This window comes from Streptomyces litchfieldiae (assembly GCF_031845365.1).
In the GTDB taxonomy this organism is placed as follows: domain Bacteria; phylum Actinomycetota; class Actinomycetes; order Streptomycetales; family Streptomycetaceae; genus Streptomyces; species Streptomyces litchfieldiae.
In genome coordinates this window covers 1-57,671 of sequence record NZ_JAVREL010000022.1, presented here as the reverse complement: position 1 = coordinate 57,671, position 57,671 = coordinate 1, and the positions used below count along the sequence as shown (strand labels likewise).

General features: G+C 71.6%; 44 protein-coding genes (1 of these 44 running past the window's edge). 36 read left to right on the top strand and 8 right to left on the bottom strand.

Annotated elements, in window-relative coordinates:
- Nucleotides 1-66, bottom strand: the 5' end (the start) of a protein-coding gene (sepH, locus tag RM590_RS29120; RefSeq protein ID WP_311707738.1) for a septation protein SepH. It extends 948 nt beyond the left edge of the window; only the first 66 of its 1,014 coding nucleotides appear in the window; its start codon is at nucleotides 64-66; its stop codon lies beyond the left edge, outside the window.
- A 518-nt stretch (nucleotides 67-584) separates the two neighbouring features.
- Between sepH and RM590_RS29115 the strand changes: the two genes are divergently transcribed.
- Both RM590_RS29115 and RM590_RS29110 read left to right on the top strand, forming a co-directional pair.
- A complete protein-coding gene (locus RM590_RS29115; protein WP_311707737.1) occupies nucleotides 585-1,712 on the top strand; it encodes a ferrochelatase in 1,128 nt (375 codons plus the stop codon).
- Nucleotides 1,713-1,792: 80 nt separating this feature from the next.
- Nucleotides 1,793-2,620, top strand: a complete 828-nt coding sequence (locus tag RM590_RS29110; protein ID WP_311707736.1) for an inositol monophosphatase family protein — start codon at nucleotides 1,793-1,795, stop codon at nucleotides 2,618-2,620.
- Nucleotides 2,621-2,704: 84 nt separating this feature from the next.
- Here RM590_RS29110 and RM590_RS29105 read toward each other — a convergent pair whose 3' ends face one another.
- Nucleotides 2,705-2,866: a hypothetical protein gene (locus RM590_RS29105; protein WP_311707735.1), complete on the bottom strand. Its 162-nt coding sequence runs from the start codon at nucleotides 2,864-2,866 to the stop codon at nucleotides 2,705-2,707.
- Nucleotides 2,867-3,164: 298 nt separating this feature from the next.
- On the opposite strand from RM590_RS29105, the gene RM590_RS29100 reads away from it, so the two are divergent.
- The 3 genes from RM590_RS29100 (at nucleotide 3,165) to RM590_RS29090 (ending at nucleotide 5,660) form a co-directional block, all read left to right on the top strand.
- Nucleotides 3,165-3,818 (top strand): response regulator transcription factor, encoded by a 654-nt coding sequence (locus RM590_RS29100; protein WP_311707776.1) that lies wholly within the window; start codon nucleotides 3,165-3,167, stop codon nucleotides 3,816-3,818.
- 4 nt (nucleotides 3,819-3,822) lie between these two features.
- On the top strand, nucleotides 3,823-5,076 hold the full coding sequence (locus RM590_RS29095) for a sensor histidine kinase (protein WP_311707734.1): 1,254 nt from the start codon (nucleotides 3,823-3,825) through the stop codon (nucleotides 5,074-5,076).
- A 284-nt stretch (nucleotides 5,077-5,360) separates the two neighbouring features.
- On the top strand, nucleotides 5,361-5,660 hold the full coding sequence (locus RM590_RS29090; RefSeq protein ID WP_049571160.1) for a DUF4193 domain-containing protein: 300 nt from the start codon (nucleotides 5,361-5,363) through the stop codon (nucleotides 5,658-5,660).
- Nucleotides 5,661-5,679: 19 nt separating this feature from the next.
- Here the strand turns inward: RM590_RS29090 and RM590_RS29085 are convergent, their stop codons facing one another.
- Nucleotides 5,680-6,132 (bottom strand): DUF3093 domain-containing protein, encoded by a 453-nt coding sequence (locus tag RM590_RS29085; protein WP_311707733.1) that lies wholly within the window; start codon nucleotides 6,130-6,132, stop codon nucleotides 5,680-5,682.
- Nucleotides 6,133-6,201: 69 nt separating this feature from the next.
- Here RM590_RS29085 and dut point away from each other — a divergent pair, with 69 nt between their 5' ends.
- The 7 genes from dut (at nucleotide 6,202) to kdpC (ending at nucleotide 12,785) form a co-directional block, all read left to right on the top strand.
- Nucleotides 6,202-6,714, top strand: coding sequence for a dUTP diphosphatase (gene dut, locus RM590_RS29080; RefSeq protein WP_311707775.1), 513 nt, complete (start codon nucleotides 6,202-6,204; stop codon nucleotides 6,712-6,714).
- 1 nt (nucleotide 6,715) lies between these two features.
- Nucleotides 6,716-7,483: a DUF3710 domain-containing protein gene (locus RM590_RS29075; RefSeq protein WP_311707732.1), complete on the top strand. Its 768-nt coding sequence runs from the start codon at nucleotides 6,716-6,718 to the stop codon at nucleotides 7,481-7,483.
- 96 nt (nucleotides 7,484-7,579) lie between these two features.
- A complete protein-coding gene (locus RM590_RS29070) occupies nucleotides 7,580-7,864 on the top strand; it encodes a DUF6343 family protein (RefSeq protein ID WP_311707731.1) in 285 nt (94 codons plus the stop codon).
- Between the two features lie 441 nt (nucleotides 7,865-8,305).
- Nucleotides 8,306-8,395, top strand: a complete 90-nt coding sequence (gene kdpF / locus RM590_RS29065; protein WP_311707730.1) for a K(+)-transporting ATPase subunit F — start codon at nucleotides 8,306-8,308, stop codon at nucleotides 8,393-8,395.
- An 8-nt stretch (nucleotides 8,396-8,403) separates the two neighbouring features.
- Nucleotides 8,404-10,068, top strand: coding sequence for a potassium-transporting ATPase subunit KdpA (gene kdpA / locus RM590_RS29060; protein ID WP_311707729.1), 1,665 nt, complete (start codon nucleotides 8,404-8,406; stop codon nucleotides 10,066-10,068).
- On the top strand, nucleotides 10,065-12,170 hold the full coding sequence (kdpB, locus tag RM590_RS29055; RefSeq protein WP_311707728.1) for a potassium-transporting ATPase subunit KdpB: 2,106 nt from the start codon (nucleotides 10,065-10,067) through the stop codon (nucleotides 12,168-12,170). Before kdpA ends, kdpB begins: the two co-directional genes overlap by 4 nt.
- A gap of 6 nt (nucleotides 12,171-12,176) precedes the next feature.
- On the top strand, nucleotides 12,177-12,785 hold the full coding sequence (kdpC, locus tag RM590_RS29050) for a potassium-transporting ATPase subunit KdpC (RefSeq protein WP_311707727.1): 609 nt from the start codon (nucleotides 12,177-12,179) through the stop codon (nucleotides 12,783-12,785).
- Nucleotides 12,786-12,791: 6 nt separating this feature from the next.
- Here kdpC and RM590_RS29045 read toward each other — a convergent pair whose 3' ends face one another.
- Entirely contained in the window at nucleotides 12,792-15,128 is a 2,337-nt protein-coding gene (locus tag RM590_RS29045) for a helicase-associated domain-containing protein (protein ID WP_311707726.1), read from the bottom strand.
- Nucleotides 15,129-15,321: 193 nt separating this feature from the next.
- On the opposite strand from RM590_RS29045, the gene RM590_RS29040 reads away from it, so the two are divergent.
- Genes RM590_RS29040 through RM590_RS29025 form a run of 4 tightly spaced genes read left to right on the top strand, consistent with a single transcriptional unit; the run spans nucleotide 15,322 to nucleotide 19,760 of the window.
- Nucleotides 15,322-17,889 carry a sensor histidine kinase KdpD gene (locus RM590_RS29040; RefSeq protein ID WP_311707725.1) on the top strand — a complete coding sequence of 856 codons (2,568 nt, stop codon included), beginning with the start codon at nucleotides 15,322-15,324 and terminating at the stop codon, nucleotides 17,887-17,889.
- A complete protein-coding gene (locus tag RM590_RS29035) occupies nucleotides 17,867-18,547 on the top strand; it encodes a response regulator (RefSeq protein WP_311707724.1) in 681 nt (226 codons plus the stop codon). The genes RM590_RS29040 and RM590_RS29035 overlap by 23 nt, the downstream gene beginning before the upstream one ends.
- A gap of 30 nt (nucleotides 18,548-18,577) precedes the next feature.
- Entirely contained in the window at nucleotides 18,578-18,967 is a 390-nt protein-coding gene (locus RM590_RS29030) for an OB-fold nucleic acid binding domain-containing protein (protein ID WP_311707723.1), read from the top strand.
- A 4-nt stretch (nucleotides 18,968-18,971) separates the two neighbouring features.
- Nucleotides 18,972-19,760, top strand: a complete 789-nt coding sequence (locus tag RM590_RS29025; RefSeq protein WP_311707722.1) for a DUF3159 domain-containing protein — start codon at nucleotides 18,972-18,974, stop codon at nucleotides 19,758-19,760.
- A 13-nt stretch (nucleotides 19,761-19,773) separates the two neighbouring features.
- Here RM590_RS29025 and RM590_RS29020 read toward each other — a convergent pair whose 3' ends face one another.
- Together RM590_RS29020 and RM590_RS29015 are read right to left on the bottom strand one after the other, a co-directional pair.
- Nucleotides 19,774-20,448 (bottom strand): potassium channel family protein, encoded by a 675-nt coding sequence (locus RM590_RS29020; protein WP_311707721.1) that lies wholly within the window; start codon nucleotides 20,446-20,448, stop codon nucleotides 19,774-19,776.
- A gap of 52 nt (nucleotides 20,449-20,500) precedes the next feature.
- On the bottom strand, nucleotides 20,501-21,163 hold the full coding sequence (locus RM590_RS29015) for a potassium channel family protein (protein ID WP_311707720.1): 663 nt from the start codon (nucleotides 21,161-21,163) through the stop codon (nucleotides 20,501-20,503).
- A gap of 83 nt (nucleotides 21,164-21,246) precedes the next feature.
- Between RM590_RS29015 and RM590_RS29010 the strand changes: the two genes are divergently transcribed.
- The 5 genes from RM590_RS29010 (at nucleotide 21,247) to RM590_RS28990 (ending at nucleotide 34,863) form a co-directional block, all read left to right on the top strand.
- Nucleotides 21,247-23,268 (top strand): APC family permease, encoded by a 2,022-nt coding sequence (locus RM590_RS29010; RefSeq protein ID WP_311707719.1) that lies wholly within the window; start codon nucleotides 21,247-21,249, stop codon nucleotides 23,266-23,268.
- A gap of 217 nt (nucleotides 23,269-23,485) precedes the next feature.
- Complete coding sequence (locus RM590_RS29005; RefSeq protein WP_311707718.1) at nucleotides 23,486-24,838, top strand: class I SAM-dependent RNA methyltransferase; 1,353 nt, start codon at nucleotides 23,486-23,488, stop codon at nucleotides 24,836-24,838.
- A gap of 159 nt (nucleotides 24,839-24,997) precedes the next feature.
- Entirely contained in the window at nucleotides 24,998-26,170 is a 1,173-nt protein-coding gene (locus tag RM590_RS29000) for a serine/threonine-protein kinase (protein WP_311707717.1), read from the top strand.
- 205 nt (nucleotides 26,171-26,375) lie between these two features.
- Complete coding sequence (locus RM590_RS28995; protein WP_311707716.1) at nucleotides 26,376-29,318, top strand: SNF2-related protein; 2,943 nt, start codon at nucleotides 26,376-26,378, stop codon at nucleotides 29,316-29,318.
- Between the two features lies 1 nt (nucleotide 29,319).
- The gene (locus RM590_RS28990) at nucleotides 29,320-34,863 is read left to right on the top strand and encodes a DNA methyltransferase (RefSeq protein WP_311707715.1); all 5,544 of its coding nucleotides are present in this window, start codon (nucleotides 29,320-29,322) and stop codon (nucleotides 34,861-34,863) included.
- A 48-nt stretch (nucleotides 34,864-34,911) separates the two neighbouring features.
- On the opposite strand, the gene RM590_RS28985 is transcribed toward RM590_RS28990, so the two are convergent.
- On the bottom strand, nucleotides 34,912-35,166 hold the full coding sequence (locus RM590_RS28985) for a DUF397 domain-containing protein (protein ID WP_311707714.1): 255 nt from the start codon (nucleotides 35,164-35,166) through the stop codon (nucleotides 34,912-34,914).
- Nucleotides 35,163-36,014, bottom strand: coding sequence for a helix-turn-helix domain-containing protein (locus tag RM590_RS28980; RefSeq protein ID WP_311707713.1), 852 nt, complete (start codon nucleotides 36,012-36,014; stop codon nucleotides 35,163-35,165). Before RM590_RS28980 ends, RM590_RS28985 begins: the two co-directional genes overlap by 4 nt.
- A gap of 160 nt (nucleotides 36,015-36,174) precedes the next feature.
- Between RM590_RS28980 and RM590_RS28975 the strand changes: the two genes are divergently transcribed.
- The 15 genes from RM590_RS28975 to eccCa all read left to right on the top strand — a co-directional run.
- Nucleotides 36,175-36,627, top strand: a complete 453-nt coding sequence (locus RM590_RS28975; protein WP_311707712.1) for an ATP-binding protein — start codon at nucleotides 36,175-36,177, stop codon at nucleotides 36,625-36,627.
- 254 nt (nucleotides 36,628-36,881) lie between these two features.
- Entirely contained in the window at nucleotides 36,882-37,148 is a 267-nt protein-coding gene (locus RM590_RS28970) for a type II toxin-antitoxin system Phd/YefM family antitoxin (RefSeq protein WP_311707711.1), read from the top strand.
- Nucleotides 37,145-37,396, top strand: a complete 252-nt coding sequence (locus tag RM590_RS28965; RefSeq protein WP_311707710.1) for a type II toxin-antitoxin system RelE family toxin — start codon at nucleotides 37,145-37,147, stop codon at nucleotides 37,394-37,396. Before RM590_RS28970 ends, RM590_RS28965 begins: the two co-directional genes overlap by 4 nt.
- Before the next feature lie 180 nt (nucleotides 37,397-37,576).
- Nucleotides 37,577-38,860 carry a DUF262 domain-containing protein gene (locus RM590_RS28960; RefSeq protein ID WP_311707709.1) on the top strand — a complete coding sequence of 428 codons (1,284 nt, stop codon included), beginning with the start codon at nucleotides 37,577-37,579 and terminating at the stop codon, nucleotides 38,858-38,860.
- Nucleotides 38,853-40,022 carry an AAA family ATPase gene (locus tag RM590_RS28955; protein WP_311707708.1) on the top strand — a complete coding sequence of 390 codons (1,170 nt, stop codon included), beginning with the start codon at nucleotides 38,853-38,855 and terminating at the stop codon, nucleotides 40,020-40,022. Before RM590_RS28960 ends, RM590_RS28955 begins: the two co-directional genes overlap by 8 nt.
- Before the next feature lie 50 nt (nucleotides 40,023-40,072).
- Nucleotides 40,073-41,020: a hypothetical protein gene (locus RM590_RS28950; RefSeq protein WP_311707707.1), complete on the top strand. Its 948-nt coding sequence runs from the start codon at nucleotides 40,073-40,075 to the stop codon at nucleotides 41,018-41,020.
- 133 nt (nucleotides 41,021-41,153) lie between these two features.
- Complete coding sequence (locus RM590_RS28945) at nucleotides 41,154-47,915, top strand: DEAD/DEAH box helicase (protein ID WP_311707706.1); 6,762 nt, start codon at nucleotides 41,154-41,156, stop codon at nucleotides 47,913-47,915.
- The gene (locus RM590_RS28940; protein ID WP_311707705.1) at nucleotides 47,912-50,191 is read left to right on the top strand and encodes a UvrD-helicase domain-containing protein; all 2,280 of its coding nucleotides are present in this window, start codon (nucleotides 47,912-47,914) and stop codon (nucleotides 50,189-50,191) included. Before RM590_RS28945 ends, RM590_RS28940 begins: the two co-directional genes overlap by 4 nt.
- A gap of 347 nt (nucleotides 50,192-50,538) precedes the next feature.
- Nucleotides 50,539-50,880 (top strand): WXG100 family type VII secretion target, encoded by a 342-nt coding sequence (locus RM590_RS28935; RefSeq protein WP_311707704.1) that lies wholly within the window; start codon nucleotides 50,539-50,541, stop codon nucleotides 50,878-50,880.
- Between the two features lie 16 nt (nucleotides 50,881-50,896).
- The gene (locus RM590_RS28930) at nucleotides 50,897-51,211 is read left to right on the top strand and encodes a hypothetical protein (protein WP_311707703.1); all 315 of its coding nucleotides are present in this window, start codon (nucleotides 50,897-50,899) and stop codon (nucleotides 51,209-51,211) included.
- A gap of 43 nt (nucleotides 51,212-51,254) precedes the next feature.
- A complete protein-coding gene (locus RM590_RS28925; protein ID WP_311707702.1) occupies nucleotides 51,255-51,599 on the top strand; it encodes a hypothetical protein in 345 nt (114 codons plus the stop codon).
- A gap of 9 nt (nucleotides 51,600-51,608) precedes the next feature.
- The gene (locus RM590_RS28920; RefSeq protein WP_311707701.1) at nucleotides 51,609-53,096 is read left to right on the top strand and encodes a hypothetical protein; all 1,488 of its coding nucleotides are present in this window, start codon (nucleotides 51,609-51,611) and stop codon (nucleotides 53,094-53,096) included.
- A gap of 17 nt (nucleotides 53,097-53,113) precedes the next feature.
- Nucleotides 53,114-53,461, top strand: coding sequence for a hypothetical protein (locus tag RM590_RS28915; protein WP_311707700.1), 348 nt, complete (start codon nucleotides 53,114-53,116; stop codon nucleotides 53,459-53,461).
- A 64-nt stretch (nucleotides 53,462-53,525) separates the two neighbouring features.
- On the top strand, nucleotides 53,526-56,015 hold the full coding sequence (locus RM590_RS28910) for a TPR repeat region-containing protein (protein ID WP_311707699.1): 2,490 nt from the start codon (nucleotides 53,526-53,528) through the stop codon (nucleotides 56,013-56,015).
- Nucleotides 56,016-56,017: 2 nt separating this feature from the next.
- Nucleotides 56,018-57,671: type VII secretion protein EccCa (gene eccCa, locus RM590_RS28905; protein ID WP_311707698.1), on the top strand; the 1,654-nt coding region annotated here is incomplete at its 3' end.

The window sequence follows — 57,671 nt, the reverse complement described above, 5'->3', positions numbered from 1 at the left end:
GTCGGCAGCCTTGAGCACCAGGCGTGTGCCGTCATTGCTCACGGCCACGACACGCAGTTCGGGCACGAGGACCTCCCGGTGGTGCCTGCCGACGTCACGTACGTCGCTGCTCCCGCTAGACGAGTGTGACTTGCCCGGGCGCAGCCTGCCACAACCTTGCCGACTTGCCCGGCGTGTCGGGCCATGGTCTTGAGCCGCCGTTATGGCACAGTCACCACTTTGCCACGAGTGGTGACCAACGCGAGCGAATTGTGCGCACGTGCGCCACCAGAGGGCCAAGGCCAGGGATTTCACACTACTCCATTAGGGCCACCCGGGTGGGGCGCCGCGCCGCGGAAGTTTTCGCCGGGCAAGGGAGTTGGCCGCGCGCGTCGCCCCTCCCAAGGGGGACAACAGTCACAGAAGACCCCAGAGCGGGAGCTATCTCCGCGCCCCGTGCCGGACTTGCGTGCGAGTCGTGCGAAGAGCGTGCGCGGCGTGGCGAATGGCGGAACCTTGGGCAAAGAATTCGTGGCCGGACGGGAGAGAGTGACCCGGGGCGGTACCCGTCGGTCGCCCGGTGCCGGATGGCAGGATCTACGGACATGGACCGCGCGCTCAATCCGAACCCGTACGACGCCCTTCTGCTTCTCTCCTTCGGCGGCCCCGAGGGTCCCGACGACGTCCTCCCGTTCCTGGAGAACGTCACGCGCGGACGCGGCATCCCGCGCGAACGGCTGACCGAAGTGGGCGCGCACTATCACCTGTTCGGCGGCGTCAGCCCCATCAACGAGCAGAACCGCACGCTGCTGGCCGCGCTCCGCGCCGACTTCGCCGAGCGCGGGCTGGACCTGCCCGTCTACTGGGGCAACCGCAACTGGGCGCCCTATGTCACCGACACCCTGCGGGAGATGGTGCGCGACGGCCGCCGCCGGATCCTGGTCCTGGCCACCAGCGCCTACGCGTCCTACTCCGGCTGCCGCCAGTACCGCGAGGACCTGGCCGGCGCGCTGGCCGCCCTGAAGCGCGAGGGGCTGGACCTGCCGCGCGTGGACAAGCTCCGGCACTACTTCAACCACCCCGGCTTCCTGGAGACGATGACCGACGGCGTGCTCGCCGCGCTGGACCGGCTGCCCGCCGACGTGCGGGACGGCGCGCACCTGGCGTTCTGCACCCACTCCATCCCGGACGCCGCCGCCGACACCTCCGGGCCGCCGGCCGCGCACGGCGCCGGAGGCGCCTATGTCGCCCAGCACCTGGACGCCGCCCGTGCCGTCGTCGCCGCGGTGCGCGAGGCCACCGGCGCCGACCGGCCCTGGGAGCTCGTCTACCAGTCGCGCAGCGGCGCCCCGCACATCCCGTGGCTGGAGCCCGACATCGTCGACCACCTGAAGGACCTGCGCGCCAAGGGCGCCCCGGCGGTGGTCATGGTGCCCATCGGCTTCGTCTCGGACCACATGGAGGTGCTCTACGACCTGGACACCGAGGCGCTGACCGCCGCCGACGAGCTGGGCCTGCCCGCCGTCCGGTCGGCCACCGTCGGCGCGGATCCGCGTTTCGTGGCGGCCGTGCGGGACCTCGTCCTGGAGCGCGCGGCCACCGAGCGGGACGAGTCGCCGCGGCGCCGCGCGCTGGGCGCCCTCGGCCCCAGCCACGACCTGTGCCCGGTGGGCTGCTGCCCCGGCCGCCAGGAGCGGCCCGCCGCCGCGGGCGCCGACAGCCCGTACGCCTGACGGGATCCGGCCGGGGGTCGGGCACTACGGTGGAGACGGTGATCTCGGCCCTCCCCGCACCGCACAAGGAGCACCCCACCGTGTCCGACAGACCCACCGCGGATCTCGCCGCCGAACTGCTCGACCTCGCCCTGGAGGCGGCCGGCCGGGCCGGGCGGCTGCTGCGCGAGGGCCGCCCCGCCGACCTGGGCGTCGCGGCCACCAAGTCCAGCCCCATCGACATCGTCACCGAGATGGACGTGGCCGCCGAGAAGCTGATCACCGGCTTCCTGTCCGAGCGCCGTCCGGAGGACGGGTTCCTGGGCGAGGAGGGCGGCACCAGCGACGGCACCAGCGGCGTGCGCTGGATCATCGACCCGCTGGACGGCACGGTCAACTACCTGTACGGCCTGCCCCAGTGGGCGGTCTCCATCGCCGCCGAGGCCGACGGCGAGGTGGTGGCCGGCGTGGTGGCCGTGCCGATGCGCGGCGAGACCTACCGCGCGGTGCTGGGCGGCGGCGCCCACCGGCTGACCGAGGGCGGTGCCGTCGAGCCGTTGCACACCCGGCCGTCGCCGCCGCTGGACCAGGCGCTGATCGGCACCGGCTTCAACTACGTGGCCACCACGCGCACCGCGCAGGCCGCCGTCGCCCTGCGGCTGATCCCGCGGGTGCGCGACATCCGCCGTTCCGGCTCCGCGGCCATCGACCTGTGCGACGTGGCCGGCGGCCGGCTGGACGGCTTCTACGAGCGCGGGCTGCACCCCTGGGACCTGGCCGCCGGGGACCTCATCGCCCGCGAGGCCGGCGCCCTGACCGGCGGCCGGGTGGGGCAGCGCCCGGACGGCGACCTCGCGGTCGTCGCGACGCCGGGCGTGTTCGCCGAGCTCCAGCCGCTGCTGGACGAGCTGGGGGCCTGGCACGACTGACCCGGGCCGCGCCGCCACCGGGCGGCAACGACAAGGCGCCTCCGGGAGATCCCGGAGGCGCCTTCGGCGAAGCGTCGGACAGCCCTAGCCGACGTGAACGCCGTGCTCCGCTGCCAGGCGGCGCAGGTCGTCCAGCTCGGCCTGCTCCACATCCATCGTGAACACATCTCCGGCCTCACGAGCGCGGTGCAGATCGGACTCGGTGTTCTCGATTCGCTGAAGGATTCCAGCGGTGAACGCGTCCAAGGTGCGCCCCCTCGTCTTCGATCGGCGGCACTGGGGGGTGCCGGGGTGGGTGCGGCCACAGCGGGCCCCTCGAACCGGTCGGCAGCGCAGGGGATGGCTTACCGCCTTCAAGGGGGTGGTCGCGGGGTGTGTGGGGCTACTCCCCGGCGATCCGGGGGCGGAAACCTGACCGCAACAGAAAAATCGGGGGTCCTCTCCCGCTCCGCCACTTACCGCTCGTTTACCGGGGGTCGGTGCAGGATGGAGCGGGGGCGGCCGGCCGCCCCCGCCAAGCCTCCCCATGAGAGAAGGACAGATCGTGCGCGTACTCGTCGTCGAGGACGAGCAGTTGCTCGCGGACGCGGTGGCCACCGGGCTGCGCCGCCAGGCCATGGCCGTTGACGTCGTGTACGACGGAGAGGCCGCCATCGAGCGCGTCGACATCAACGACTACGACGTGGTGGTCCTCGACCGCGACCTGCCGCTGCTGCACGGGGACGACGTCTGCCGCCACATCGTCGAGCTGGGCCGGGCGACGCGGGTCCTGATGCTCACGGCGTCCGGGGACGTCAGCGACCGCGTCGAGGGCCTGGAGATCGGCGCGGACGACTACCTGCCCAAGCCGTTCGCCTTCAGCGAGCTGATCGCCCGCGTGCGGGCCCTGGGCCGCCGGGCCACCGCGCCCCTGCCGCCCGTGCTGGAGCGGTCCGGCATCACCCTCGACCCCAACCGCCGCGAGGTGCACCGGGACGGCAGGCAGGTGCAGCTCGCCCCCAAGGAGTTCGCCGTGCTCGAGGTGCTGATGCGCAGCGCGGGCGTCGTCGTCTCGGCGGAGCAGTTGCTGGAGAAGGCCTGGGACGAGAACACCGACCCGTTCACCAACGTCGTGCGGGTCACCGTGATGACCCTCCGCCGCAAGCTGGGCGACCCGCCCGTGATCACCACGGTGCCGGGCGCCGGGTACCGGATCTGAGCCCATGGCCGCTTCCCCGCCCGCCACCCCGCCGATGCCGTCGGCCCCGCCCAAGCCGCAGTGGGACCCGCAGGAGCCGGAGCAGCAGCTCAGTTGGCTGCGGCCCACCATCCGGATCAGGCTGACCCTGCTGTACGGCGGGATGTTCCTGATCGCCGGCGTGATCCTGCTGACGATCATCTATCTGCTGGCCGCCCGCGCCCTGGAGCGCGGCACCGCGCTGCCCTTCGAGTTCGTCGTCCCCAACAGCAATCCCGTGCAGATCTCCTCGCCCGTGTGCCCGGGCCCGTCCGCCCCGCAGGACTTCGGGGAGTGGTTCGAGGGCTGCACGGACCGCCAGCGCGCCAAGGCCCTGGACCAGTTGCTGCGCAGCTCCCTGCTGGCGCTCCTCGGGCTGGCCGTGACGGCCTTCGCCTTCGGCTATGTGATGGCCGGCCGGGTGCTGTCCCCGCTGGGCCGCATCACCCGCACCGCCCGCCGGGTGGCCGGTTCCGATCTGCACCGGCGGATCGAGCTGGACGGCCCGGACGACGAGCTGAAGGAGCTGGCGGACACCTTCGACGAGATGCTCGACCGGCTGGACCGGGCGTTCACCGCGCAGCAGCGCTTCGTGGCCAACGCCTCGCACGAGCTGCGCACACCCCTCGCGATCAACCGGACGCTGCTGGAGGTCCAGCTCTCCGACCCCGAGGCGCCGCCCGAGGTCATCCAGCTCGGCAACACCCTGCTGGCCACCAACGAGCGCAGCGAGCAGCTCGTGGAGGGCCTGCTGCTGCTCGCCCGCAGCGAGAACGAGCTCGTGGACCGCAAGCCGGTGGACCTGGCCGAGGTCGCCGGGCAGGCGATCGAGCAGGTCCGCGGCGAGGCCCGCGGCCGGAGCGTGGAGCTTCGCGGCGAACGGCCCCCGGTGACGGTCCTGGGCAACGGCGTGCTGCTGGAGCGGGTCGCGCTGAACCTGGTGCAGAACGCCGTCCGGTACAACCTTCCGGAGGGCGGCTGGGTCCGGGTGGACACCGAGGCCGGGCCCGGGCGGGCGGTGCTCGTGGTGGAGAATACGGGGCCGGTGGTGCCCGCCTACGAGGTCGATAATATGTTCGAGCCTTTTCGGCGGCTGCGCACCCAGCGGACGGGCAGCGACAAGGGGGTCGGCCTCGGCCTGTCCATCGTCCGCTCGGTCGCGCGCGCCCATGGCGGCTATGTGCAGGCCGAGCCGCGCGAGAGCGGCGGGCTCATCATGCGCGTGTCCATTCCGGTCTGAGGCCGGTCTGAGAGCCCGTCGCGGCGGGAAAGAAGGAGATGTGATCAATCACATACGGGTGCCGCCGAAAGGTGGGCACTCAGCGGTCGCTTCAGGCGTTTTGGCCCGTTAGCGGCCCGATCGGCAGCCGGAATGATCACCTCTTCAGGCGTTCGGTTGGGTGTCGATTGAGTAACACCACTTGATGTGAGGCAAAATCTCCGCCTCGGGTCGGGCACAAAGTCCGACCCCCCGCGCGTTACGTGCGCTGGAGATACCACAGACACCCGGAGGGGGAGAACGAAATGGCAACCGACTACGACACTCCACGCAAGACCGACGATGATGTCAACGAGGACAGCATCGAAGAGCTCAAGGCCCGGCGGAACGACAAGTCGGCATCCACGGTCGACGTGGACGAGTTCGAGCAGGCGGAGGGGCTGGAGCTGCCCGGCGCGGACCTCTCCAACGAGGAGTTGTCCGTCCGGGTGCTGCCCCGACAGGCCGACGAGTTCACCTGCATGAGCTGCTTCCTGGTGCACCACCGTTCGCAGCTCGCCTCGGAGAAGGACGGCCAGCCCATCTGCCGCGACTGCGCGGCGTGAGGCGACCGCCCGGACCCGGCTATGCCACGTCCGGGCGGGCCGCAGCCAGCGCCGCGGCCAGACGGTCGGGCCGACGGGTCGACAGGTAGAGGTAGGGCGTCGGGTCGTCCGGATCGCTGACCTCGACCCGCACCGCCGTCGGGATATAGGCGCGGAGCAGCATATGAGCCCGGGCATCCGCTCGATGAGTGCGCCAGGCGCGCGCCTCGTCGGCGTCGAGAGCCCGGGCCTCGCCCAGGGCCGAGACCGGGATCCTGGCCTGGCCGGCGATCAGCGAGCCGGCCACCACCCGGATCCTGGCCGAGCCGTAGGCACTCAGGCCCGCCCCGGCGAGCGCGCCCCCCACGGCGAGCCCGCCGAGCAGTGCCACCGGCCCCAGCGGCACCAGCGCGATGCCGAGCAGCAGGACCCCCAGCAGTGCCATCAGCCACCAGCTCCGGGGAACGGTCAGTCGCTCGTCGTACGGCTTCATGGCCCAAGCATCGCAGGCTCGCCTCCCGCGCCCTCCGGCGGCGGTAGGGTCTGCACCGTGAGTGCCCCCCTGACCCCAGCCCCGGTGGACGTGCTGATCCGGCGGATCGATCCGGCGGTCCCCATTCCGTCCCGGGCACACCCCGGCGACGCCGGCGTCGACCTGGTGACGACCGAGGCGGCCGAGCTGGCGCCCGGCGAGCGAGCTGTCCTGCCCACCGGCGTTTCGATCGCCCTGCCCGATGGGTACGCCGCGTTCGTGCACCCGCGCTCCGGGCTCGCCGCCCGCTGCGGGGTGGCCATGGTGAACGCGCCGGGCACCATCGACGCCGGGTACCGTGGAGAGATCAAGGTCATCGTGATCAACCTGGACCCGCGGGAGACCGTACGGTTCCAGCCATTCGACCGGATCGCCCAGCTCGTTGTCCAGCGGGTGGAGACGGTGCGGTTTCACGAGGTCGCGGAGTTGCCGGGATCCGCGCGGGCCTCGGGGGGTTTCGGCTCCACGGGCGGCCATGCCGGCACCGACAACCCCTATGCTGCGGTCGGTCCCGGCGGGACTGCCGACCGGAAAGGACAATGACGTGTTCGGACGTCGTCGCAAGCGGAACGAGGAGCCCGAGGACGCGGTAGAGGCCACCGCGGAGGAGGGGACTCCGGAGGACGAGGACGAGCTGCGCCGGGTGAAGCTGGAGCCCGCGCCCCGGCCCGACGGGCCCTGGGACGTGAGCGAGGTCGGCAACCCGGCCGAGGGCCGGGTCGACCTCGGCGGTCTCTTCGTCCCGGGCGTGCAGGGCATGGAGCTGCGCGTGGAGGTCGCGGGGGACGCGATCGTCGCCGCCACCGTGGTCGTCAAGGACAGCGCCGTGCAGCTCCAGGCGTTCGCCGCGCCCAAGCGGGAGGGGATCTGGGGCGAGGTCCGCGAGGAGATCGCCGCCGGCATCACGCAGCAGGGCGGCGTGATCGACGAGATCGAGGGCCCGCTCGGCTGGGAGCTGCGCGCGCGGGTGCCGGTGCAGCTTCCCGACGGCAAGCGGGGCATGCAGGTGGTCCGCTTCGTGGGCGTGGACGGCCCGCGGTGGTTCCTGCGCGGTGTGATCTCCGGCCAGGGCGCGGTCCAGCCGCAGGCCGCCGGCCTGCTGGAGCAGATCGTCCGGGACACCGTCGTGGTGCGCGGCGACGCTCCCATGGCGCCCCGCGACCCGATCGTCCTCAAGCTCCCCCAGGACGCCCAGATGGTGCCCGACGGGGTCAAGCAGGAGAAGGCCGCCGACGACGGCACGACCGTCTCCCGCTTCGCCGGCGGCCTGGACAAGCTCCGCCGCGGACCGGAGATCTCCGAGGTCCGCTGACGCCGTTCGCCCCGGCACACCCCGCCCCCGGCGGCGGGGTGTGTCACCGGCCGGGCGGCCGGGTACTCGACGGCCTCCACCATCCGGGAGGCCGCCATGGGCAGAGGACGGCACGCGCGGACCGGCACCGAGCCGATCACCGCCTACAGCGCGCTGCGGCTGCGGCTGCTGCTGTCCGGGATCTTCCTGCCGTTCTTCCTGATCGTCGCCGTGCTGCTGGCCGTCTGGTGGACCGGCAGTGACGCGAACGACTCCCCGAGCTCCGGCGAACTGGCCGCGTTGACGCTGGCCTGCGCCGTGCTCGCCCTGATCGCGGCCATCGACATCCTCGTGGTCCTGCGCCGCCGCCGCTCCGGCCGCGGCTCCGGACAGCAGCCCTAGGGCCTGTATCGAGTTCCCGCCCGGGCCCGCGACGCCAGTCACGGCACCTCGCCGCTCCCCCAGACTCCGTCTGGGAGGTGCCCCCAGCCGAATCGCGCGAATACGGCCGGGTATGAGCTGCGATCCGGTGCCTTGCTGGGGGTACCTCCCAGGCCCCCAAGGGCCTGGGGGGCACCGCGTCTGACGCCGCGGGCTGATCCGACCGGGAACTCGATACAGGCCCTAGACAGAGGCGCGTCAGCGCGCCGTCAAGCGTGGGGCGTGCCGTATCAGGGCGTCGTCAACGAACGCCGCGGCGCGTCCGGCCGGGGGTTCCCTGAAGGGGTCAGCAACACCGACCCTTTTCGCTCAGGAGTTCCCGATGGCCGATGTGGTCTTCGTCCTGGTCACCGTCGCGGGCTTCGCGCTGGTGGCCCTCGTCGCCCAAGGGGTGACGAAGCTGTGACCGCGGAGAATATCGCCGGACTGTGCGTGGCCGCGGCCCTGCTCGGCTACCTGGTCCTCGCCCTTCTCCTCCCCGAGAAGTTCTGAGCGCGCCGATGAACCGACACGTCGCGGACGTGCTCCAGGTGTCCGCCCTGATCGTGGCGCTGGTGCTCGTGCACCGCCCCCTCGGCGACTACATGGCCGCCGTCTACTCCTCGAAGAAGCACCTGCGCGCCGAGCGCTGGATCTACCGCGCCATCGGCGCCGACCCCGACGCCGAGATGCGCTGGCCCGCCTATCTGCGGGCCGTGCTCGCCTTCTCGGTGGTGGGCGTGCTGTTCCTGTACGCGTTCCAGCGGGTCCAGAACCACCTGCCGCTCTCCCTCGGCTTCGACCCGATCCCGCCGGACCAGGCGTTCAACACGGCCGTCTCGTTCGTGTCGAACACCAACTGGCAGTCCTACTCCGGCGAGGCGGCCATGGGCCACCTCGTGCAGGCGGGCGGCCTGGCGGTGCAGAACTTCCTGTCCGCCGCCGTCGGCATGGCCGTCGCCATCGCGCTGGTGCGCGGCTTCACCCGCTTCCGCACCGGCGAGCTCGGCAACTTCTGGGCCGACCTGGTGCGCGGCACCGTCCGCATCCTGCTGCCGATCGCCGTGCTGGCCGCGATCGCCCTGGTGGCCCTCGGCGCCATCCAGAACTTCTCCGGCACCCAGGAGATCCAGACCCTCACCGGCGCAGGCCAGCACATCACCGGCGGCCCGGTCGCCTCCCAGGAGGCCATCAAGAACCTGGGCACCAACGGCGGCGGCTTCTACAACGCCAACTCCTCCCACCCCTTCGAGAACCCGGACGGCATCAGCAACCTGCTGGAGATCTTCCTGCTGCTGGTCATCCCGTTCTCCCTGCCGCGCACCTTCGGCAAGCTCGTCGGCAGCGTCAAGCAGGGCTACGCCATCGTGGCCGCGATGGGCGTGATCTGGCTGGCCGGCGTCATCGCCGTCACGGTCGTCGAGCACCAGGCCCCCGGCACCGCCTCGCAGCTCGCGGGCGGCTCGATGGAGGGCAAGGAGCAACGGTTCGGCGAGGGGGGATCCTCCCTCTTCGCCGTCTCCACGACCATGACCTCCACCGGCTCGGTCAACTCCTTCCACGACTCCTTCCAGGGCCTGTCCGGCGGCGTGCTGATCTTCGGCATGGTGCTGGGCGAGGTGGCGCCCGGCGGCGTCGGCTCCGGCCTCTACGGCATGCTGATCATGGCCGTGATCGCGGTCTTCATCTCCGGCCTGATGGTCGGCCGCACGCCCGAGTACCTGGGCAAGAAGCTGGGCCCCCGCGAGATCAAGCTCGCCGCCTGCGCCATCCTCATCACCCCCGCGCTGGTGCTGGCCGGCACCGCGCTCGCCATGGCGCTGCCGGACGGCGAGGAGGCGATGACCAACGTCGGGCCGCACGGCTTCTCCGAGGTCCTGTACGCCTACGCCTCCGCGTCCAACAACAACGGCAGCGCGTTCGCCGGATTCGGGGCCAACACCGAGTTCTTCAACACCACGCTCGGCATCTGCATGCTGCTGGGCCGGTTCCTGCCGATGGTGTTCGTCCTCGCCCTGGCCGGCTCGCTCGCCGAGCAGCAGCGCGTTCCCGTCACCGCGGGCACGCTGCGCACCCACAAGCCCCTGTTCGCCGGGATGCTCGTGGCCAGCACCGTCGTCGTCGCGGGGCTGACGTTCTTCCCGGCGCTCTCCCTCGGCCCGCTCGCGGAAGGACTCGCGGCATGACCACCTCAACTCCGCTACGCCCCGGCGCGGAGCCGCGCGCTCCGCGGCCACACAGCCCGGCGGCCAGGGGCCGGGTCGCCCATGGCGTGTTCGATCCCCGCCTGATGTGGGCGTCGATGCCGCAGGCCCTGCGCAAGTTCGACCCGCGGCTGATGGTCAAGTCGCCGGTGATGTTCGTCGTCGAGATCGGCTCGGTGGTCACCACCGTGCTGGCCGTCACCGACCCCGGCGACTGGTTCGGCTGGACGATCGCCGCCTGGCTGTGGCTGACCGTCCTGTTCGCCAACCTCGCCGAGGCCGTCGCCGAGGGCCGCGGCCGGGCCCAGGCCGACTCGTTGCGCAAGGCGCGCACCGACACCGTCGCGCGCCGGCTGACCGGCGCGGGCGAGGAACGCGTGCCCGGCACGGCGCTGCGCGTCGGCGACCGGGTCGTCTGCGAGGCCGGGGACGTCATACCCGGCGACGGAGACGTCGTCGAGGGCGTCGCCTCCGTCGACGAGTCCGCCATCACCGGCGAGTCCGCCCCCGTGATCCGCGAGTCCGGCGGCGACCGCTCCGCCGTCACGGGCGGCACCCGGGTGCTGTCCGACCGGATCGTCGTGCGCATCACCACCGCGCCCGGCGAGACGTTTCTGGACCGCATGATCTCCCTGGTGGAGGGCGCGGCCCGGCAGAAGACGCCCAACGAGATCGCGCTCAACATCCTGCTCGCGAGCCTGACCATCGTCTTCCTGCTGGCCGTCGTCACCGTCCAGCCGTTCGCCGCCCACGCGGGCGCCGAGCAGTCGCTGGTGGTGCTCAGCGCGCTGCTGGTCTGCCTCATCCCCACCACCATCGGGGCGCTGCTGTCCGCCATCGGCATCGCCGGGATGGACCGGCTGGTCCAGCGCAACGTGCTGGCAACCTCCGGCCGCGCGGTGGAGGCCGCGGGCGACGTGTCCACCCTGCTCCTCGACAAGACCGGCACCATTACCCACGGCAACCGGCAGGCCGCCGAGTTCCTGCCCGCCGCCGGGGTGTCCGAGGCGTCGCTGGCCGAGGCGGCGCAACTGTCCTCGCTGGCCGACGAGACGCCCGAGGGCCGTTCCATCGTGGCCCTGGCCACCGGCCGGCACGGCCGGCCGGCCCGGGACCGCGACGAGGTGCCCGGCGCGACGTGGGTGCCGTTCACCGCCCAGACCCGCATGTCCGGCGTGGACAGCGGCGGGCTGCGCGTCCGCAAGGGCGCCGTCGGCGCGGTCACCGGCTGGGTCGCCGAGCTGGGCGGCACCGTTCCCACCGCGATCCTCGGCACCGTCGAGGCCATCAGCGGCGGGGGCGGCACCCCGCTGCTGGTCGCCGAGGAACGGGACGGCACCGCCCGGGTGCTGGGCGCCATCCACCTCAAGGACGTCGTGAAGGACGGGATCCGGGAGCGGTTCGCCGAACTGCGCCGGATGGGCATCAAGACGATCATGATCACCGGCGACAACGCCCTGACCGCCAAGGCCATCGCCGAGGAGGCCGGCGTCGACGACTACCTCGCCGAGGCCACCCCCGAGGACAAGATGGCCCTCATCAAGCGGGAACAGGCGGGCGGCCGGCTGGTCGCCATGACGGGCGACGGCACCAACGACGCGCCCGCCCTGGCCCAGGCCGACGTCGGCGTGGCCATGAACACCGGCACCTCGGCCGCCAAGGAGGCCGGGAACATGGTGGACCTGGACTCCGACCCGACCAAGCTGATCGACATCGTGCGGATCGGCAAGCAGTTGCTGATCACCCGCGGCGCGCTGACCACGTTCTCCATCGCCAACGACATCGCGAAGTACTTCGCGATCATCCCGGCGATGTTCGCGGTCGCGTATCCGAGCCTGGACGACCTCAACATCATGCGCCTGTCCTCGCCCGAGTCCGCGATCCTCTCGGCGGTGATCTTCAACGCGCTGATCATCGTCGCCCTGGTGCCGCTCGCCCTGCGCGGCGTGGCCTACCGGCCGCTGGGCGCCGACCGGATGCTCCGGCGCAACCTCGGCCTGTTCGGCGTCGGCGGCCTCATCGCCCCGTTCATCGGCATCAAGGCCATCGACCTGATCCTGTCCCTCATCCCCGGCATTGGGTGATCCGTCATGTCCTTCAACCCCCGCACGATGGCCCGGCCCCTGTGGGCCGCGCTCCGGGCGCTGCTCGTCCTCACCGTGGTCACCGGCGTCGCCTACCCGCTGGTGATCACCGGGGTCGCCCAGGCCGCGTTCGACGACCGGGCCGGCGGCTCGATGGTGTCGGCCGACGGCCGGGAGGTCGGGTCGGAGCTGATCGGCCAGACCTGGAACGACGCGCACGGCGACCCGGACCCGCACTGGTTCCAGCCGCGCCCGTCCAACAGCGGGTACGACCCGCTGGCCACCGGCTCCAGCCAGCTCGGCGCCAGCGACCCCACCCTGCTGGAAACGGTCCGGGAGACCCGCGAGGCGGTCGCCGCGTTCAACGGGGTGGCGCCCGAGGACGTGCCGCCCGACGCGGTCACCGGGTCCTCCTCGGCCATCGACCCGCACATCTCGCCCGCGTACGCCGATATCCAGGTGGCGCGCGTCGCCGAGGAGAACGGCCTGCCGCAGGACGCGGTGCGCCGGCTCGTCGAGGACCACACCGAGGGCCGCGACCTGGGCTTCCTCGGTCAGGAGCGGGTCAACGTCCTGCTGCTCAACCTGGCGCTGCGCGAGCTGACGGCGGGCTGAGCCCGGTCACCCGCAGGGGCGCACGCCCACGATGCGGGAGATGAGGAAGTCCTCGCGGTGCCCGGTCTGTTCGCACCAGGCGTACAGATCGGGCGCGTCCAGCTCGATGTCCCGGATGGTGCGCGGGCGGCGCTCGCCGCCCGCGCCCAGGTATTCGATCGCCACCCGGCCGCCGCCGTCGATCGCCCCGGCCAGCAGCCGGATCTGGGGGAGCGGCAGCTTCCCGGCCTTCTCGGCCAGGATGCGCTCGCTCTCGGTGCTGTCGGCCGCCAGCCGGGCGGCGAGGCGCTCCAGATCGGGCGGCGAGCCGCCCCCGGCGGCCGGCCGGCGCGGCGCGGGCAGCGGCCGGGCGCGGGACCGCTCCTGGCGCTCGACGCGGACCGTGCCGTCGGCCGCCGCCGCGACCGGGGCGTAGCCCTCGGCGCGCAGCGCGGACAGCGTCTCGCCCACCGGGATGCGCCCGACGAGCACGGTCGGCGCCAGCCGGCGCAGGCCGAGCCCGGCCAGCCTGCGGTGGTGGAGCACCTCCGTGAGCAGCGCCGGCTCGGTCGCGTGGATCACGCAGGGCGTCGCGACCACCTTCAGCCGGCCGTGCGTGCGCGCGGCGTCGCTGATCAGGTACGTCAGCGGCTGGGGGAGCGGCCCGTCGGTCACGCCCGCCAGCCCCGTCCGGATCGCGTCCGCGGTCCGGCCCGCGTCCAGGGCGCGGCGGATGCTCTCCGCGGTGAACCGCCACACCGAGGCCGTGCCCCGCGACTCGCGCTCGGCGACCGCGTCCAGCAGCCGCTCCAGCCGGGCCGAGGGCGCGCCGGTGACCACCGCCGTCAGATCGCCGCCGATCCGGGCCCGTTCCGTGGCGGCCGGCAGCAGGCGGCGCGCGGCCTCCTCCAGCACCGCCGCGTCGCCGGTGCGCAGCGCGGCGCCCAGCGGGGACAGCGCGCCCCGGGCCAGCACCCCGAGCCGCCCGGCCTCGCGCAGCAGCGTGCCGAACGGCGGGCTGTCCTCGTCCAGTTCCGCGGCCATCGGCCGGTGCCAGGCCACCACCGCGGCGAGGTCCTCCGGCCGCCGGACGCCCTGCCCCGCCGGCAGCTTCGCCGCGGCGGCCAGCAGCGCGCGGCGGGCCGCCAGCCGGTCGTTGCGCGGCGGTCCCTCACCCAGCGCCGGCAGCACCCGGCCCTCCCGGTCCCGGCCGCGCGAGGGGGTGTCCGGCAGCGTCCACCACGCCCGCAGCAGCGCGGCGGTGCGCGGCGCCGGATCCTGCTCCGTCCAGTCGTCGTAGGCGGCCGTCACCACGAACCGCTCCCCGTCGCGGACCAGCAGCCCCGCCGCGTGCGCGCAGCCCAGCACCAGCCGCGCCGCCTCCTCCTCGCACCCCGCGGTCCGCCCGAGCCGGGTCAGCTCCCGGGCGCCCACGCCGCCGCCCTTCAGCCGGCCGGGCGGCACCGCGGCGCAGGCCGCCAGCACCGCCGCGGCCACCCCGGCGAACGAGTACGCCGCCGCCGCGGCCTCCCGGTCCACCGCCTCCGCCGCGGCCGGTGCCGTCGCGGGGACCGGCGGCACCGGCGTGAACGGCGCCCGCCAGCCCGGGCCGCGCAGCGCGAGCGCCACCTCCGCCGGCATCTGCGGCGGCCCGTAGCCGAAGCGGGCGCGGACCAGCAGCCCCCGGTCGAGCGCCCACCGCAGGCCGGGCCGGGACGACGGCGGGCGCTCGGCCGGCACCTCGCGGCTGTAGCGGTCCAGCAGCTCGCGGGCCGCCGCCGGAGCCGAGGCGGCCAGCGCCGCCACCCGGTCCGGGTCGCGGTGGTGCCGCAGCAGCACGGCCAGCCGCCGGTGCCTGCCGTCCTGCGCCGGCTGGTCCAGATGCGCCAGGATCGACAGCAGCTCGTCGCTCGTCTTCTCGGACAGCAGATCCGCCAGCCCGCGCCCCAGCCCCAGCGGCGCCTGCCAGTTCCGGCGCAGCGGCTCGCACGTGTGCAGCAGCCCGGCCTCGTCCGGCCACACCAGCGCGTACCGCGTCAGCTCGGCCAGCGCCGCGTCCAGCCCCGGCCCGGCGTGCCCCAGCAGCCCGCCCAGCCGCTCGCGCGGCACGCCGTCGCCCAGCGCGGTGAGCGCGGCGATCGCCTCGGCCGCCTGGAAACAGCGCAGCGGCAGCCGGCTCAGGGCCCGCGCCACCGACTGCCGCTCGCCCAGCCGCTCGGCCAGGTCGTCCAGATGGCGCGGCCCCGGCGCCCGGGCCACATCGGGCCGGGCCACCAGGACGTCGCGCAGCCGCGGCACGGACAGCCGGCGCAGCCAGGCGGTCAGCGGGAAGGCGGCTCGCGGGGAGGGGGATGATTCGCTCACTGGAGTCACCTCACCTGTGCGACGGCCCGGGGACAGTGAGTCACCGTACCGGCCGCGACCCGGCGCCAGGGGAGGATCGCGGACAAAGCCAACACCGGGCAACACCCCGGAAAACCCATTTCATACGAGACCCTGACGGGCGCGGGAAGCCCGCTCGCGGAGCGTTTCACCGGAGCGGGACGAGAATGGAGTCATGGCACGACGAGGCAAACTGCGGATCTACCTGGGAGCGGCTCCCGGCGTGGGCAAGACCTACGCCATGCTCTCGGAGGCCCACCGGCGGGCGGAGCGCGGCACCGACATCGTCGTCGCCCTCGTCGAGCACCACGAGCGCCCCCGCACCCAGGTCCTGCTGCACGGCCTGGAGCTCGTGCCGCGCCGCGAGATCCGCTACCGCGACAGCGTCTTCACCGAGATGGACACCGACGCGGTGCTGCGCCGCGGCCCCAAGGTCGCCCTGGTCGACGAGCTGGCCCACACCAACGTGCCCGGCTCCCGCAACGCGAAGCGCTGGCAGGACATCGAGGAGCTGCTGGACGCCGGCATCGACGTCATCTCCACGGTCAACATCCAGCACCTGGAGTCCCTGGGCGACGTGGTGGAGTCCATCACCGGCGTCCGCCAGCGCGAGACCGTGCCCGACGAGACCGTCCGCCGCGCCGACCAGATCGAGCTGGTCGACATGGCCCCCGAGGCGCTGCGCCGCCGCATGGCCCACGGCAACATCTACGCCCCCGACAAGGTCGACGCGGCCCTCTCCCACTACTTCCGCCCGGGCAACCTCACCGCCCTGCGCGAGCTGGCCCTGCTGTGGACCGCCGACCGCGTCGACGCCTATCTGCGGCAGTACCGAAGCGACCACGGCATACAGTCCACCTGGCACGCCCGCGAGCGGATCGTCGTCGGTCTCACCGGCGGCCCCGAGGGCAGCACCCTGATACGCCGCGCCGCCCGCATGGCGGCCAAGGGCTCGGGCGGCGAGATCCTCGCCGTCTACATAGCCAGGGCCGACGGCCTGACCTCCGCCTCCCCCCGCGAGCTGGCCGCCCAGCGCACGCTGGTCGAGCAGCTCGGCGGCACGTTCCACCACGTGATCGGCGACGACGTCCCCGCCGCGCTGCTCGACTTCGCCCGCGGCGTCAACGCCAGCCAGATCGTGCTCGGCTCCAGCCGCCGCAAGACCTGGCAGTACATCTTCGGCCCCGGCGTCGGCGCCACCGTCGCCCGCGAGTCCGGCTCCGACATCGACGTGCACATCGTCACCCACGACGAGGTGGCCAAGGGCCGCGGCCTGCCCGTCGCGCGCGGCGCCCGGCTCGGCCGTTCCCGCATTGTCAGCGGCTGGATCATCGGACTGGCCGGCCCGCTCCTGCTGACCTGGGCGCTGTCCGCGCCCTCGCCCGGCGCCGAGTTCGCCAGCGATGTGCTGCTCTTCCTCTCGGTCACCGTGCTCGCCGCCCTGACCGGCGGCCTGTGGCCGGGACTGGTCTCCGCGACCGTCGGCTCCGTGCTGCTCAACTACTACTTCGCCCGGCCCACCCACCAGTGGACGATCGCCGAGGGCCACAACATCGTGGCCATCGCGGTGTTCTTCGCGATCGCCGTCGCCACCGCCACCGTGGTCGACCGCTCCGCCCGCCGCACCCAGCAGGCCGCCCGGCTGCGCGCCGAGTCGGAGACGCTGACCCTGCTCGCGGGCAGCGTGCTGCGCGGCGACGACACCCTGGGCGCCCTGCTGGAACGGGCCCGGGAGACGTTCGGCATGGAGACCGCGGCGCTCCTGGTGCGCGACCTCGACCGGCGCAAGTGGAGCTGCGTCGGCAGCGTCTCCGTCAAGGACGCCGGCCGCGAGGTGAACGCGCCCGAGGACGCCGACGTGGACGTGCCCATCGGCGACCACACCATGCTGGCGCTGTCCGGCCGGGTGCTGCCCGCCGAGGACCGGCGGGTGCTCTCCGCCTTCGCCGCCCACGCCGCCGCCATCCTGGACCGCCAGCGGCTGAAGGACGAGGCGGGCCGCGCCCACAAGCTGGCCGAGGGCAACCGCATCCGCACCGCCCTGCTCGCCGCCGTCTCGCACGACCTGCGCACCCCGCTGGCCGCCATCAAGGCCAGCGTCTCCAGCCTGCGGTCGGACGACGTGGCCTGGTCGGAGGAGGACGAGGCGGACCTGCTGGAGAGCATCGAGCAGGGCGCCGACCGCCTCGACCAGCTCGTCGGCAACCTGCTGGACATGTCCCGCCTCCAGACCGGGACCGTCGAGCCGCTGATCCGCGAGATCGACCTCGACGAGGTGGTGCCCGGGGCGCTGGGCGGCCTCGCCGACATGAGCGTGGTCGAGCTGGACATCCCCGAGTCGCTGCCGTTCGCCGCCGCCGACCCCGGCCTGCTGGAGCGCAGCGTCGCGAACATCGTGGAGAACGCCGCGAAGTACAGCCCGCCGGACAAGCCCGTCCTGGTCCGGGCCAGCGCGCTCGGCGGCCGGGTCGAGCTGCGCGTCGTGGACCGCGGCCCCGGCGTCCCCGACAGCGACAAGGACCGCATCTTCGAGCCCTTCCAGCGCTACGGCGACACCCCCCGGGGCAACGGCGTCGGCCTCGGCCTGGCCGTCGCCCGCGGCTTCGCCGAGGCGATGGGCGGCACGCTCGACGCCGAGGACACGCCCGGCGGCGGGCTGACGATGGTGCTCACCCTTCCCACGGCACAGCAGCCGGGACAGACGGAACGAGAGGCGACCCATGCACAGGGTGCTCGTAGTTGACGACGAGCCGCAGATACTCCGGGCTCTGGTGATCAACCTCAAGGCCCGCAAGTACGAGGTGGACACCGCGCCGGACGGCGCGTCCGCGCTGCGCCTGGCCGCGGACCGGCACCCCGATGTGATCATCCTGGACCTCGGGCTGCCCGACATGGACGGCGTGCAGGTCATCACCGGCATCCGGGGCTGGACCCGGGTGCCGATCATCGTGCTCTCCGCCCGGCACACCTCCGACGAGAAGGTCGAGGCGCTGGACGCGGGCGCCGACGACTACGTCACCAAGCCGTTCGGCATGGACGAGCTGCTGGCCCGGCTGCGCGCCGCGGTGCGCCGCGCCGAGCCCGGCCCGCCCGGCGAGGACGCCGTGGTGGAGACCCCCGGCTTCACCATCGACCTGGCCGCCCGCAAGGTCCACCGCGACGGCCGCGACGTGCGGCTCACCCCCACCGAGTGGCACCTGCTGGAGGTGCTGATCCGCAACACCGGCCGCCTGGTCAGCCAGAAGCAGCTCCTCCAGGAGGTCTGGGGCCCGGCCTACGGCACCGAGACGAACTACCTCCGCGTGTACATGGCCCAGCTCCGGCGCAAGCTGGAGGCCGAGCCGTCCGCGCCCCGGCACCTGATCACCGAGCCGGGCATGGGCTACCGCTTCGAACGCTGACCGATGAGCCGGTCACGTTACGCTGAAGGCATGACTGCGGAAGGCGGTGGCTGGCTGCGGCGGTTGCTGAAGCGCCCCGAGGCCGGCGACGCCGAGGATCTGACGCCCGCGGCGGAGCCGCCCGACGTCGGCTGCACGCGCATTCGCGACTGCGCCGAGGGCCCGGCGGGCCGCCGCGTGGTGCGGGTGACGGGTACGCTGCGCACCGTGACCGAACGGACCGTGGCCGGCATGCCCGCCCTGCACGCGGAGCTGGACGACGGCTCCGCCTCGCTGGAGGTGGTCTGGCTGGGCAGGCGCGCCATCGCCGGGGTGGAACCGGGCCGTTCGCTGATCGCCTCGGGGCGGATCGCGGTGACACGTGGCCGCCCGGTGCTGTTCAATCCCCGATACCAGCTTCAACCCCGGGAACAGGAGTAGCCGAGTGAACGCACCCGAGCGGGTTCCGGACGAGGTGGACGAGGCGGCGACGCGGGCTGCGTTCTTCGAGGCGTTCGGAGGCGTGCGCGGCATGGTGGAGACCACCGTGCCCGGGCTCGTCTTCGTCCTGAGCTACACCATCAACCGGAGCATCAACGTCTCGGCCGTCGCCGCCCTCAGCCTCTCCGCCGTGCTGGCCGCGGCCCGGCTGATCCAGCGCGACACCGCCAAGCACGCCTTCGGGGGAGTGTTCGGCGTGGCGTTCGGCGCCGTCTTCGCGATGATGTCCGGCGACGCGAAGAACTTCTACCTGCCCGGCATGCTCTACACCCTGGGCCTCGGCGTGGCCTACGTGGTCACCTCGCTGGCCGGCGTTCCGCTGCTGGGGCTGATCCTCGGCCCGGTCTTCCGGGAGAACCTGTCCTGGCGCACCCGCAACCCCAAGCGCAAGATCGCGTACACCAAGGCCAGTTACGTCTGGGGCGCGATCCTGCTCGGCAAGTCCGCGATCACCTTCCCCATCTACTTCTGGGGCGACGCCACCCAGCTCGGCTGGCTGCGGGTGGCGCTCGGCATCCCGCCGTTCCTGCTCGCCGTGTACCTGACCTGGATCATCCTGGTGAAGGCCCCCGCCCCGATCGACGTGATCGCCGAGTGGGAGGCCCGGGAGAAGGCCGAGGCGGAGGCGAAGGAAGCCGCCGAGGCCGTCCAGGCCAAGGGCGCGGCGGAGGCGGCCGAGGCCCCGCCCGGCGCGGCCGGGACCGACGCGGAGCGGACCGGGCCGCCCCGGTAACGCGCCGGCGCCGTCAGCTTCCGGCGTTCCCGCGCGGCGACAGCAGCTCCTCCAACTGCGCCTCCCGCGCGGTCGACGCGACGAAGAGCAGCTCGTCGCCCGCGGCCAGCGCGTCGTCCGGGTCCGGGATCAGCACCCGGGTGCCGCGGATGATCGTGACCAGCGCCGTGTCCTGCGGCCAGGCGACCTCGCCCACGCGCGTGCCCACCAGCGCGGCGCCCTCGGGGAGGGTCAGCTCGACCAGGTTGGCCTCGCCCTGGCTGAAGCGCATGAGCCGCACCAGGTCGCCGATGCTCACGGCCTCCTCGACCAGCGCGGACATCAGGCGCGGCGTGGACACCGCGACATCGACGCCCCACGCGTCGTTGAACAGCCATTCGTTCTTGGGGTGGTTGACCCGGGCGACCACCCGCGGCACGCCGTACTCGGTCTTCGCCAGCAGCGACACCACCAGGTTGACCTTGTCGTCACCGCTGGCCGCGATCACCACCTGGCAGCGCTCCAGCGCGGCCTCGTCCAGGGTGGTGATCTCGCAGGCGTCGGCCAGCAGCCACTCGGCCTCCGGCACCCGCTCCACGGAGACGGCCTGCGGCGACTTGTCGATGAGCAGCACCTCGTGCCCGTTCTCCAGCAGCTCCGCCGCCACCGAACGGCCCACCGCGCCGGCCCCCGCGATCACCACTCGCATGCGGTGCCTCCCTTGTCCGCTTCGACGCCCGCGCGGCGGGGGCACGCGCCGCTCACGCCTCCTCCGGTCCGAGCAGGCACGCGGCCTCGACCTCGGCCACGCGGTCGCTGTACATCATCACGTGCACCAGGTCGCCTTCCTGGAGCACGGTCCCCGCCGTCGGCAGCATCGGCTCGCCCATGCGCGTCAGGAACGCGACGCGCACCCCCGTGCGCTCCTGGAAGGCGCTCACCCGATGGCCCACCCAGGCCGCGGTGACATGCACCTCCGAAAGCTGCACCCCGCCGCTCGGGTCCCGCCACAGCGGCTCGGCGCCCGCGGGCAGCAGCCGGCGCAGCATCTGATCGGCGGTCCACCGGACGGTGGCCACCGTCGGGATGCCGAAGCGCTCGTACACCTCCGCGCGCCGCGAGTCGTAGATGCGCGCCGTCACGTTCTCCACGCCGAACACCTCGCGGGCCACCCGCGCGGCGATGATGTTGGAGTTGTCCCCGCTGCTGACGGCGGCGAAGGCCCCGGCGTCGTGCAGGCCTGCCTCGCTCAACGTGTCCCGGTCGAAGCCGAGCCCGGTCACCCGGCGCCCGCCGAAGCGCGAGCCCAGCCGGCGGAAGGCGGTCGGATCGCGGTCGATGACCGCCACCGAATGGCCCCGTTCCTCCAGGTTCTGCGCCAGGGTCGCGCCGACCCGGCCGCAGCCCATGATCACGATGTGCATAGGTCTCCTTCAGTGCGGACAACGCTACCGGTCACCCCTCGCGCTGTCCGGCGCAGGGGGGCGGGCGGACGTACCGTGAGCCCATGGACCGCACCAAGCGGCTGATCCTCGGCCGTGCCCTGCGCAGCGACGCGCTCAGGGAAACGCTGCTGTACAAACGCATCGCGCTGCCCGTCTTCGCCTCCGACCCGCTGTCCTCGGTGGCGTACGCCCCGGGCGAGGTGCTGCTCATCCTGTCCATCGCCGGTGTGTCGGCCTATCACCACAGCGCCTGGATCACGGGCGCGATCATCCTCCTCATGGTCACCGTCGTCGCCTCCTACCGGCAGACGGTGCACGCCTACCCGAACGGCGGCGGCGCCTACGCGGTGGCGTCCAGCAACTTCGGCCGCCGGGCCGGCCTGACCGTCGGCGGCGCGCTGCTGGTCGACTACGTGCTCACCGTCGCGGTGTCCGTCTCGGCCGGGGTGGACAACCTCGGCTCCGCGGTGGCCTTCGTGGAGGACAACGAGGTGCTGTGCGCGCTCGCCGTCATCGCGCTGCTCATGCTGATGAACCTGCGCGGGGTGAAGGAGTCCGGCACCCTCTTCGCCATCCCCACCTACGCGTTCGTCTTCGCGGTGCTCGCCACCGTCGCCTGGGGGGCGTTCAAGGCGCTCGTCCTGGGCGACACGATGCGCGCCGAGACCGCCGGCTACGAGATCGTGGCCGAGCAGACGAACCTGTCCGCGTTCGCCATGGGGTTTCTCCTGCTGCGCGCCTTCTCCTCCGGCTGCGCCGCGCTCACCGGTGTGGAGGCCATCAGCAACGGGGTGCCCGCCTTCCGCGAGCCCAAGGGGCGCAACGCCGCCGGCACCCTGGCGATCATGGGCACGCTCGCGGCCACGATGTTCCTCGGCGTGATGACCCTGGCCCTGCACACCGACGTGCGGATGGCCGAGGACCCGGCGCGGGACCTGCTGATCAACGGCGAGCCGGCCGGCAGCGGCTACCACCAGGACCCGGTCATCGCCCAGGTCGGCGAGGCCGTGCTGGGCAGCGGGTCGGTGCCGTTCTTCTTCCTGGCCGCCGCCACCGCCCTGGTCCTCTTCCTGGCCGCCAACACCGCCTACAACGGCTTCCCGGTGCTGGGTTCGATCCTCGCCCAGGACCGCTATCTGCCCCGCCAGCTCCACACGCGAGGCGACCGGCTCGCGTTCAGCAACGGCATCGCCTTCCTCACCGTGCTCGCCGCCCTGCTGGTGGTCGCGTTCAAGGCCAACGTCAACCAGCTCATCCAGCTCTACATCGTGGGCGTCTTCGTCTCCTTCACCTTCAGCCAGAGCGGCATGGTCCGGCACTGGAACCGCCTGCTGGCCGGCGAGCGGGACCGCGCCGCCCGCGCCCGCATGCACCGCGCCCGCGCGCTCAACGGCTTCGGCGCCGCGCTGTGCGCGCTGGTGCTCGTCATCGTGCTGATCACCAAGTTCAGCCACGGCGCCTGGGTGTCGCTGGTGGGCATGGCCGGCTTCTACGCGGTGATGACGGGGATCCGGCGGCACTACGACCGCGTCGCCGCCGAGCTGGCGCTGGACATCCCCGAGGAGCGCCTGAGCATGCGGCCCTCCCAGGTGCACGCCGTGGTGCTGGTCTCCAAGATCCACAAGCCCACGCTGCGCGCCCTCGCCTACGCCAAGCTGCTGCGCGCCGACAGCCTGGTGGCGGTCACCATCGCCATCGACCCCGACGAGGCGCGGCGGCTGAAGACCGAGTGGCGGCACCGCCACATCGACGTGCCGCTGAAGGTCCTGGAGGCGCCCTACCGGGAGATCACCCACCCGTTCGTCGCCTTTGTGAAGGAGCTGCGGCGGGCCCACCCCGACGACGTGGTGAGCGTGGTCATCCCGGAGTATGTGGTCGGCCACTGGTACGAGGCCCTGCTGCACAACCAGAGCGCGCTGCGCCTCAAGGCCCGGCTGCTGCTCACCCCGGGCGTGACCGTGACCTCCGTGCCCTGGCAGCTCGACTCCGCCGAGGCCGCCCGGGAACGCGCCCGCCGCCGGCACGAGCTGCGGGCCCCCGGCGCCGTCCGGCGTGGCGCGGGCCACTGGATCCACCGGTCGTAGAGTAGGTCCTGTCCGGTCGGTCTTGTCGGATCAGCCCGCGGCGTCAGACGCGGTGCATCGCAAGGCGCCGGATCGCCACTCGTACTCGGTCGTACTTGGGCGATTCGGTAACGCAGCGAGGTGCCGTGTATGGCGTCGCGGGCCCGGCAAGATCGGCCGGACGGGGCCTGCCGCCCGGCCCACCGCCGCATCCCCCGACCTCCTGGAGCGCCCTCCCATGCCCACCGAAGAATCCTCGCCCAAGGCCGCCTCCCTGGTGGGCCAGGAGTACGAGGTCGAGGTCGGCCCGGTGGCGCACGGCGGGCACTGCGTGGCCCGCACCGGCGAGGGCCGTGTGCTCTTCGTCCGCCACACGCTGCCCGGCGAGCGCGTCGTGGTCCGGGTCACCGAGGGGCGCGAGGACTCCCGCTACCTGCGCGCCGACGCGGTGCGCGTGCTCACCCCGGCCCGGGACCGCATCCCGGCGCCCTGCCCGTTCTCCGGCCCCGGCAAGTGCGGTGGCTGCGACTGGCAGCACGTCAAGCCGGGCGTCCAGCGGCGGCTGAAGGGCGAGGTGCTGACCGAGCAGCTTCGCACGCTGGCCGGGCTCACGCCCGAGGAGGCCGGCTGGGACGGCACCGTGGAGCCGGCGCCCGGCGACAAGGTCCCGGCGGGCGAGGTGCCGGCCTGGCGCACCCGCGTGCAGTACGCCGTCGACGAGTCCGGCCGCGCCGGGCTGCGCCGTCACCGGTCGCACGAGGTGGAGCCGGTGGACTACTGCTTGATCGCTGCCGAGGGCGTGAGCGAGCTGGGCATCGAACGGCGCCCCTGGCCCGGCATGGCCTCCGTGGAGGCCGTCGCCGCCACCGGCTCCAGCGACCGCATGGTGGTGCTCACCCCGCGCCCCGGCGCCCGGCTGCCGCTGGTCGAACTGGACCGGCCGGTGTCGGTGATGCGCGGCGAGGACGCGCGCGGGCACGGCGAGCAGACCCTGCACCGCGTGCACGGCCGGGCGTTCGTCCGGGAGCGGGCGGACGACCGCACCTGGCGGGTGAGCGGCGGCGGTTTCTGGCAGGTCCACCGGGAGGCCGCCGGGGTGCTGGTGGACGCGGTGATGCGCGGCCTGATCCCGCGCAAGGGCGAGACGGCTCTCGATCTGTACTGCGGCGCGGGCCTGTTCGCGGGGGCGCTCGCCGAACGGCTGGGGGAGCGCGGCGCGGTGCTGGGCATCGAGGCGTCCAAGCGCGCCGTGCAGGACGCCCGGCACAACCTGGCCGACTACCCCCGTGTCCGTGTCGAACACGGCACCGTGGGACGGGTGTTGCCGCGCACCGGCATCACCGAGGCCGACCTGATCGTGCTCGACCCGCCCCGCTCGGGCGCGGGCGGCGACGTGGTCCGCCGCCTGGCGGCACTGGGCGCCCGCCGCATCGCCTACGTGGCCTGCGACCCCGCGGCCCTGGCCCGCGACCTCGCGCACTTCCGGACGGCGGGCTATGTGCCCAAGTTCCTGCGGGCGTTCGACCTGTTCCCGATGACGCACCACATGGAGTGCGTGGCGATCCTCCAGCCGGCCGGGAAGTCGGCGTGATCTGAAGGAATGTGAGGCGGAGCAACCGCGACTCGGTGCGGTGGCCCGGCGGGCGCCCACGGCCTGGGCCCTCGCATACACTGCCGAGCCGAGAGCTCGGGGAACCACGGCTCGGGCCGGGGGCCGGTATCCGCCACCACACGGGAGAGGACCGCACTCGTGGAGCCACTGAGGGACGACGACCCGCAGACGATTGGTGGATACACCCTGGTGTGCCGGATCGGCGCCGGCGGCATGGGGCAGGTCTACCTCGGTGAGTCGGCGGCGGGTCAACAGGTCGCTGTCAAGGTGATCAAGGCGTCGATGCTCGATGAGGACAGCCGGGCGCGGTTTCTGCTCGAAGTGGACAGTCTCAAGACGGTCTACGGGCCGTTCATCGCGTCCTTCGTCGCGGCCGACGCCCATGCGGAACAGCCGTGGCTGGCGGTCGAGTTCGTTCCCGGCCCGGACCTGTTGACGTTCGTCACCGAGCAGGGGCCGCTCTCGCTCGTGGAGACGGCCAGCCTCGGCGCCCTGCTCGCCGAAGGGCTCGGCACAGTGCACGAGGCCGGCCTGCTGCACCGCGACCTCAAGCCGCAGAACGTCCTGCTCGCTCCCTACGGCCCCAAGGTGATCGACTTCGGTCTCGCCGTGCTCGCCGAGCGGCGTTCCACCCTGACCGCGACCGGTGTGGTGGTTGGTTCCGTGCTGTGCATGCCACCCGAGCAGGCCCGGGGCGAGCACCGGCTCGACCGCCCCGCGGACGTCTACGCGCTGGGTGCCGTCCTGCTCTACGCCGCCACTGGTCACTACCCCTACACGGGGCCCAGTTGGCAGGCGGTCGCGCTCAGGATCGAGGACCCGGATACTCCGCCCGACCTGAGCGATCTGCCCTCCGAGCTCGAGCCGTTGATCTCCGGGATGCTCGCCCTCGACCCCGCCGGCCGGCCGACGCTGGCCCAGGTCACCGAGCGGCTCGTGCACGTCATCGCTGGCTGCGGGTTGACCGCGGCCCAGGCCAAGCGCCGGCTCACCGACCGCACTCCGACTGTCATAGTGCCCGAGGCGCCTGCTCCGCCCGCGGCGACCGCACTGTTGGAGGGGCGGACCGGCTACACGCCGGCCATGGTGGACGTGGCCGCGCGGGAGGACGACGACGTGCCGCAGGATCAGCGGCCGGGTGCCGGGCCGGACGACGACCGGCCGGACTCCCCTCCCGATGTCGCCCCCGACGGGCCGGACGTGCTGACGCACCGGGGGACGGACGCGCCCCGGTTCGGAGTTCGTTTCTCCGTACCGATGCGGATCGCGGAGCAATTGAGGGCGGCGTACGCGCGTGACGCCCGCTTCTGAACCATGCGGCTCGACCCGGGCAGTCGGCCTGTCCCGTCTCGCCGCGACGCCGGGAGGCGGCGACCGACGCCTGGGGCGCCCGCTGTTCGCGGAGCTCCCGACCTGCGGCGACCTGGGCGACCCCGCCTATCCCTCCCACTCCCCGTGAAACACTTGTCGCGCACTGATTGCGACACTCTTGGCCTGATCGACGGAGGGACGACGGGTGGCACAGCAGGGGGAGACCCGGTATCCGCCAGGCGCACAGATCCTGGTGCGGGACGAGGAATGGCTGGTGCGGACCGCACCCCGGACCGACTACGACGGCGTCAAGATCGAAGCCATCGGCGTCTCGGAGTTCGTCCGTGACGAGGAAGCCGTCTTCTTCACCGGTATCGACACGGTCGAACTCCTGGAGCCGGAGAATACGCGCCTGGTTCCCGACACCTCCTCGTACTTCCGCCGCAGCCGGCTTTTCCTCGAAGCGGTCTTGCGCAAGACTCCCCTCCCGCAGTCCGAGCGCGGCCTGGCTCTGGCCGACCGCTTCCTCCTCGACCCGCTCGCCTACCAGCAGCGCCCTGCGGAGCTCGCGCTGTCGATGCGCAACCTCCAACCGCGCATCCTGATCGCCGATGTCGTCGGCCTCGGCAAGACGCTGGAGATCGGCCTCACCCTCGCCGAGCTCATCCGCCGCGGGCGGGGCGAACGCATCCTCGTCGTCACCCCGCAGAGCGTCCTGGAGCAGTTCCAGCACGAGCTGTGGACCCGTTTCTCGATCCCGCTGGTGCGGCTGGATTCCCTGGGCATCCAGCGAATCCAGCGGGAGATCCCCGCCGGGCGCAACCCGTTCACCCACTACAAGCGCGTCATCATCTCCGTCGACACACTCAAGAACATCGGCCAGTACCGGCACCATCTGGAACGCATCCAATGGGACGCGGTCGTCATCGACGAGTCCCACAACCTGATCAACCAGGGCAGCCAGCGCCGCGCCCTCGCCGAAACCCTCGCTCCGCGCACGGACGCCCTGCTGCTCGCCAGCGCCACCCCGCACAACGGCGACAAGAGGTCCTTCGCCGATCTCATCTCGCTCCTCGACCCGGCGGCCATCGCCGACCCGGACCACTACGACCCGGCCGGCGACCTCGGGCACCTCTTCATCCGGCGCACGAAGATCAGCCCCGAGGTCCGCAACGGCATCGGGACCGAGTGGGCGGACCGCGGTCCCACGCGGTCCCTGCACTGCCCGGCCACCGAAGCCGAGGAACGCATCTTCGCCGAGTTGACCGAGCACTGGCTGCCCGCGCCGCCAAGCAGCACGGAGTTCGGCACCGCGGACCGGGACCGGACCTCGGTCAGTACCGACCCACTGTTCGCCTACAACGTCCTCAAGACGTTCCTGTCGTCCCACGTCGCCCTCGCCGAGACGGTCACCCGCCGGATCGCCGAACTCGGCAAGAGGGCACGAAAGGCCGAGGACGACGGCAAGCGCCCGGACCCCGCGATCGACACGGAACAGGCGGCCCTGGCCCGGCTGCAGAAGCTCACCGCGTCCATGGGCGACGGCAGCGCGCCCGGCGACTCGGCCAAACTGGACGCTCTCATCGCGCAGTTGACGGAGATCGGCGTAGGCCCGCGCAGCGCCACCCGCGCCGTCGTCTTCTCCGAGCGGGTCCCCACCCTCAAGTGGCTGGCCAGGGTGGTCCCCACCCGCCTCGGCTTCCCGGCCGACAAGGACGGGAGCGTGAAGGCCGTACGGCTCATGCACGGCGGGCTCAGCGACGAGGAACAGCGCACGTGTCTGGAGGCATTCGGCCTCGCCGACAACCCGGTACGCCTCCTCTTCACCGGCGATGTCGCCTCCGAGGGCGTCAACCTGCATCGCCAGTGCCATCACCTCATCCACTACGACATCCCCTGGTCCCTGATCCGCATCGAGCAGCGCAACGGCCGTATCGACCGGTATGGGCAGCACCACGAGCCGCAGTTCCGGGCGCTGATCCTCACCTCCTGCCACCCGGGCGCGAAGGACGACCGCACCGTTGCCGAGAAGCTCCTCGCGCGCGAGGAGGAGGCCCACAAGCTGAACGGCACCGCGGAGGCGGAGACCGGCTACTACCGGGCCGACGAGGAGGAACGCCGCCTCATCCGGGAGCTCGTCGAGGGGGGCAGTCTGGAGGACTTCTTCGCAAGTGCGCCCGCCGCGGCCGACACCGACCTCGCCGACCTCTTCGGCCAGGTCGACACGATCAGCGACGTGGAACTGCCGCCGCGCGCCGAGATCCCCTCACTCTTCGGCGGGGACACGGCGGCTTTCGTGGACGCCGCGCTGGCCGAGGTATACGAGGAGCGGGCCGAGACCCTCATCGGCCTGTCACGGAGCGAGGACGCCCAGCAACGCGCCTACTTCTCCCTCTCCCCGGACCAGGCCCCCGACCTCCTGCGCCGGCTCAAGGCCCTGCCGCCCTCCTACCTCAAGGAACAGGGCGTGGCCGAGCGCATGATCCTGACCTTTGACCGCGGCCTCGCCCAGGACAAGCTGGACCAGGCTCGCGACAGCTCGGACACCATGTGGCCCGCGGTCTCGTTCCTCACCGACATCCACCCCGTGGTGGAGTGGCTCACCGACAAGGTCCTCGTGCAGTTCGGGCGGCAGGAAGCACCGGTCATCACCTCGCCGCACGTCACCGACCCCACCTTCCTCATCCAGGGCATCTACTCCAACGCGCTGGGCCGGCCCACCGTCGTGCGGTGGATGGCCGTCCGCACCGAGCCCGGTGCCCCCGTTACGTCCCTGCCGGACGCGCTGCGCGCGGCGAAGGTCGGCCCGGACCTCGCACGCACCGGCGGCCCCCGCGACCTCGCCCACCTCCAGTCGCTGGTTCCGGCGGCGGTCGCGATCGCCCGCGACCACCTGGAGAAGTACAAGGAGCAGTGGGCGGCGCAGATCAGCGGGCCGCTCGCCGAATACCGCACCCGCCTCCAGGAGTGGCGACAGGACGCGCTCCCCGGCGCGAGCGCCAGGCGGGAGCGGCAGATTGAGGAGACGGCCGACGATCAGGCCCACCTGCTCGACCAGTTGAACACCATGGGCCGTCCCCTGCTGCGGGTGCTGGCCGTCCTGGACCGGCCCGCTCCCGACAATGTTCTGGACACGGCGGAGAACTGACGTGACGTACGACTCGCTGGTCAACCACGGCGACTACCTGTCGGCCCACTACCTCGCCGAGGTTCTGCCGAAGGACCTCAGGGCCAAGGACGGCCTTCTCGCCCGCTGGGCCCAGGCCGAGGAGGAGGCGCGGCGCGCGCATGCCGCCGCCGTCGCCGAGGCCAGGCGCACCGGCGCCGACCCCGCCTCCGTCCCGCCCCGCGCGCGTACCCCGCGCGAGGGCCTGCGCGCCCTGCACGGCCCCTACTTCGCGGGCCGCGCCGATTTCGCCCAGGACGCCGCGGCGCTCGCCGAACCGGACGCGCCCGTCCCCGCCGGCTGGGGCAAGCGGCTCACCGAGCTCCACCTCGCCACCCTGCGCGCCCTCGGCTACGCCGCCGCCCACGAGCAGCCCGTCACCGTTCACCGCGCCGGACACGACTACACCGTCCAGGCCGCGCACGTCGAGCCCGGCCTGATCGCCGTCTCCTGCGGCTGGACCGCCCAGCCGGACGCCGCCCTCGACCCCGACGGCGCGGGCCGCCTGCTGCACCCGGTGGCCCTGGAAGCGTCCGGCATGCTCTCCGATGGGAAAGCTCTCGCCGACTTCCTCTTCGAGTGCGAGGAGCCGCCCCGTTACGTTCTGCTCCTCGTCGGCGGCGTCATCGTCCTCGGCGACCGTCTCGCCTGGCACGACGGCCGCTATCTCGCCGCCGACCTGGACGCCGCCCTGAACCGTCGCGATGACCGCAACGGCGGCGAACTGGACACGCTGGCAGCCCTGTTCGGGGCGGACTCGCTGCGCGTCCCGGAGGAGGGCGGCAGCGCACCGCTCGCTGGCTTCGTCGACAAGTCCGGCAAGCACGCCGTCGGCGTCTCCACCGAGCTGCGCGAGGGCCTGCGCCTGTCGGTCGAGTGGATCGCCAACGAGGTGCTGGCCCGCCTGCGCGATCAGGGTGTCACCCCGCAGCAGCTCGACGACCCGGCCCGCCTCGCCAAGGAACTCAGCCGCCAGTCGCTGCGCTACCTCTACCGGATTCTGTTCCTGCTGTACGCCGAGGCACAGCCCGCGCTCGGCATTCTGCCCGCCGACTATCCGGAATACGGGCGCGGCTACGGCCTCCAGCGCCTCGGCGACCTCGTCGTACGCGACCTGGTCGGCGAGCGCTCCCGGCGCGGCTTCCACCTGTACGAATCCCTCGACCTGCTCTTCCGCATGGTCGAGCAGGGCTACCGGGCGTACGGCAGCGAGCCGGAAGACCTGGCCGCCCAGGCCGCCGACCGGGCGGCCACCGAGGCCGAGCGCGAGGCCGCCGAGCTGCTCGCCGCCGGCGCCCTCACCCAGGCCGAGTACGCCGAGCGGATCCGCGAGGCCGACCGCTCGCGCCGCGCGGCCGCGCGCAGCGCCGGTATCGGCCTGCGGTTCGAACCGCTGCGCTCGGAACTGTTCGAGAAGGACGCGGTCCGTCTCATCTCGGCCGACCAGATCGAGAACCCGGCCTACGAGGACGGGGGAGACGGAGAGGGCGGGGAGTTCCTGGACCTCCGGCTGCGCAACGAGACGCTGCACAAGGTGCTGCGCCGCCTGATGCTCACGAGAGGGAAGGGCCGCGAGCGCGGCGGCTTCATCTCCTATGCCCAGCTCGGCATCAATCAACTGGGCGCGGTCTACGAGGGCCTGATGTCGTACACCGGCTTCATCGCGGAGGAGGACCTGTACGAGGTCGCCAAGGGAGGAGACGCCTCCGGCGGCAGCTGGATGATCCCGGCCTCCCGCGTGCAGGACTATCCCGACGAGGTGTTCGTCGAGCGCGTCGACGAGGAGACCGGACGGCGGGTGCGCGTCGTTCATCCGAAGGGCTCGTTCGTCTACCGCCTGGCGGGCCGCGACCGGCAGACCTCCGCCTCGTACTACACCCCGAAGTCCCTCACCGAGGTGACGGTCGAGCTGGCCCTCCGGCACCGCCTCGATGAGGACACTCCGGCCCGCGAACTGCTGGAGTGGAAGATCTGCGAGCCCGCGCTGGGGTCGGGCGCGTTTCTCAACGAGGCCATCGACCAGGTCGCGGCCGAGTATCTGCGCCGCCGGGAAAAGGAGTTGGGCCGCCGCGTCGACACCGAGCAGCGGCAGATCGAACTCCAGAAGGTGAAGGCGTACATCGCCCTGCACAACGCGTACGGCGTCGACCTGAACGCCACCGCCGTGGAACTGGCCGAGGTCTCCCTCTGGCTCAACTCCATGCACCCCGGCATGCGGGCGCCCTGGTTCGGTCTGCACCTGCGGCGCGGCAACTCCCTCATCGGGGCGGGACGCAAGGTGTATACGGCGAACGCCCTGCCGCACGGTCAATGGCTGGCGAAGAAGAACACGCTGCCGCCGACCGAACTTCCCTTCCGCGAGGGCGACCTGCCGGAGGGGGCCGTCCACCACTTCCTCCTCCCCGCGATCGGCTGGGGCGCGGTCGCCGGCGAGAGCGAGGCGAAGAAGCTCGCGGAGGAGCAGGCGAAGGCGCTGGGAAAGTGGCGCAAGGGCATCCAGCGGGCACCGAAGGGGCCCAAGCCGTTCGTGGAGCGGGGCGAGGAGTCACGGGAGCAGCGGCAGAAGCGCTACGACCGGTGGGCGAAGGCAGCGGCGAAGACCGAGCTGTGGCGGGTGCAACGCGTCGCCCGGCGGGTGGAGTTCCTGTGGAGCCTGGTCGCCAAGCGGCTGGAGCTGTCCGAGCGGAAGGTGTCCCGCCGGATCGATGTGTGGGGCGCGGACTGGCTGAAGCCCTCGGCGGAGGCGGCGGACAAGCAGAAGGTGCTGGACGACCTGACGGTGGTCGGTACCCCGTACTGGCGGCTGAAGACCGTCATGGACGCGTGGTGCGCGCTGTGGTTCTGGCCGCTGGAGAAGGTGGCCGAGCTGGACGGCACGGGATGGATGTACGAGGCGGGTGGCGGCGGCGTGGTCCGCGAAGCGGACCTCCCGGAGCTGCTGGGTGGCCCGGCACCGGCTGCTCCCGAGTCCGTTCCCGAACCCGAGCCGAGCGCGCCCGCGCCGGGGGATCTCGCCTGGCAGGCGGCCGGCCTCTTCGACGACCCGGACGGCGAGCAGGGCATGTTGGGTGTCGACGCCGACAGTACGGACGGTCTGCGGACCAAGGCATCCCTGGCTGGTGGCGGGGGCGGCCGCAAGGCCCAGATCCACGAGGACGATCGTCGCAAAGTCGTTCCGCTGAAGAACTTCACCGACTGGCTGGAATTCCTGGAGGCCGCCCTCGGCACGGCGGACATCCCGGACGGCTCCTTCCTGGACGGCCTGGACGACCGTCCGGTGGACGAGGCCCTCCCGATCCTGGAGGCGTTCGAGCGCGACCTCGAAAGCACCCTGCGTATGGACGGTCCCTTCGTCCTTCGGGAGCGGTTCCCCTGGATCCACACGGTCGATGACATCGCGGGCACGACCGAGCGAGACATACGGACGGAGGACGGGCACGGCTTCTTTCACTGGGAGCTGCACTTCGCGCATGTTTTCCGGGGGGAGAGCGGAGGGTTCGACCTTCAGGTGGGGAACCCGCCGTGGGTGCGGCCGGACTGGGACGAGGCCGTAGTACTGGCGGAGTTCAATCCGTGGTTCAAGCTGGCTGACAAGCCACCGGTCGAGGAATGGCGTGGGCGGAAGGACGAGGTGCTCAACGAGCTCGGCCGGCACACGTCGTACTTCCGTGACCTAGCCGCGACGGTGGGCATGGCTACGTTCCTGAGCGAATCGGCCACCTATCCGTTGATTGCAGGGACACGGCCGGACCTGTATCGGGCCTTTATGTGTCAGGTATGGGCGCATCTGGGTGTGGGCGGGACAGCTGGGTTGATTCACCCTGACACACACTTCGGAGGGGTGAAAGAGAAAAGGCTTCGGGAAGTGGCGTACCGGCACCTTCGGCTCCACGCGGGGTTCATGAACGTTGGGAACTGGGCATTCGAGGCCAGCAGAACGGCAGAGTTCGGATTGCATATCTATGGTGCGCTGCGGAGCGGCATCCGCTTTCAAACTCTGAATGGCCTCTACGGTGTTGAACCGCTCCTGCAATCGCTGAGTCACGACGGGCAGGGGGAGGTGCCCGGTATGAAATTCGCTGGAGGGTGGGACCTGCGTCCCCATCGGTCGCGAGTGATCACGGTTGACGATGAAGTGCTCGCGGAGTGGCGGCGACTGACTGGCGCGACAGAGATGCCGCCGCGACAGGCGGCTTTGCTCCACCCTTTGACCACGGAAGAACAGGGTGCCATCACCGCCTTGTCCGGCGTCAAAGTCCGGCTGGAGTCGCAGGAGCCCAGGATCACCATCGGCATGTTCGAGAATCTGGCCACTAAGAAGTTGGGGCTCTACCGCTGGGACACAACCGCACCTAGTGACTTTGAGGAAGTGATCCTTCAAGGCCCTCATCTGGGCATCGCCACGTCATTCAGCAAGCAGCCGAACGTCCCGTGTCGGTCAAGGCAGGACTGGTCGCGGTGGGACTTGACGGCACTTCCCGCTGCCGCGGTACCCAACACCAACTACGTCCGCAACTGCGACGTTGAGCGCTACCAAGGTGTCCAGGATCGCTGGTTGGACCGTGCCCGGGTGGATGTTGCATGGGAACCCTCACCCGACGAGTGGGCGAACCGTGATCAAGTGCTCGCCGAGGAAGAGCTGGAGCTCCCTGACGATGAGCAACGAGAGTTGCTGCGGCGACGGCTGTGGTGGTTCCGGCCGTACACGCAGTTCTACCGGCTCGCTTGGCGAGTGATGATCCCTTTCAACACCGCGCGGAGCTTGTTCGCGGCATTGATTCCGCCTGGGCCCTCGCACGTGGACGCTGTGAACTCGATGACGCTGGCAAGCAACGAGGCCACTGTATTGAATGCCGGATTCTGGTGCGCGCTGCCGATTGACTACCTCCTCCGGATTACTGGCCGGTCGCACTTGCGGGTTGCCGAAGCTCACAAGATGCCGTATGCCGATCCCGCCCACCCTCTCGTCGGACCGCTTCTCCTCCGGACCCTCCGCCTCAACTGCCTGACCGAGGCATACGCTCCGCTCTGGGCCGAGCTGTACGACATGACCTGGCCCGGCTACGAGGATTGGGTCGTGAAGTGGCCAGGGTTGACTCCGCTTGCCGGGCACCTCAAGCCCACTTGGGAATATGCCACCCCGCTCCGTACCGAGTACGAGCGGCGTGCCGCCCTCGTCGAGATCGATGCGCTGGTGGCCGTGTGGCTGGGCATGAGCGCTAAGGAACTCCTGGCCATTCACAAAGCCCGGTACGCCATCCTCGCCGATCGTGAGTCGCAGATGTGGTTCGACGCGGCGGGCCGCCAGTTGGCGCAGGATCCTTACGCCCATGGCCACGGCCAGACCAAGGAGCACTACGAGCAGTTCCTCGCCTACGAGAAGGGCGAGCGCTCGGAACCTCCCGAGGGATACACCGCTCCCTTCTACAAGGCCAACAGGGAGGAGGAGATGCGTGCCGCGCACGCCTACTTCGCGGATCGGCTCCAGAGGGCCATCGACAAGGGGGAGGGGGCTCCGCAGTCGTAAGCCGGAGTGCCCCGCGCCGGAATCGTTTCGGTGCGGGGCATGTGAACGTCACAGGGAGCGGGACTGGCCCGCGTACGAGATGAAGCTCGTCCACGCGCCGGGGGAGAGTCTGAGCTGAGCAGCCTGCTTGTTCTTGGAGTCGCGGATGTGCACGATGCTGGGGCAGGCGGCCACCTCGACGCAGGCGTTGCTGACGTTGTTGCTGTGGCTGGACCTGTGCCAGGCCAGCGCTACCTCGACGCAGTCGTCGCCCGAACCGCTGCTGTAACTGCTCTTGAACCAGGCCAGGTCAGTCGTGCTCATAGGGCTCCTCGCATCCGCTGCAACAGGCTCAGGGAATCTTCGAGCGTGAGAGCCTGTGAGCGCATCCTGGCATACCGCATCTGGAGCGCGCTGACCACCTTCGGGTCGGCGATGAACTGGCCGCTTTCCTGCCCCTCGCAGTACCCGAACCACCTGTTGTCCGGAGTTTCCAGCAGTCGCATCGGACCATGCAGTCCCGCGTGGTTCTCCCGAACCAACGGCATCACCTGCACCTCCACGTTCCGCAGCTCCGCGACCCCCAGCACATGATCGATCAGCCCCCGCGTGACCTCCACCCCGCCCATCCGCCGCAGGAACAGGTGTTCCTCCAGGATGAAGCTGAACGCCGTGTTCGGGCGCTCCCGCAAGAGCCGCTGCCGGTCCGCGCGTGCCGTCCACTGGGCCTCGATCTGATCGTCGTCCAAGGGCGGCAACTGGTTCACGAACAGCCTGCGCGCATACGCTTCCGTCTGCAACAGCCCGGGAATCAGGCGGCACTCGTACGTGTACAGACTCACCGCCTCCGCCTCAAGCCGCGCCCACTGCCGGAACCAACTCGCCAGCCCGGGCTGCCGCGACAGATGACGCGCCGCACCCCGCAACGCGCCGAACGCGTCCAGGACCTGCTCCGCCCGTTCGACGAAGTCGGGCGGCGGGAAACGCCGGCCCTGTTCGATCGAGGCGACCGTGGGCACCGAGTAGCGCACCCTCGGGGCGAACTGCTCCTGTGTGAGCCGTGCCCGTTTGCGGAAGGCCTTGACGACCTCGCCGAACGCCTTCAGGCTGTCCGATACCTCCGGCTCACCGCCGCCGGCACAGGGGGCCGCTCCGCCGATCCCGTCCGTCATGCCAGGACACCTCCCGCACACCCGCCTCGTCGGGCACTCTCAATCCGGCCATGGTCACAGCTGGTTACCCGTACTGTCCACGCGGTGTGCCCGTACGCTGACGCAGCGTACGGGTCGCTGATCTGGTGAAGCGCGGCGCGGCAGGGCCACCTTGTGGGGCATGACACCACCGCCCACCCAGCAAACCCCTCCCGTAACGGCACGTGTGTTCAGGCAGCGGTTCAGCTCCACCCCGTTCGGCGCCCGCCTGGCTCGGCACCTGGCTCTCTACCAGTTGCACGTCTGGGACATCCCCTATTCCTCCACGGCCTCCGACACCGCCGCCCTGCTCGTCGCCGAGCTGGCCGCGAACGCCGTCACGCACGGCCGAGTGCCGGGCCGGGACTTCGAGTTGGGCCTCGGCCTGACCGCGGGCACGCTGCGCATCGACGTATCGGACGCGCGGGGGGAGCGGCGCCCTCCGAATCCCGGCGAGCTGAACGCGCCGCCGCAGCCCGTGGCCGACGGCGGGCGAGGGCTGCTCCTGGTGGAGGCGCTCGCCGACCGGTGGGTGGTACTCGACCGCGTACCGATCGGGAAGACGGTCCGCGCCGAACTGGACCTGCCGCGCTGACGCGTCTCGCCGGACTGCGTCGATTCTCTTGGGATGAACCGTGTGCTGGGCCGGGGAGCGCGATGCTCGCGCGGCTCAGAGACGCGCACCCGGGTCCGCTGTGGGCGCGACCGACCGGTCTTACCGGATGCGGTCTCCTTGGGATGGCCGTCCAGGGGGCGTACCGGTGGCGTTGCTCGTCGGTGATCCTCGCGGCGGCGACAGTGCGGCTCGCCACGCGCCCAGGAAGGTGCACAATGTGTACACTTGATGGCATGTCTGACACCTATGGCATCGCGGCGGCCCGCGCCCAACTCGGCACCCTCGTTCGGCGCGCAGCCATCAGCCGCGAGCGCATCGCCCTCACCGACCACGGACAGGTTGCCGCCATACTGATCAACCCCGAGGAACTGGCCGATCTGGAAGACTCCCTCGCCCTCGCGCAGTACCGACTGGAGCAGGCCAACGGCACCGTCGTGACGGTGCCGCACGACGATGTCATTCGCGAGGCCGAGGGAGAGGCCCGGGTCAGCGCGGCGTGAGCTACCGGCTTGAATGGCTCCCAGCCGCGAAACGAGCTCTCATCGAATTCCGCAAGTCCGACCCGGAGGGAGTGGATCAGGTCTTCGACGCGGTGCACTTGCTCGCGCGGGACCCGCGTCCCGAGGGAGCCCATCCGTACGGTTCTCCCGACGTTCTCCGGATTCACATCGGGCGTTACCGACTTCTCTACGAGGTGCGGGACGCCGTGGTGACGGTCACCGTCGTTCATCTCGGGCGCATTCCCTGACAAGGCAACGCCCCCCTGGCGCAGCCGCCGAAAGCTGTCGCCGCCCCCCGGCCGCTGCCCCGGCTCTCCGGGGGAGCGGGGCAGGAACACCACGGTGCCGCGCTGACGTGCTGGCTTCCCGTCTATAGGCTGACCCATGGACCAGGGCCACGAGCGGTACGGCGAGGACGACGGGGAGATATGACAGGGCTGGAGGACAGCGGCAGCGGGCGCGAGCGGGACCGGGGCTATCGGCGGTATCAGCCGCAGGACGAGTTCGGCGACCTGGAATCGTCCGGGCTGTTCTCCCTGTTCACTCCGGTCGAGGTGGGGGACGACGGCCGGCCCACCGGAGTCGAGCTGGAGGAGCCCGCCGACGAAGCCGACTCCGCCCCGGACGCGGACGACCCGGACGCGATCTCCGCGCCCTTCCGGCCGGAGAGCATCAAGATCGAGACCCAGGCGACCACGGTCGATCTGCTGCTGTCCCGGCTGAAAGAGGAGATGATCGACCTCGCGCCGGACTTCCAGCGCCGGGCCGGTATCTGGAGCGATGTCCAGCAGAGCCGCCTCATCGAGTCGCTGCTGCTGCGCATCCCGATCTCGTCATTCCACATGGCGCAGGACGAGGACGACAACTGGGCGGTCGTGGACGGCATCCAGCGACTCACCGCGATCGCCCGGTTCATGGCGCCGGAGGCCGTTGGAATGCTGCCCCTGACCCTGCGCGGCCTGGACTACCTCCGGCAATACCACGGCTGCGGCTACCAGGACCTCAGCGGGCGACTGCGTATCAGGCTGCGCGAGACCCAGCTGGTGGTGCACATCATCCAGCAGGGGACGCCGGAGACCGTGAAGTTCAACGTGTTCTCTCGGATCAACACCGGCGGCATGCCCCTGAAGCCGCAGGAGATCCGGCACGCCATGATCAAGGGCCCGGCCAGGACGTTCCTCGCCGACCTCGCGGAGGACCCGGCGTTCGTGGACGCCACCGGCGACAGCGTGTCGAACGAGCGGATGGCCGACCGGGAGATGGTCCTGCGTTTCATGGCGTTCCGCCTGACCGAGCCCACCAAGCACCGGCAACAGGACTTCGACCAGTTCCTGGTGGACTCCATGCACCGCATCAACCGTCTCGACAACGCCGAACGCGACTGGCTCGCCCTGGAGTTCCGCAAGGCGATGAAGTGCGCCACCGACATCTTCGGGGACCACGCGTTCCGGAAGTGGCGCGGCGGCAAGAACAAGTCCCCCATCAACAAGGCGCTGTTCGAGGCGGTGGCGGTCAATCTCGCCGTCCTGGGCGATGGGGGGCGTGCGGTGCTGGTAGCGTCGCGTGACAAGGTGCACACAGAGTTCTTCAAGCTGATGACGGACTGGGACTTCGACCGTGCCATCTCCGTGGCGACCGGCGATCCGAAGAAGGTCCGGACGCGGTTCGGGATGATGGGCGAGCTTTTCCGAGGGGTGGCGAGCGGTGATTGACCGGCTGACGCTGAGGAACTTCAAGGCGTTCCAGCACGTGGATCTGCCGCTCGGCCCGCTCACCCTGCTGACCGGGCTGAACTCCTCCGGCAAGAGCAGCGTGCTGCAAGCCTTGGGGCTGCTCCACCAGTCGTACACGGCCGGTGATCTCGACCGGGCGCCCGACGTGGCCCGCGGAAGCATCAGCAACGTTCCAGGCCAAGGTTTTCTGCTCAACGGGGAACTCGTCGGCCTCGGTACCGGGCAGGACGTCCTGCACGAGGACTTCGCGGGGGAGGAGCCGGAGATCACCCTTGCCGTGAGCGAAGGCGACTACCGCTACTCCTGGACCGTCGCCTGGGAGCCGGAGCAGAACCTGCTGCCGCTGACCCGCGCCGACCTGCCGCTGACGACCGAGGGCGGCGCACCACCCAGCGGGGAAGCGGCGGTCATCCCCGGCTACTTCACGGCCGGATTCCAGTACCTGCACGCCGACCGTGTCTCCCCGGCCGAGTTCTACCCGCGCGACCACCACGCCGCCATCGGCCGTGGCTTCCTCGGCGTGCGGGGCGAGCACACCGTCAACTTCCTGCGCCACCACGCCGGGGACCAGGTCCCCGATGGCCCGCTGCGGCACCCGCGTGCCCAGTCGTCGTTGCTCCTCCAACAGGCCGCCGCCTGGATCGGGGAGCTGTGCCCGGGAGTGGACATTCAGGCGGCCCCCATCGAGGGAACGGACGCGGTACGGCTGTCCTACGGATTCGCGGGACCGCAGGGCACGCGCCGGCGCCCGACCAACGTCGGCTTCGGCCTGACGTACGCCCTGCCGATCGTCGTGGCCTGCCTGACCGCGCGGCCGGGCTCTCTCGTCCTCATGGAGAACCCCGAGGCGCATCTGCATCCGCACGGGCAGACGCGGATGGCCGGGCTGGCCGCCGCCGCGGCGGCGCGGGGCGCACAGCTCATCGTCGAGACGCACAGCGACCATGTGCTCAACGGGGCGCGGCTCGCCGTCAAGCGCGGACTGCTCGCCCCGGACGACGTCGTCCTGCACTACTTCCGGGGCGACGGCACGGGCGCCGACATCGTCAGTCCGCGCGTCGACCGGGACGGGCTGCTCGACCAGTGGCCGGAGGGCTTCTTCGACGAGCTGGAGAACACGCTCGACCAACTGCTCGGCTGAGCGGAACGGTTCCGGGTACGAAGGGCACGTACGACACAGGGAGGGGAAACGTGCCGCTGCTGTTCCTGAACGAGAGGTCCTGCGGGACCGGCTGCGCCCCGGCACTCGCCGACCGGGCCATGACGGAGCTGGCGCGGGCCGTGCTCGCCGCGGTCCGGGCCGACCGGGCCGGCACGGTGCTGGTCAGCAAGGACCCGATCACCGGCCTCCAGATCGCCGAGGGTTACCCGATCGGCAAGTGGCATGGCAACCCGAGGAACCGCGACGCCTGGCGGCGGATGCTCCAGATGCAGAGCAAGGCGCCCTTCAAAATGGCCTTCCCGGACGGAGCGGACTTCCTCGACGTCGAGTATCGCCACCGGGGCGAGACCGTGGAAGGGCTCGGCGCGGCCCATCTGCTGGAGGGGCTCGGCGTCTCGTTACCGGTGGAGCCACGCTGGGACGCGGCCCGGCTGTTGCTGGAGCGTGAACAACTGGTGGAGGACGAGTCCGGGGAGTCCGGGTTCGCGATCAGCCAGGTGGACATCCGGCACGCTTCGAGCGAGGCGCATGTCGACGAGCACCTGAGCTGGATCGGGGACCAGCTCCGGGCCCTGCGCAAGGACGGCCTCGACGAGGTGCGGACGGGGGCCGAACTGTGGAAGCGGCGCACAGCGTTCTTCCCTCGCCTCCAGTTCCTGCCCCGCGTGGAACACGACCTGGGCGGGCTGTCCGCCGACTGGATCAGATCGGTGTGCCTGCGGCTTGCGGAACTGGACGACACGGTCACCACATGGGACCCGGCGGCCCACCCCATCGCGCCGAAGTGGCGGTCGTACGTCAGGCAGGAGTTCGAGTCCCGTCGGCGGCTGTGCTGGTTCACCGATCTCGACGGGGTCGACCGGCTTTTCGACTGGCACGCCGACATCTACTTCAAGAAGGGGCGGCTGCACTTCCGGCTGGTGCCCGAGGAACGCACCCTGCGGGTCGCTTACGTCGGTGGCAAGCGCGGGGTCTGAAAGGTGCCCTGCTCGCCGTCGTCGCAGGTACGGGACGCCTCCCGCTGGACGAGGACGGCAGCCCGCCCCATTACCTTGGTGCGTGGACCCGTCACGTGCTGTGTGACAACGTGCAGAAGAAGGGGGACCGCGCGTGCGACCGACCCTCGCCGCCGAGCAGGTACGCGACAGCCTGAGCCAGTACCTGTCGACGACCTACGCGCTGGCGGACGAAAGCACCCGGCGCGCCCTGGAGCGGTTCCTCGGCGATCCCGAGGACGGCATCTTCCGCGGCCCCTACCTCCGTATCCGCACCCCTTTCCGGTCCGCCGAGGGCGAGGGCTGGCAACGTCATCTGACGTGGTGGCCGCGGGGCTTCCATCCGCACCGTCACCAGGAGCTGGCCTGGGAGCGGCTCTCCACGCTCCATGGACCGGCCAGGCCCACCCTGGTGACCACCGGGACCGGCTCCGGCAAGACCGAGGCGTTTCTCGTCCCGCTGCTCGACCACTGCCGCCGGGAGCGCGAGGCCGGACGGGAGGGGGTCAAAGCCGTCCTGCTCTACCCGATGAACGCCCTGGCCACCGACCAGGCCCACCGCATCAACGACCGCCTGAACAGCCCGCAGGACGCGCGGCTGAGGAACGCGGGCGTGCGGGCGGGGCTGTACATCGGCGACAGGGCGTCGAAGGACTTCAAGCGGGCCAACCCGCGCGTGGCCGTCGACCGGGACGAGATCCGGCGCACCCGCCCGGACATCCTGATCACCAACTACAAGATGCTGGACCTGCTCCTTCAACGGCCGGAGGATCAACGGCTGTGGCAAGCGGAGGGAGGCTCCGCGCTGGCCTATGTCGTGCTGGACGAGTTCCACACTTACGACGGGGCCCAGGGCACGGACGTGGCGATGCTGCTCCGCAGGCTCGGCTCCGTCACCGGGCTGGCCCAGCCGGGACGGCCGCTCGGCCCGGTCTGCCCGGTCGCCACCTCGGCCACCCTGGGGGAGGGCGGGCCCGGTGCGGGGGGCAACTCCATCCTGGATGTGGCGGAGCAGGTCTTCGGGGTGCCGTTCCCACCGGAGGCGGTGGTGGGCGAAGACCGGCGCGGCGCACAGGAATTCGCGGGGGCGAGCGACTTCTCGCTGCCCTTCCCGCCGCCCCATGAGGTGGCCGCCCTCGGCGACCCCACCCGGGACCCGGAGGCCCTGGACCGGCTGGCCGCGGCCTTTACCCACAAGCGCGGCCTGAGTCCCGAACAACTCGGCCGTCAGTTGCGCCGCCATCGGCTGACCGCCGCGATCCTGGAGATCCTCGACGGCAGCCCGCGCACCATGGCCGAGGTCATGGAGATCCTGCCGCGGTACGCCTACCACTGGGGTATGGCCGTACAGCAGACGCCGGCCGTCGCGGCCCAGGCACTCGCCCGCTATGTCGCACTGCTGTCGACGGCCCGCGACCCGGACAACCCCGGGCGGCCGCTGCTGTCCATCGAGATCCACCACTGGGTGCGGTCGGTCTCCCGGGTGCTGCGCGGAATCAGTGCGGCGCGGGCCGAGTTCCGCTGGGACGACGAGCGGGTGGCCTCCAGTGGAAAGCTGGTCCGTACCACCGGCCGCGGCCCCGAGCCGGGCCCGGCGGACGACGCGGCGCTGGCGGTGCCCGCCGACGACAGTGCGGCACCGCCCGCCCAGGTCTTCCTGCCCGCCGTCTTCTGCCGGGAGTGCGGCCGATCGGGCTGGGCGGCGCTCTCCCCGGAGGCGGATCCGGCGGAGCTCGACATGAACGCCTCGAAGATCCGCCGCGCTTCCGTCGGCCGCGACAAGCGCCGCGTGCGGAACATGATCGCGGCCACCCCGCAGCAGGTTTACGACGCGGCCTTCGGTGGCGAGAAGCCGCGCAGCGGCCCCACCGTCATGGTGCTCGACGGACTGAGCGGACGCCTGCGCCCGCTGTCGCCCGAGTCGGACTTCGAAGCGCCGCCGGGCGGCGGAGGATCACGGGTGGCGAAGCCGCTGCACGACGGCGCGTTCGTGCTGACGGACCTGGCAGACGAGCGGGCGGCGCAGGGTGACCAGTGCCCGGCCTGCCGGACGTTCAACGCCATTCGCTACCTCGGCACCGGCCTGGCCGCGCTCGCCGCGGCCGCCATTACCCAGCTGTTCACCGGAGGAGAGCTCGACAAGCTCCTCGGGGAGGACAAGACCCTCCTGTTCAACGACTCGGTCCAGGACGCCGCCCACCGTGCCGGCTACGTCGCCAGCCGCTCGTACACCTTCTCCTTCCGCTCGCTGCTGGCCAGCCGTATTGACGAGGAAGAGCCGATCGCGCTGAGCGATCTGGCGGCGGACCTCATCGCGGACGTCGTGGAGAGCAAGGCCGTGCAGGCCGCAGTGATCCCGCCTGACCTGCACGTCGTGCGCGGCGTCGACACCCTGCTCGCCGGACGCAGTCGTGGCTCCAAACCCACCTGGGAGCTCATCGCCCAGCGTCTTGCCTTCGCCGCGGTCCTGGAGTTCGGGCTCAGATCCCGGCAGGGCCGCACCTTGGAACTGACCCGCACCGTCGCGGCGGACGTTCCGCTTCATGACCCGGACGCCATCGCGGAGATCGTCCGGGAACTCCTGCACACCACCCCCGGCGACATCGCCCTGCCGGACGGCTCCGTGCCGGGCCCGGAGCGCTGGATCGGCCATGTCCGCGGGCTGTTGGAACGGCTGCGAACCCGTGGCGCGATCCGTCACGCGTGGCTCGACGGCTGGATCGACCAGGCAGGGGTGCGGCGTTGGCTGATCTGGGGCGGGCGCAGGACCGGCATGCCGGCCTTCCCGCCAGGGGTGTCGGCCCCCGCCTTCCTGCTGGGCAGCCCCAAGCAGGGCAGCGACGACTTCGACGTGGTGACCGGACGGCTCGGCTGGTACCAGGACTGGACCCGGCGCAGCCTCGGGCTGAGCCCCGACGCCGCGAACGCCTTCCTCGGGCGCCTGCTGCCCGCCCTCACCGACGCGGGCGTCCTCTCGGCCCGTACCGCCAAGGACGGCGCCACGCGGGTGTACGGCCTCCAGCCAGGTCATGTCCAGGTGCGCAAGCTGGCGGACGACACCGTGGCCGACGCCTCGGCGCACTGCCCGGTCTGCTTCTGGGAACAGACCATCCACCCCGACCTGGCCGACCAGTGGCACGGCCTGCCCTGCCCGCGCTACCGCTGCGGCGGACTGCTGCGCACCGGCCAGGACCTGGAAAGCGGTGTGCGGCGACGGGACTTCACCGAGGACTTCTACCGGCGTATGTACCGCGAGGCCGGGGTCTTCACGATCAACACCGCCGAGCACACCGGCACCCTCAGCCGCCCCAAGCGGGAGGCCGTGGAAAGGGCGTTCCGGGCGGGTACCGACGCCCACTACGCCAACCCGCAGGTTCTCTCCTGCACTCCTACTCTGGAACTGGGCATCGACATCGGCGACCTGTCCGCGGTGGTACTCGCCTCGCTGCCCAAGGGGCCGGCCAACTACGCGCAGCGGGTGGGCCGGGCCGGCCGGGCCACCGGCAACGCCTACCTGCTCACCATGGTCGACCGGGGCCCCAGGGACCGCTACTACCTGGACGCCCCGCGGCAGATGATTGCCGGTGACATTCAGCCGCCCGGATGTTTCCTGTCCGCCATCGAGATCCTGCGCCGCCAGTACATGGCGCATCTCCTCGACTTGGCCGGTGCGGGAAGCCTGTCGGCCCGGGACGGTGACCCGGTTCTGCCGTTGCCGCACTTCGCCAGCGACCTGTTCGGCGCGTCGGGCTGGCTGACCGAGTTCGGGGACGCCGCCCTCGCCGATGGCGCGCGGCTGGCCGACAAGTTCCTCGCGCTCTTTCCCCCGTACGACGAGGAGAAGGGGACGGGCGTGAGCCCGCAGGCGGCCGACGAGCTCCGGAAATACGCGACCGAAGACCTCGCCGAAGCACTTGACCGGGCTCGTGAGCAGTGGGAGAGCCGACGAGACGAAATGCGGCGTCGTATGAGCGCCATCGACAAGGCGCACGCGGCCTTGGTGGCCGGTGACCCCGAGCACGAACGGCAGGGCCGGGAACTGCGCGCCGAGCGGCGCGCCGTGGCCCGGAGCGCGAAGGAGATCAGCCGCACCACCGCACACGGCGCCCTCGTCGATCTCGGGCTGCTGCCCAACTACAGCCTGGTCGACTCCGTCACCGAACTCGAAGCCACCCTCACCTGGCGGGAAGAGGCGGGCGGCGAACGCCCCGAGCACCACAGCAAGGTTCTCAAGTACAACCGCTCGGCACGCCTGGCCCTGGAGGACTTCGCGCCCGGCAATCACTACTACGTCCAGGGCTACAAGCACCGGATCACCGGCCTCGACATCGGCAGCCCCGGCCGCCCGGCCTGGATCTGGTGGCGCGTCTGCCCCGACTGCGGACACATCCGTACGCACCGGGCCCAGCAGGACTCCTCCGCCTGCTCGCGGTGCGGCTCCGCGGCAATCGGTGACGTCGGCTGCCTGCACAGGGTGCTGGTTCCCCACCGCGTCCTGGCCAGGGACCAGCGGGACGACGTGCGCGTACGGGACGACACGGAGGAGCGCGAGCGCCGCCTCTACACCGTCGTGCCGGCCGTGGACATCCCCGAGGAACGCGTCGAGGCGGCCTGGAAGCACAAGCACGCCACGTTCGGCTGGGAGTTCTCCCGGCAGGCCGTGATCCGGCACATCAACGTGGGCGCGTCCCGGGTGGACGGAGGCGCGGATGACGCCTTCGCGGGGCGCCGGGTGCGGCTCAACCCCTTCTGGGTCTGCGACTCCTGCGGATACGCCGACCCCGACGGCGGACCCGCGGCGGAACAGCAGGACGCGCTCGTCGCGGTGCGGGCCACGCAGTACCACCGGCCATGGTGCCCCCGCCTGCGGGAAGGGCTCGACGGAGCCCGTGCCGCGCAGCAGGGCGTCAGGCTGCTGCTTGCCCACGAACTGCGCAGTGAGGCGCTGCGCATCCTCATCCCGGCCGTCACCGCCCACACCCGGGAACGTCTGGTGTCCTTCAAAGCGGTGCTGCTCGCGGGCATCGCCCGGAGCTACGGCGGTGACCCCGACCACCTGGCCGTGGTCAGCGATTCCATGCCCGAGCCCGGCGGCGACACGGACCTGCGCAGGCACTTCCTCGTGCTGTACGACACGCTGCCCGGCGGCACCGGCTATCTGCACCGCCTCGCGGGCCGCGACGGGCTGCGCGACGTGCTGACCCGGGCCCGGCAGGCCATAGAGAGCTGCGTCTGCGTCGCCGAGGGACGGCCCGCCTGCCACCGCTGCCTGTTGCGGCACGTCGAAGGCGACGAGTACGAACTGGTCTCGCGCGAACACGCCCTGGACATGCTCGGGGAACTCCTCGGCCGCGCGGGGGACGGCTGGGTCGTCGGGGAAGCCGGGACGACCAAGGAAATCAGTCTCGTCCGCCAGGTGGAAAGCGAGCTGGAGGCGCTGTTCCGCCGAGGGCTGCTCGCCTGGGCGGAGCGCGTTGACGAGGTGAGCGTGCGCACCGCGCTCACTCCGGACGGCGAGCGCGATACCGTCCTGCGGTTCACCGCCCCCGGCGGGAAGGTCAGCGGCTGGCGCATGGAGACGCAGACCGACCTCGGATTCACCGTGCCGGACGTGGTGTTCCGCAGCATCGACGACGACCGGCGACGCGTCGCCGTCTACCTCGACGGCTATCGTTACCACGCGAGTCCCGGCCACAACCGCGTCGCGGACGACGCGGCCAGGCGCACCAGGCTGCGCTCCGAACACGGCTGGCAGGTCTTCCAGCTCACCTGGGACGACGTGCGGGCCTGGACCGGCCACTCGAAGCCGTCCCCCGAACCTGTATGGGTGCCGTATCAGAACACCGCGCAGAAGACGGCATCGGACATTCACCGGCGGCTGCACGGCGGCGATCCCCGCGACCTGCCGCGTTTCGTCTGGGCCAACCCGGTGGAAACGTTGATCGGCTACCTGACCAGCCCCGACCCCGGCGTGTGGCGGCGGCGCACCCAGAGCGCCCTCGCCGGATTCGCCGCGGTGGCGGCGACCAGCAGGGCCCTCGCGGACGGGCCGGAGACCGGCCGCCGCATCGGTGAGGCGCTGGCGGGGAAGCGGCTGTCCGGCGGGCGGGGAGCCGTCCAGGTCATGGCGACCAAGGACGGCAGTGGGTGCCCCCTGACGATCGCGCTCGACCTGCGCAGGGGGCAGGCCGCGGCGGTATGGACCGCCCTCACCGTCCTTGACGACAGCGCGGCTGCCATCGGCGGGGACGAGAACGCGCACCGCAGACGCTGGCAGGCCTGGCTGTACTGGACCAACCTGCTCCAGTTCCTCAACGAGGGCGAGGGCGACGGCGTGCAACTCGCGACGAGCCAGCTTCCCGGCTTCGACCCCGTGGAACTGGCCGTGACTGGCGGCGCGGGGTGGCTGGAGTCCCGTCGGCGGGCGCACGAGCCGGGTGCGAAGCGGAGCACGGCCGAGCAGGTGGGCGAGACAGGGCAGCCGCATGCCCAAGCCGAGCGCGACCCTGCTTGGGACGAGGTCATCGCCTACCTGGTGGAAGAGCCCGGACTGGCCGAACTCGCCGAGGAACTAGCCGTGTTGGGCGTGCCCGCGCCCCAAGCGGGGTTCGAGCTGGGTGCGGCGGCCTGGCCGGCCGAGCTCGCCTGGCCTTCCCACCGTATTGGTGTCGTCCTGGCCCACCAACGAGGTGCGGACGGGACTCCTGACCGTGATGCGGAGGACCGTGACCAGGCCTACGAGGCGGCGGGCTGGCGCGTTCGGCCCGCCACCGAATGGGATGCCAGGGAACTCGCCGAAACACTGGCACGGTCCGCCGAAGCAGACGACCGCCCGGCCGAGAACGCCGACGAGAGCGACGAGGAGCAGGACGGATGACCAGCACCGGTAAGCCGGCCACCGGGGTGACGTTGCGCTTGCTGGACAAGGCGGACAGAGAGATCGTCAAGCTGGACCGGGCGATCGTCGGAGCGGTCTACAAGTTCCAGCACGAGTTCCGCAAGAACCCCGAGGCGGGCGGCTTCGACCTCAAGCCGCTCAAGGGCCACGAGCGGCTGTGGTCCGCACGGGTCAACCGTGAGTACCGGGCCCTGCTGCTCCGGCTGGGCGGCAACGACTGGCTGCTGGTCTCGGTCAAGCACCGCGGCCACGTCCACCGAAACCTCGACCGCCTGGCCTACGGCATCAACCAGGTCACCGGTGCGATCGAGTACGTGGATCTCCAGGTCGTCGAGGAGGACGTGCTGCGGCGGGAGGCGCCCGCGCGGCCGTCCGAGTCATCGTCGGCGCCAGAGCCGGCACCCCGGCCGGCGGCCGTCGAGACGCTGTTCGGGCAGTACAGCGCGGAGCGGTTGGCGGACCTCGGCGTGGCCGAGCCGCTGATCCCGATTGTCCTCAAGCTGACCACGGACGACGAACTGCTCGGGCTTGCCGAGTACGCGCCGCGGCACACGGGCGAAGTGCTGTTGCGGTTGCGCGACGGTGTTCCCTACGAGCAAGTGATGGAGGAGGTCACCGAGCCCGTCGCGGTCGAAGGCGCGGAAAAGGCCGATCCCGAGGACTGGCAGGCGGCCGTCGACCGCTCGCAGGCCGTGGTGATCACCGATGACGAGTCGCTCCAGAGCATCCTTGAGGAGGGCGACTTCGGCCGTTGGAAGGTCTTCCTCCACCCCACTCAGGAAAAGCTGGTGCACCGCTCCTACTCGGGCCCCGCGCGGGTCGGCGGTGGTCCCGGAACGGGAAAGACGATCGTCGCCCTGCACCGCGTCAAGTACCTTGTGGATCAATTGCCACCTGGGCACAGCAAACCGGTCCTGCTCACCACCTTCAACAAGAACCTGGCCGCTGACCTGCGCACCCGCCTGATCTCGCTCGGCGGCCCCGAGACGCTGGCTCGTGTCGACATCATGCATGTCGATCAGTTGGCCACGCGTGTCGTCAGCGAGTCCGCCCCGGGGAACAACAAGCGCAGGATCGACGACACCCAGGCCCTGCGCGAGTGGCGGCAACTGCTCGTCGAGGCGGGCGAGAGCCGTTGGGACGCCGAATTCCTGAGCGATGAATGGAACCAGGTGATCCTGGGGCAGGCCGTCGCCTCCCGCGCCGACTACTTCCGGGTCCGACGGGCCGGCCGGGGCCGCAGTGTCTCCCGGGCCGATCGGGCCGAGATCTGGCAGCTCGCGGAGCGCTTCACCCAGCGACTTGAGGTCAAGGGGCTGGAGACCCATCGCCAGGTCGCGGAGCGAGCGGCCCAGTTGGAGATCGCCCGCAAGGCCAAGATCGAGGAGCGCCGCAGGCAGCAGGAGCAGCGCGGCGGCCTGGACAATATCCATGTCGAGTCCGGGTCCGGCGCCTGGCTGCGCTATCGCTACCGGCACATCGTCGTGGACGAGGCCCAGGACCTCGGCGCTGCCCACTGGAAGATGCTTCGTGCGATGGTGCCGCAGGACGCGAACGACATCTTTCTTGTCGGTGACACCCACCAGAGGATTTACGACAACCAGGTCACTCTCGGCAGCCTGGGCGTCAATATTCGTGGGCGTTCAGCCAGATTGACGCTCAGTTACCGCACGACGCGCGAGATCTTGAGGGCCGCGATCGGCGTTCTGGAGGGGACCGATTACGACGATCTCGACGGCGGCACCGAGGATTTGGCCGGATACCGGTCGGTGCTGCACGGTTTCCGTCCGTCGTTGCGAGGTGCCGAGAGCTGGGATGAGGAGCTTGACCTTGTGGTTGAGCAGGTGCAGGCGTGGCACGACATCCCGCGTGAGTCCGTTGCGATCTGTGTCCCGACGAACGAGAAGGTCGACGATGTCGTCTCCCGGCTCGGCCGACGGGGAATCATGTCCACGAAGATCACCTCGGAGGGGCCGCGGCGTGACGAGGGCGTGCATGTTGGCACCATGTACCGCTTCAAAGGGCTGGAGTACCGCCGCATGATCATTGCTGGCGTCTCCGAGGGGCTGGTCCCGCGCTCATCGGTAGACGCGTGGAGCCAGACCGACCGAGCCCGTTATAAGCGCGAACTGCAACGGGCGCGCTCCCTGCTCTTCGTCGCGGCGACCAGAGCGCGCGACGCTCTCACCATCTCCTGGAACGGCGAACCCAGCCGGTTCCTCCGCCCTCTGGGAGTGCGCAGTACGCTGAGGTGACCTGCCGCAGGTCTCTTCTCGGCCGAGGTGGTTGGCGGCGAAGCGGAGTTCCAGCAGCGAGGAGTTCGACGGCGGCTTCCGGCCGAGGACCGAGCGGGCGCCCGGCGGAGGCGCCCGGTGGCCGGAGAACCGTGGCTGAACGGCAGGTAACGCGGTCGGGAACATTCCGAACTCCCCTGTTCTTTCACGGAGTTTGAGTCTCTTTGTGCGTGTCCCCGCTACCGAACTGATACGCGCACGTCGACGGGAATTCGCCATTCCCGGTGGATCATGGCCGCGCAACATACGGCTACGTATGGCCGGGTGACCGGACCATCGCTGTCCGCTACAGCGCGAGTGAGGAACCGATGGAAGAAGAGATCAAGCTCTCTCCCGAAGAAGTCGACCGCGTCATGGGCATCATCAACGACGCCTACTCCGACATGGAGGAGGTCGCCGCCGGTATCGGCGGGCACAGCGCCAACGTCGGCATGGCCTACCACGGCGGCGGCACCGCCCAGGCCGTGGAGACCTACGAGAACCTGGGCCGCGCCGGCCAGGCCCTGGCCAACGCCCTCGACGGGCTCTCCCAGGACCTGGGCCTCACCGCCAACACCGGTCGCGAGACCGACGCGGACGCGCACCAGGTGCTGTCCCAGGTCGTCGCGCCGAGCACCTCCCCCGACCTGTCCATCGCCAGCCAGATCTGACATCCCAGGAGCAGCGATGTCCCTCGACGGCATGATCCACTTCCGCAACGAGGGTCTGGACGGCATTCAGTCGCAGACCTCCGGCCAGCAGGAGCGTTACCTGGAGATCTGGGACAACGTCCGCACCCAGCTCCTCCAGCTCATCGAGAACGGCCAGGTGGACGCGCAGATCGGCACCGTTCTCGGCGACCGGGACGAGCAGTTCCGGCGCGAGGCCACCGGCTTCGACGACAGCGTCACCTCGCAGAACACCGCGATGCGCAACGTCCAGACCATTGGCAACGAGGGCGGCGCCGCGATGGTGCGCGCGGCCATGGGCGGCGGGCGCTGAACCGGGGCGGAGTCGGAATCGGATTCGGGAACGGATCGGCGACATGGTCACGATGAACGTCGGCGCCCTGCACGGCGCCGAGGACGGGGCCGCCCGGCGCGACGGTCTCGCCGGAATGAAGGCCCGCTTCGCGGAGATCGCCTCGGACCCCGCGATGTTCGGCGAGGTGCCGAACGCCGACCTGGCCGCCGAGGCCCTGCGGTCCGCGGCGGAGTCCATGCTGCGCGAGCTGGAGCGCGCCGGGCTCACCGTCGAGGACATCCGGGCCAGCGCCGCCGCGGCGGCGGGCATCGGCGAGGAGTCCGACGAGGCCGCGCGGGCGACGCTGTCGAGCGCGCGGATCGAGGCCGCCACCGCCTTCGACACGCTCATGGAAACCCGGGAGTGATGGTGGGACATGCCAGCTACTGATGAGGCGTTCAGGGCGACGATCCGGAAGATTCTCAGCGCCCAGCACTACACGATCCAGGCGTCGGCCGGCGCCTGGACCGCGCTGGCCGGCGCGGCGGAGGCCGAGCGCGGCGCGCTGTCCGGAACCGCCGCCGAGGCGGCGGGCGAGCCGGGCGCGGGTCTGCTCGAACTGGCCGACCGGATCGAGGAGACCAGCGGCTGGGCGGCGGGCGCGGGGGCCGTCGCCCAACAGGTCGCCGAGCAGCTTCTGCGGGCCGGGGAGCGGTCCGCCCAGGCCGGCGAGCAGGCGCTGCGACTCGACGACGAGTACACGGAGGTCGAGGTCTGGGAGGCGGAGCGCGTCGACGCGATCGACGTCGGCATGGGCGTCGTCCGCACCCATGAGGTCGCGGGCGAGGAGAAGCAGCGGCTGGCCGACGAGGCGCGGCACGTCCTGGACGAGCTGGGCGCGGCGTTCGCCGAGGTGATCGGCGCCCAGCCGCCGGAGGCGCCCGGCACCGACGGGGGCGGCACGACGGCCTCGTCGTCCGCCTCCTCGTCGTCCGCCTCCTCGTCGTTCGCCTCCGCGTCGACCGCCTCGGCGGCCACCGGCGCGTTCGCGACGGGCCCGGCCGCCGCGGCCGACTCCGCCCCGTCGTCCGGGGCGCGGGCGGACGACGGCGCGTCCGGCGGCGGCACCGCCGGGGCCGGCTCGGCCGGCCGCGTCGAGGCGCCCAACGGCAGCGTGATCGGCGCGGGCGACTATCCCCACTCCCGGGTGGTCGGCCCCGAGGGAGGCGACTTCGCCGGCTGGGTGCAGAGCCCCGGCTCGGGTTTCCTGGTGGACCCCGCGACGGGCCGGGAGTTCGATCCGGTCGCCGGCCGGTGGATCGACCCGGTGACCGGGCAGCCGTTCGGCGAGGTCACCGAGTACGCGGCCCGGCTGTCCGGGCTCGGCGCCGGGCCCGGCGCGATCGCCGGCGCCGCGGGGATCGTCTCCGGAACCGGCCCCCTGGGCGGCACGGCGGCGCTCGCCGCGCTGTACGGCGGGGTGATGCCGCCGAGCATCGGCCACGCCGGGCCGGCCCGGAACCAGCTCATCGGGCAGGCGAACCGCCACCTCGGCCAGCGCGCACGGGTCGCCACCCGCTTCGCGCTGCACGAAGCCGCCCAGGGCGGGCGCCCGTTCACCCCGCCGCCCGGCGCCGCCGGCCACGGCGGTGGCCGCGCCGGCCGCGCCGCCGCCCGCCCCCGGCCGGTGGGCGAACCGGCCGCCACCTGGCGGACCCGGGCCGGGGACGCCGTCGCCCGGCACCAACTGGCCGGCGGCGCCCGCCCGGCGAGCGCCCCGCCGCCCGGCGCGGCGGCCGGGGCCCGCTCCGGCGGCACCGGCCGCGACGAGCGCGGCACGCGGGGCCGGCCGACCGACCTCACCGAGGACCCCGCCGTCTGGGCGCCCGGCGCCCGGGCCGGCAGCGGCGTCCTGGGCGACTGAACGGAAAGGAACGACCAGTGTCCGCTGACGGCCTCTACTACCTCCCGGACGGCTTCCGGGAGTCCGGGCAGGGCAGTGGCCGGGCCGCCGACGCGGCGGAGAGCACCCGGCACTACCTCGGCCGGGCGACGCCCAACGCCGCCAGTTACGCCGGCGCCGACGAGTTCGTCACCGCGGTGACGAACACCCGCGACACCCAGTCCCGGGGCGTCGCGGGCGCCGCCGAGGGCCGGGACAACATGGCCGCCAGCGACTACCAGGTCGCCGCCCTGGGCGAGGAGACCGAGGCCGGGGCGAACACCGCCATCGGCGCCGCGGCCCTCACCGACTCGCCCGTGGCGCGCGGCATCGCCGACGGCATCTGACCCCGCCCCGCAACCCCAGCAATCCGCACCCCCAAGCACCTCTGCCCGGTCCCTGGAGCCCGCCATGCCCAATCTTCGTTTCACCCGCGCCGAAGTCGAGGAAGAGGCGGGCAAGAAGCCATGGACCCGGCAGCGGGAGTTCACCGCGGAGATCAACCCCGACGACATGGGGGACACCGCCGCCGTCTACGCCCGCGCCGCCGGTGAGGCGAGCGGCGCGGGCGAACTCGCCCAGCACGCCACCGACCTGGGCGCCGACTCCGGCGGCATCGACGGCGGAACCCTGGTGGACGCCGAGGGCCGCATCGACGAGACGGCCCGCGGCCTCCAGGGCAACGGCCAGGACATGGACGAGGTCGTCACCTATCTGGTGCGCGCCATGAACCAGGCCATCGACACCGAACGCGAGGTGTACGACCTCGTGTACGCCGAGGGCTTCCTCGAAGAGGCGTACGTCCGGCAGCTCGCCGGCGCGCAGAACTCCTGGGACGGCTGGCAGCAGGCGCTGACCGACGCGGTCGCCGCCCACAACAGCAGCTCGGCCGTCCCCGGCACCATCGCCCTGCCGGTCACCCACGACGGCCGCACGATCAACGCCGATCACGCCGAGTCCGGCGGCGGCGTGGTGTACTCGCTGCCCGCGAGCCTCGCCACCGAGATCCGCGAGAAGCACCTGCGCAACGCCGCCGACTTCGCCGTCACCTACGACGCGGAGATGGCCGACGCCATCGAGGCTTACCGCCGCAAGCTCGCCGAGTACGGCCAGCAGCTCGGCGAGCTGGGCTACGACCTGTCCGACGGGCCGCTGGGCATCTTCACCACCGACGAGATGGGCGAGTACGCCGGGCAGCAGCTCGCCGAGGAGCTGGCCAAGGACAACCCAAACCCCGACGTCCTGCTCATGTACACCGAGGGGCTGGACTCCATCGTCCTCGGCATCTACGCCGAGGGTGCCGACCCCGGCGCCGCCCAGCGCGAGCTGACCGCGAGCGAACTCGCCTACCTGGAGAAGTTCTACGGCCAGCTCGACGCCGACGACCTCGCCGCCCTCGGCGCGCTCACCGAGGACACCCGCGGCCTGGACCCCGGCGAGGCCGGCCGTCAGTACGCCGGCGCGCAGCGCGTCGCCAACGGCCTCAACATGCTGCTGAACCCGGACATCGGCGGCATCGACCCGGCCGCCCGGCCGGACCGCGTGCCCGAGGGCATCCGCCCGTTCGTCTACAACTACGAGAACAGCGACCTCTACCCCTCCGACGAATCCGGCCGCGCCCATCCCACCCTGGGCAGCGACGCGTTCAACGACGAGCTGCGCCGGTTCAACGGGTTCGGCGACCTGATGGGCACCGCGACCATCGGCTCCGGCGAGCAGTTCAGCGAGGACCTCGCGCACGCGGCCGTGGACGTCCAGACCCGCACCTCGTTGCAGTACAGCGCCAGCGGCTACGACCAGGACTACGTCGAGAACACCTTCGGCAGCGGCCTGCTGTCATCCGCCGCCCTCAACACCGAGGCGTCCGCCGGCCTGCTCAACGACGCCGACTTCCGCGACCAGTTGCTCTCCCAGCGCTGGGAGGACAGCCAGGGCGCCGCCGAGCTGATCGCCAGCGGCACCACGATCCCGCCGGGCGTGGACCACAACAGCGACGAGGCGCGGCGTTACGTGGAGGCCGGGTACCACGTCCTGACCTCGGCGCCCGCGCACGCCGACGGCATCCTCGCGAAGAACAGCATGATGACCGAGCTGGGCCACAGCGACCACACGGCCCTCCAGAACGCCATCGGCGACACCTCCCTCCAGTACATGGACATGCTGTCCAAGTCGGCCCAGGAGACCGGGTTCTCGGTGCCCGGCGACCCCGACGACCCGAATGCCCGCACCGACCGGAACCTGTTCGGCAACGACTACCGCTACTCGTTCGAGCTGTCGCGCGGCGACCGCGAGGCCCTGTTCTCCCTGATGAACAGCACCGGCGACGAGCCCCGGCAGAACTTCCTCAACGGCGTCGGCGCCTGGCAGGAGACCACCGCCTACAACGCGTTCGTGCGCGACTCCGACGGCAACGGCGACCAGGCCGCCGCGTTCGACGCCATCGGCCGGGTCGCCGGCACCGTGCAGCACGTCCAGGACCAGGCCGAGGTGTCCGGGGCGGGCACCGGCCGCGGCCAGTCGTCGATGATCGCCACCATCGCCGCGGCCGGCTCGGCCGTGAAGGACGTGACCCCGCCGCTGCCCGGGAAGCTGGCCGTCATCGCCGGCACCTACGGCGTCGCCGAGAGCGTCCGCCACGCGCTGCCCGACCCGGCCGCGCTCCAGAGCGACCTTCAGATGAGCGCGCTGGAGCACGGCGACACCCCCGTCCGGTCCATCGTCGCCGACGCCGCCGTCCGCGCCGACTACCGCGGCGCGGGCGGCACCGAACTGCCCGACCCCACCTCGTCCGACACCGGCGAGGAGGACCTGCGCCGCGCCTACCTGGACCTGGAGTCCGCCTCCTACGACTCCTACCGGGACTCCCTGGTGGAGGCCTACAACGACGCCATCGGCGACTGACCGTGACCGGCCCCACCACCGTCTTCCGCCGCCCGGCCCGGGCCACCCGCCCGGCCGTCCCGGAACGGGAGCTGGTGCTCAAGCCCCCGCCCCAGCTCCCCAAGCCGGAGGACGGCAACCTCTGGATGACCGCCCTGCCGGCCCTCAGCGGGCTGGGCTCGGTGCTCTACATGCTGACCATGGGCCGGGGCGCCATCGGCTACATCGTCGGCACCATGTTCCTGGTGTCCTGCCTGGCCATGGTCGTCGGCTCCGTGATGCGGCAGCGCGGCTCCGCCCGGAGCGCCGCCCGCAACGAACGGCGCGAGTACCTGCGTTACCTCGAACGCACCCGGGCCGAGGTGCGCCGCACCGCGGAGGCCCAGCGCGCCGCGCTGCGCTGGGGCGCCCCCGAACCGGGCACCCTGTGGACCGTCGCGGGCAGCCGCCGCCTGTGGGAACGCCGTGGCGCGGACAACGACTTCGGTGTCGTCCGTGTTGGCACCGGACCGCGTTACCTGGCCACCCCGCTGGTCCCCGGCGAGTCGGCGCCCGTGGAGGACCTGGACCCGCTGTGCGCGGTCGCGCTCAAGCGGTTCATCGACGCGCACGCCGTGGTGCCCGGCCTGCCCGTGCAGGTCGCGCTGCGCCGCTTCGCCTCGGTCTCCGTCACGGCGGCGGACAATCCCGAGGCGGCCCGCGCCCTGTTCCGCGCCGTGATCGGCCAGGCCGTGACGTTCCACTCGCCGCGGGACCTGCGGGTCGTGGTGTGCACGCGGGACGTCGAGGCCCCCGCCTGGTCCTGGCTGAAGTGGCTGCCGCACGCCCACCATCCGGATGAGCTGGACCACGCCGGCCCGGTGCGCATGATCCACGGCAGCCTCGCCGTCCTGGAGGACTGGCTCGGCGCCGAACTCACCCGCCGCACCCGCTTCCACCGCGACGCCGAGCCCGACCCGGACCTGCCGCATCTGATCGTCGTCCTGGACGGCGGCCTCGTCACCGGCGCCGAGGCGCTGCTCGACCCCGGCGGGATGCAGGGCGTCACGCTCCTGGACGCGGACGGCCACGCCGCCGCGCTCACCGACACGCACGGCGTCCGGCTGCGGATCGAGGCCGGAAAGCTGGCGGTGCTCGCCGGCGAGACCACCGACGAACTCGGCGTCCCCGACGGGCTGTCCGTCCCCGAGGCCGAGACCCTGGCCGCCGCGCTGGCCCGTTACCGCGTGGACACCGCCGCCTCGGCCGACGCGGCGGACCTGACCACCGCCGTCAACACGCTGCCCGCGCTGCTTGGCGTCCCCGACCCCGGCCACCTCGACCTCGACGCCCTCTGGCGGCCTCGCCCGCTGCGCGACCGGCTGCGCGTTCCCATCGGCGTCTCGGCCGATGGCGGGCTGCTGGAGCTGGACATCAAGGAGTCGGCGCAGAACGGCATGGGGCCGCACGGACTGCTGGTCGGCGCCACCGGGTCGGGCAAGTCGGAGCTGCTGCGCACTCTGGTGCTCGGCATGGCCGCCACCCACCCGTCCGACCAACTGAATCTCGTCCTGGTCGACTTCAAGGGCGGGGCGACGTTCGCGGGCATGGCGGAACTGCCGCATGTGGCCGCCGTCATCACCAATCTGGAGGACGACCTCACCCTCGTGGACCGGATGAAGGAGGCCCTGGCGGGTG

What these genes read in the sequence shown, in the direction of transcription:
- RM590_RS28930 (WP_311707703.1), top strand. Translation starts at nt 50,897, where the DNA reads ATGTCCCTCGACGGCATGATCCACTTCCGCAACGAGGGTCTGGACGGC.
- RM590_RS28920 (WP_311707701.1), top strand. Translation starts at nt 51,609, where the DNA reads ATGCCAGCTACTGATGAGGCGTTCAGGGCGACGATCCGGAAGATTCTC.
- RM590_RS29090 (WP_049571160.1), top strand. Translation starts at nt 5,361, where the DNA reads ATGGCAACCGACTACGACACTCCACGCAAGACCGACGATGATGTCAAC.
- kdpB (WP_311707728.1), top strand. Translation starts at nt 10,065, where the DNA reads ATGACCACCTCAACTCCGCTACGCCCCGGCGCGGAGCCGCGCGCTCCG.
- RM590_RS29115 (WP_311707737.1), top strand. Translation starts at nt 585, where the DNA reads ATGGACCGCGCGCTCAATCCGAACCCGTACGACGCCCTTCTGCTTCTC.
- RM590_RS29005 (WP_311707718.1), top strand. Translation starts at nt 23,486, where the DNA reads ATGCCCACCGAAGAATCCTCGCCCAAGGCCGCCTCCCTGGTGGGCCAG.
- kdpC (WP_311707727.1), top strand. Translation starts at nt 12,177, where the DNA reads ATGTCCTTCAACCCCCGCACGATGGCCCGGCCCCTGTGGGCCGCGCTC.
- RM590_RS29070 (WP_311707731.1), top strand. Translation starts at nt 7,580, where the DNA reads ATGGGCAGAGGACGGCACGCGCGGACCGGCACCGAGCCGATCACCGCC.
- RM590_RS29020 (WP_311707721.1), bottom strand. Translation starts at nt 20,448, where the DNA reads ATGCGAGTGGTGATCGCGGGGGCCGGCGCGGTGGGCCGTTCGGTGGCG.
- RM590_RS29095 (WP_311707734.1), top strand. Translation starts at nt 3,823, where the DNA reads ATGGCCGCTTCCCCGCCCGCCACCCCGCCGATGCCGTCGGCCCCGCCC.
- RM590_RS28985 (WP_311707714.1), bottom strand. Translation starts at nt 35,166, where the DNA reads ATGAGCACGACTGACCTGGCCTGGTTCAAGAGCAGTTACAGCAGCGGT.
- RM590_RS28975 (WP_311707712.1), top strand. Translation starts at nt 36,175, where the DNA reads ATGACACCACCGCCCACCCAGCAAACCCCTCCCGTAACGGCACGTGTG.
- RM590_RS28935 (WP_311707704.1), top strand. Translation starts at nt 50,539, where the DNA reads ATGGAAGAAGAGATCAAGCTCTCTCCCGAAGAAGTCGACCGCGTCATG.
- RM590_RS29015 (WP_311707720.1), bottom strand. Translation starts at nt 21,163, where the DNA reads ATGCACATCGTGATCATGGGCTGCGGCCGGGTCGGCGCGACCCTGGCG.
- RM590_RS28910 (WP_311707699.1), top strand. Translation starts at nt 53,526, where the DNA reads ATGCCCAATCTTCGTTTCACCCGCGCCGAAGTCGAGGAAGAGGCGGGC.
- RM590_RS28960 (WP_311707709.1), top strand. Translation starts at nt 37,577, where the DNA reads ATGACAGGGCTGGAGGACAGCGGCAGCGGGCGCGAGCGGGACCGGGGC.
- RM590_RS29030 (WP_311707723.1), top strand. Translation starts at nt 18,578, where the DNA reads ATGACTGCGGAAGGCGGTGGCTGGCTGCGGCGGTTGCTGAAGCGCCCC.
- RM590_RS28980 (WP_311707713.1), bottom strand. Translation starts at nt 36,014, where the DNA reads ATGACGGACGGGATCGGCGGAGCGGCCCCCTGTGCCGGCGGCGGTGAG.
- kdpA (WP_311707729.1), top strand. Translation starts at nt 8,404, where the DNA reads ATGAACCGACACGTCGCGGACGTGCTCCAGGTGTCCGCCCTGATCGTG.
- RM590_RS29035 (WP_311707724.1), top strand. Translation starts at nt 17,867, where the DNA reads ATGCACAGGGTGCTCGTAGTTGACGACGAGCCGCAGATACTCCGGGCT.
- RM590_RS28970 (WP_311707711.1), top strand. Translation starts at nt 36,882, where the DNA reads ATGTCTGACACCTATGGCATCGCGGCGGCCCGCGCCCAACTCGGCACC.
- RM590_RS29040 (WP_311707725.1), top strand. Translation starts at nt 15,322, where the DNA reads ATGGCACGACGAGGCAAACTGCGGATCTACCTGGGAGCGGCTCCCGGC.
- RM590_RS29085 (WP_311707733.1), bottom strand. Translation starts at nt 6,132, where the DNA reads ATGAAGCCGTACGACGAGCGACTGACCGTTCCCCGGAGCTGGTGGCTG.
- RM590_RS28940 (WP_311707705.1), top strand. Translation starts at nt 47,912, where the DNA reads ATGACCAGCACCGGTAAGCCGGCCACCGGGGTGACGTTGCGCTTGCTG.
- RM590_RS29010 (WP_311707719.1), top strand. Translation starts at nt 21,247, where the DNA reads ATGGACCGCACCAAGCGGCTGATCCTCGGCCGTGCCCTGCGCAGCGAC.
- RM590_RS28925 (WP_311707702.1), top strand. Translation starts at nt 51,255, where the DNA reads ATGGTCACGATGAACGTCGGCGCCCTGCACGGCGCCGAGGACGGGGCC.